This is a genomic window from Streptomyces chisholmiae (assembly GCF_031845445.1).
GTDB classification, from domain to species: domain Bacteria; phylum Actinomycetota; class Actinomycetes; order Streptomycetales; family Streptomycetaceae; genus Streptomyces; species Streptomyces chisholmiae.
Window position 1 is genome coordinate 170,725 of sequence record NZ_JAVREO010000013.1, and the last position, 56,527, is coordinate 227,251.

The window sequence follows — 56,527 nt, forward strand, 5'->3', positions numbered from 1 at the left end:
TCCCGCATCTCCATCGCTTGACGCTGGCGGTTCTTGGCGGAACGCGACATGAGGAACATGACGCCGATGAGCAGAATGAACGGGAAGAGAAACGCGATATCCACGGCGGAGGAAATTCCTTTGTTTGGCCGCTGTCGCGGCCCGGCATTCGGGGGTCAGTTGCCGTCCCATGGGGCGGATGGCATCGGCGGAGTCTAAGCGAGGCTGCGCCAGGGGAACAACGTCCTGGATGTTATCGAAGTTCCACAGGGCGTCAGCCGGCGGGCACGTGATGGCGTCACGTCCCGAACAGTCCGGGTTGTCCGGCGGGGGGCGCGACGGGGGGCGTACGCCCCAGGTGGTGCCAGGCCGCCGGGGTGGCCACCCGGCCCCTGGGGGTGCGGGCCAGCAGGCCCTCACGGACCAGGAACGGCTCGGCGACCTCCTCCACCGTCTCGCGCTCCTCCCCCACCGCGACCGCCAGCGTGGAGAGCCCGACCGGGCCACCGCCGAACAGCTCCAGCAGGGCGCGGAGCACCGCGCGGTCCAGCCGGTCCAGGCCCCTGGCGTCCACCTCGTAGACCTCAAGGGCCTGCGCCGCGATCTCCCTGGTGACCACGCCGTCCGCTCTGACCTGCGCGTAGTCCCTGACCCTGCGCAGCAGCCGGTTGGCGATCCGCGGGGTGCCACGGGAACGGCCGGCGATCTCGGCGGCGCCCTCGGCGCTGATCTCGACGTCCAGCAGCCCGGCCGAGCGGCCCACCACCCGCTCCAGCTCGGCCGGCTCGTAGAACTCCATGTGCCCGGTGAAGCCGAACCGGTCCCGCAGCGGGGGCGGCAGCAGCCCGGCCCTGGTGGTGGCACCCACCAGGGTGAACGGGGGCAGCTCCAGCGGAATGGCGGTGGCACCCGGCCCCTTGCCGACCACCACGTCCACCCGGAAGTCCTCCATGGCCATGTAGAGCATCTCCTCGGCCGGCCGGGACATCCGGTGGATCTCATCCAGAAAGAGGACCTCGCCGTCCGTCAACGAGGAGAGGATCGACGCCAGGTCGCCGGCGTGCTGGATGGCCGGGCCCGAGGTGATCCGGATCGGCGCCCCCATCTCGGCGGCGATGATCATGGAGAGGGTGGTCTTGCCGAGCCCCGGCGCGCCGGAGAGCAGCACGTGGTCGGCCGTGCCGCCCCTGGCCCTCGCCGCCCGGAGCACCAGGTCGAGCTGCTCGCGCACCCGGGTCTGGCCGATGAACTCGCCCAGGTCCTTCGGCCGGAGCGCGGCCTCGACCGCCGTGTCCTCCCCGTCGGCCACCGCGCCGACCAGGCGCTCGGCGCCGCCGGCCGGGGTGTTCTCGTCCGGGCTCACTTGGCTCTCCTCCTGGGCTGGGCGCCGGGCTCGGCGGCCCGCGGGTCGGGGCGTGGTCGGCGGTCGGGGGCGGTCCTTCGACGGCCCCGCGGCCGGGGCGGCGGGGCGCCGGCGGCTACCTGGCGCGGTTGAGCGACTGGAGCGCGGCCCGCAGCAGCGGCGGCACGGCCGGCTGGGCGCCCTCGGCGAGGGTGGCCTCGGCCTGCGGGCGGACCGTCTCGACGGCCTGCTCCGCCTCCCGGGGCTGGTAGCCGAGGCCGACCAGCGCGGCGACCAGCTGCTCGCTCCAGCCGGGCGGGGGCGCGGCCGCCGAGCGCTGGGCCGGCGGCAGCGCGGCGCCGACCGGCGGGCCGAGCCGGTCCTTCAGCTCCAGCAGCAGCTTCTGCGCGCCCTTCTTGCCGATGCCGGGGACGGCGGTGAGGGCCTTCTCGTCGCCCGTGGCCACGGCCGCCCGCAGCGCGTCCGGGGCGTGCACGGCGAGCATCGCCTGGGCGAGCCGGGGCCCGACGCCGCTGGCGGTCTGCAGCAGCTCGAAAACCTGGCGCTCGTCGTCGTCGGCGAAGCCGTAGAGGGTGAGGGACTCCTCCCGGACGACCAGGGAGGTGGCGAGCCGGGCCGGCTCGCCGACCCGGAGCGCGGCCAGCGTGCCGGGGGCGCAGCGGACGGCCATGCCCACGCCCCCGACCTCGACCACGGCGTGGTCCGGGGTGAGCGCGGCGACGGGCCCGGAGACAAAGGAGATCATGCGGCTGAGCTGCCCTTCGGCGGGGGAACGGCGGGGTGGCGGCGGCCGGGGGCGGCGAACCGGGCGGCCGCGAGCCGCTGTTGACCCGGCGAGCGCCAGATGTGGCAGATCGCCAGGGCCAGCGCGTCGGCGGCGTCGGCCGGCTTCGGCGGCTCGGCCAGCCGGAGCAGGCGCGTCACCATGGCGCCGACCTGCGCCTTGTCCGCCTGGCCGCTGCCGGTCACGGCGGCCTTGACCTCGCTCGGCGTGTGCAGCGCGACGGGCAGCCCGCGCCGCGCGGCGCAGAGCATGGCGACCGCGCTGGCCTGCGCGGTGCCCATCACGGTGCGGACGTTGTGCTGGCTGAAGACCCGCTCGACGGCGACGGACTCCGGCCGGTGCGCGTCGAGCCACTCCTCTATCCCGCGCTCGATCAGCACCAGCCGCTCCGCCGTGTCCTGCTCGGCGGGGGTGCGGATCACCCCGACGCCGAGCATCCGGGGTGGGCGGCCGACCGTGCCCTCCACCACACCCACGCCACAGCGGGTCAGCCCCGGGTCAACTCCCAGCACCCGCACCGGCACTCCTCAGCTCTCGCCCCCACGGCCCGCCTTTTGACCAGCCGTTGGGCAGGCTACCGGCGACCACTGACAACGGGGCGGCGGGCCGCCCCGACCGGCGTGGCGGAGCGCCCCGCGCGGCAACGGGCGCGCGACGCCGGGGCGTTGCCGGCCGGGGCCGGGCCGGGGGCCGGCCCGCCCCGGAGGTCAGGCGTCGACCCGGGCCATCACGTCGTCGGCTACGTCGAAGTTGGCGAAGACGTTCTGCACGTCGTCGCTGTCCTCCAGCGCGTCGATCAGCCGGAAGATCTTGCGGGCGCCCTCCTCGTCCAGCTCCACCTGCATGGTGGGGACGAAGCTGTTCTCGGCCGAGTCGTAGTCGATCCCGGCCTCCTGCAGCGCGCTGCGGACCGGGACCAGGTCGCTGGCCTCGCTGACCACCTCGTAGGACTCGCCCAGGTCGTTGACCTCCTCGGCGCCGGCCTCCAGCACCGCGGTCAGCACGTCGTCCTCGGACAGCCCCGCCTTGGGGACGATCACCACGCCCTTGCGGTGGAAGAGGTAGGAGACCGAGCCCGGGTCCGCCATCGAGCCGCCGTTGCGGGTCATCGCCACCCGCACGTCGGAGGCGGCGCGGTTGCGGTTGTCGGTGAGGCACTCGATGAGCACCGCGACGCCGTTGGGGCCGTAGCCCTCGTACATGATCGTCTGGTAGTCCGCGCCGCCGGCCTCAAGCCCCGCGCCCCGCTTGACCGCCCGGTCGATGTTGTTGTTGGGCACGGAGCTCTTCTTCGCCTTCTGGATGGCGTCGAAGAGGGTGGGGTTGCCGTCCGGGTCGCCGCCGCCGGTGCGGGCCGCGACCTCGATGTTCTTGATCAGCTTGGCGAACAGCTTGCCGCGCTTGGCATCGATCACGGCCTTCTTGTGCTTGGTGGTTGCCCACTTGGAGTGGCCGGACACAGCGCTGCTCCTTCGATGTCGCCAACTATTCCTGTTACGTCAATCGCCCAGCGATCCTACCGGCAGCTCAGTGACCGGCCGCGCGCACCATGGCGACGAAGAGCCCGTGCACCCGGTGGTCCCCGGTCAGCTCGGGGTGGAACGCGGTGGCCAGCAGGTTGCCCTGCCGGACGGCGACGCTGTGCCCGCGGAACTCGGCCAGCGAGTCGGCGGCGGCGCCGACGGACTCCACCCACGGCGCGCGGATGAACACGCCGCGCACCGGGCCGCCCGGCACGCCGGCCACCTCGACGGGCGCCTCGAAGGACTCGTTCTGCCGGCCGAACGCGTTGCGCCGGACGATCATGTCGATGCCGCCCACCGTCTCCTGGCCCGACCTGGGGTCCAGGATCTTGTCGGCGAGCATGATCATCCCGGCGCAGGAGCCGTAGACCGGCAGCCCGTCGGCGACCCGGGCGCGCAGCGGCTCCAGCAGCCCGAAGGCGGTGGCCAGCTTGGAGATGGTGGTGGACTCGCCGCCCGGGATCACCAGGCCGGCGACCGCGGCCAGTTCCTCGGGCCGGCGCACCGGCCGGGGCGAGGCCCCGGCCGCGCGCAGCGCGTCGAGATGTTCGCGGACGTCGCCCTGGAGGGCGAGCACCCCGATCTCGGGCGTCCCGATCCCGGGCGGCCCGGCGGTGGTGTCACCAGCCACGGGAGGCGTACCGCTCGCCGTCGGGCAGGGTGTCCAGGTTGATGCCGACCATGGCCTCGCCCAGGCCGCGGGAGACGTCCGCGATCACCTTGGGGTCGTCGTAGAAGGTGGTCGCCTTCACCACGGCGGCGGCCCGCTTGGCCGGGTCGCCCGACTTGAAGATGCCGGAGCCGACGAAGACGCCCTCGGCGCCCAGCTGCCGCATCAGCGCGGCGTCGGCCGGGGTGGCCACGCCGCCGGCGGAGAACAGCACCACCGGGAGCCTGCCCAGCTCGGCGACCTCGCGGACCAGCTCGTAGGGGGCGCGCAGCTCCTTGGCCGCCGCGTACAGCTCGTGGTTGTCCAGCGCGCGCAGCCGGCCGATCTCGCCCCTGATCTGCCGCATGTGGCGGACGGCCTCGACCACGTTGCCGGTGCCGGCCTCGCCCTTGGAGCGGATCATGGCGGCGCCCTCGGCGATCCGGCGCAGCGCCTCGCCCAGGTTGGTGGCACCGCAGACGAAGGGGGTGGTGAAGGACCACTTGTCGGTGTGGTTGACCTCGTCGGCCGGGGTGAGCACCTCGGACTCGTCGATGTAGTCGACGCCCAGCGCCTGCAGGACCTGGGCCTCGACCAGGTGCCCGATCCTGGACTTGGCCATCACCGGGATGGAGACGGCCTCGATGATGCCGTCGATCATGTCCGGGTCGGACATGCGGGCCACGCCGCCGTCCTTGCGGATGTCGGCCGGCACCCGCTCCAGCGCCATCACGGCCACCGCGCCGGCGTCCTCGGCGATCCTGGCCTGCTCGGGGGTGACCACGTCCATGATCACCCCGCCCTTGAGCTGCTCGGCCATGCCGCGCTTGACGCGGGCGGTGCCGGTCTCCGGGGCCGTCGTGGCGGGGGTGCTGCTTTCGGGCGTCTGGGACACGGATTGACCTCACTCGACAGGGCGAAGGAATCGGGAAAATGCGACAACCCCATGGTAGGCCGACACCGGAGCGTTCCCGTCGCCCCGGTCCCCCTCACCACGGTCCCTGGGCGGGGACGCCGGGCGCGCGCTCGGGGGCGCGGTCACCGAGGAGCCGTCGGGCTCCATTGGACCGCCGCCGCCCCCCGTTCCGGAAGGGCCAATCGTCCCCCGGTGGCCCCCGGAGCAAGGCCGCCGGCGCTCACTCTCCCTCGGCCGACTCCCGCCGGGTCAGCGGCAGCAGCAGCGCGGCCGGGGGCTCGTCGTCCATCTCGAAGGCCAACGGGAACGGCGCGTGGCCGGCCAGCCGCAGCCAGCGGACCATCCGGTGCCGGCGGACGGCGCGGGCGGCACGCACCGCGTCGTTGTGGAAGCGGCGGGCCATCGGCACCCGGCGGACGGCGGCGACCAGCTCGGCCGCGCTGTCCTCGCCGCCCGGCGCGTCCAGCACGGCGTCCACCTGCGCGCGCTCGGCGAAGACCGCGCGCAGCGCCTGGGTCAACTCACTCTCGGCCACCTCGCGTTGCTCGTCCTCGGCGAGCCGGGCGGCGTGCGCCGCCTGGTAGAGGACCATGGCGGCGGCCGGGTCGAAGACCCCGGCGGTGGCCAGTTCCTGGGTGATGGAGGCGCGGCGGAGCAGCTGGGCGTCGAGGGCGGCCCTGGCCGCGTCGATCCTGGCGTGCAACCGGTCCAGCCGGCCCGCGGTCCAGCTCAGGTAGACACCGATCAGCAGCAGGGCGGCGAGGACAACGATGACTGTGGTCACGCCCGGTCACCCTACCGGCGTCGGCGGCGCGCCGGCCGGGCGGCCCGCGCCGGCCACCGTCGAACGACCGGGCGGACGGCTCGCCGCCCGCCGGGCCGCCCGGTTGCCGTCCGTCCGCCCGGTCGGATAGGAAGCCCGCATGCTGAGGGGTAACAAGGTCGGGCTCCGGGCCCGGCACCAGGAGGACATCCCGATCCTGCGGGCCGAGTTGTACGACGACGTGGTCAACGCCGCGCGGGCCGACGGCCAGCCGTGGCGGCCGATCACGCCCGGCGCGCCGGACCCGCGGCTGGTGGTGGACGACACCGCGCCGGGCCTGGTGCCGTTCTCCGTGGTGGAGCTGGCCGGCGGCACCCTGATCGGCACCGCGACACTGTGGGGCATCGACCCGCACAACCGGTCGGCGCACGTCGGCCTCGGACTGCGGCCGGCCGCCCGCGGCCAGGGCTACGGCACCGACGTGGTCGCGGCGCTGTGCCACTACGGCTTCACCGTGCGCGGTCTGCGGCGGCTGCAGATCGAGACGCTGGCCGACAACGCCGCGATGCTGGGCGCCGCCGAACGTAACGGCTTCGTCCGCGAGGGCGTACTGCGCTCGGCGGCCTGGGTGCTGGGCGAGTTCCTGGACATGGTGCTGCTCGGCCTGCTCGCCGAGGAGTGGCCGCCGGCCACGCCGGACGGCTCCGGCTGACCGGCCGGGCCTCTCCCCCGGACCGGCGGCCGGCCGGCGGGGCCGGGCACGGCGACCCGCCCCGGACCGGCGGCCGGCCCGGGGCCCGGGCCCGGCGACCCGGGTGGGTCGGCCTAGCCGGCCGGCGGGCCCGGCTCCCGGGCGAAGCCGAGGCGGCCCAACAGCCCGACCCGGTCGTCCGGGGCGACCGCCCCGGCGCCGGCGGTGACCGTCTCGTAGACGGCCAGCACGTCGGCACCGACCGTGGACCAGTCGAAGCGCCGGACGTGGGCGCTGCCCCGCTTGGTCAGCTCGGCGCGGCGGTCGGCGTCGCCCAGCAGCCGGACGGCGGCGGCGGCCAGCGCGTCGGCGTCCTCGTTGGCGAACAGCTCCCCGGCGGCGCCGCCGTCCAACACCTGGGCGAACGCGTCGAGGTCGCTGGCCAGCACCGGGGCGCCGGCGGAGAGCGCCTCCACCAGGATGATCCCGAAGCTCTCGCCACCGGTGTTCGGCGCGACATAGACGTCCACGCTGCGCAGCAGCCGGGCCTTGTCCTCGTCGCTGACCATGCCCAGGAACTCGACCTGGCCGTGCAGTTCGGTGGGCAGCAGGGCCAGTGCCTCCTGCTCGTCGCCGCGCCCGGCGACCAGCAGCCGGGTCCCCGGGCGGGCCCGCAGGATCGCCGGCAGCGCCTTCATCAGCACCGGCAGGCCCTTGCGCGGCTCGTCGATCCGGCCGATGAAGCCGAGCGTCCCACCCGACCACTCCTGCCTGGGCTCGGCGGCGGCGAAGAAGTCCACGTCCACGCCGTTGGGGATGACCACCGCGTCCCCGCCGAGGTGCTCCACCAGGGTCCGCCTGGCGTACTCGCTGACCGCGATCCGGGCGCTGATCTTCTCCAGCGCCGGTTGCAGGATCGGGTAGGCGGCGACCATCGCGCGGGACCGCTGGTTGGAGGTGTGGAAGGTGGCGACGATCGGGCCGCGCGCCGCCCAGCAGGTCAGCAGCCCCAGCGAGGGCACCACCGGCTCGTGGATGTGCAGGACCTCGAAGTCGCCCTCCTTGACCCAGCGCCGCACCCGACTCGCCGACATCAGGCCCAGGTTCACCCGGGCCACCGAGCCGTTGTAGGGCACGGAGACGGCCCGGCCGGCGCCGACCACGTAGGGCGGCAGCGCGGTCTCCTCGTCGGCCGGGGCCAGCACGGAGACCTCGTGGCCGCGGGCGATGAGGTGCTCGGCCAGGTCCCGGACGTGGAACTGCACCCCGCCGGGGACGTCCCAGGAGTAGGGGCAGACGATGCCGATCCTCATCAGCGCGGCTCCTCGGCCCGGCGGGCCTGGTCGGCCGGCTCGGCCGGCGGGTCCTTCAGGTCGGCGGCCCACAGCCGTTGCAGCATGTGCCAGTCCTGCGGGTGGGCGGCGATGGCCTCGGCGAACCGGTCCGCCAGGGCCTGGGTCAGGGCGGCGGTGCGCTCGGCCCTGGTGCCCGCCTCGGGCACCGGCAGCGGGGCCATCACCCGGCCGCGCATCACCGGGGTGTCGTCGTACCAGAGCGAGACCGGCAGCAGGGCGGCGCCGGTCTGCTGCGCGAGCAGCGCCGGGCCAGCCGGCATGCTGGCCCGCTCGCCGAAGAAGTCGACGGGCACCCCGGAGGCGGACAGGTCGCGGTCGGCGACCAGCGCGACCACCCCGCCGGCGCGCAGCCGGCGGGCCAGCCGGCCGAAGGCGGCGCCGCCGTCGTGCGCCACCACCTCCATGCCCAGCCCCTCGCGGTAGGCGATGAACCGGTCGAAGAGCCGCTCCGGCCTCAGCCGCTCGGCGACCGTGGTGAACGGGGTGCGCAGCTCGGTGACCAGCCAGCTGCCGGCCAGGTCCCAGTTGGCCAGGTGCGGCAGCGCCAGCACCACGCCCCGGCCGGCGGCGATGCCGTCGGTCAGGTGGTGGACGTCGTCCAGCCGCAGCGAGGCGCCGATCCGCTCCCGGCTCCACACCGGGAGCCGGAAGGACTCCACCCAGTAGCGCAGGTAGCTGCGCATGCCGGCCCGGGACAGCTCCCGGAGCGCGGCCTCGTCGGCCTCCGGCACCACCCGGGCGAGGTTGGCCTCCAGCTGCTGGACGCGGGGGCCGCGCCGGCGCCAGGCGGAGTCCGCCGCCCGCCGCCCGAGGGCCAGCGCGGCCGGCTCGGGCAGGCGTTTGACGGTGCTCCAGCCGAGCTGGTACCCGAGGTCGGCGAGACGTTCTCTCATGTCTCCCTCATGTCTGCTCGGTCGTCCCCTCCCGGGAACCGGCGCCGGGCGCGCGCCCGGCGGCCTCGGCGGCGTCAGCCTCAGCCGCGGCGTCGGCGGCGTCGGCCTCGGCCGACTCGCGCCGGACCGTGACCATCCGCTGGACGAGGGTGACCAGGCTGCCGACGGCCACCACCCAGAGCGCCACGGGCAGCAGCAGGTCGATGTGTGGCACGCCGAAGGTGCGCTCCCAGCCGGCGAAGCCGGCGCAGACCAGGGTGATCACCAGCCGCTCGGCCCGCTCCACCAGGCCGTTGACCGCCACCGGCAGGCCGATGCTCTCGCCGCGGGCCTTGGTGTAGGAGACCACCTGGCCGCTGGCCAGGCAGAACAACGTGACGGAGCACAGGAGTTGGTCGTCGCCGCCGCCGGCGTACCAGAGGGCGATGCCGGCGAAGATCGCCGCGTCGGCGACCCGGTCCAGGGTGGAGTCGAGGAAGGCGCCCCAGCGGCTGGAGACGCCCAGCTGCCGTGCCATGTTCCCGTCCACCAGGTCGGAGAAGACGAACAGGGTGATGACGACGGTGCCCCAGAAGAACTCTCCCCTGGGGAAGAAGGCCAGCGCTCCCGCCATCACTCCGGCGGTTCCGACGAGCGTCACCGCGTCCGGGCTCACCCGCAGGCGGAGCAGCAGGGCGGCGAACGGAGTGAGGACACGCGTGAAGAATGCACGCGCGTACTTGTTGAGCATGTCCTTCCCAGGGGGTGTGCGTCGGGCCGCGCGGGTCGGGCGGCCGCCGGAGAGCCCATCGTAGTCACGCCGCGTCCGGCCGCCGGCCCACCCCGCCCCGGCGGCGGGAACTGGCCTGTCTGGCAGCGCCGTTGTGCGGTCCGCCGCTAGGCTGGTGCCGGCAGGTGTGCCGGGCCCGCGGGGCGGGAACGGGCCTGTCGGCGGATGCCGGCGGCGCCCGGGGCGCTGTGCGGTGCCGCGTTCGGGTGCGGGCGGGTCTCTCGGTGGGAAGCGATGTTCTCTGATGGGCTTCGGTGGTCTCGGTGGTCTCGGTGGTCTTCGGTGACGCTAGGACGGTTCCTCGGCGGGGACTCCCCGCCGAACGAGTCAGGGAGTGGGGTCGGTCATGACGGCGCTTGACGACCTGCGGAAGGCGGCGGGAGTCGAGTTCGACTTCGCTCCGGGAGCGCAGGTGCCGCTGTCCACCTCGGGCAGCGGCGGTACGGGGCTCAGCCAGCGGATCGCCTCGGTCGCCTACCGTGAGGGGGCGCCCGACAAGATCAAGCAGCCCAACGACGCGGCCGGGGTGAGCAAGGGCCGGTTCACCCTGCTGGAGCCCAACCTGGGCGAGGCGTTCACCCGGGCGATAGAGACCCGGATGCTGGCCGAGGGCCGCAAGCCGCTGATCCAGTCCTTCGGCGCGGAGCCACAGGCCGTGGTGGAGCACGCGCTGGCCGCCAAGCGCATCCGGCGGCAGCGGGACCGCCGGCTGACGGTGATCATGGCGGTTTTCGGCCTGCTGTTCCTGCCGGGCGTCGCCATCTGGCTCGGCATGTTCCAGCTGCGCCGGTCCTTCGCCGGCTCGCAGGACAAGCGGGCGGGCGCGCTCGGGACGCTGCTGCTGGCGGCGATCGCCGGCCTGATCGTGCTGCTGGTGCTGCGGGCGCCGGTGACCGGGGTGCTCCAGATCTACCTGTGGGCGATGCTGCCGGCGCCGGTGATCGGCTGGTTCCTGGCCAAGCAGGTGGCCGAGCGCACCGCGCAGAACCTGCGGGCGCACTGGGGCGAGCTGGCCGGCGGCGGCGGCTCCGGCGTGATGGTGCCCGAGGCCGTCCCGCAGAACCCGAACGACGCGGACGCCGAGCGGCTGCGGATCGGGCTGGCCAAGCTGGCCGCCGAGCAGGAGAGCAACCTCACCTACTACGCCGGCACCAAGGGCATACTCGGCATGGGCGTCCGCTGGGGGCACTGGCAGCTCGCCGAGGACCTCAGGCCGCGGGACCCGGGCCGGGAGATCGACCCGTTCCGCAGCTGGGACGTGGCCCGGGCGATCGGCGACCAGATGCGGCTGCTGGAGCGCGGCCCGCTGCACACCGGCGGCTTCAAGCCGCCGGTGATAACGCACTGGGTGGTGCGGCACGTCGGCGGCGCCGGCGAGGTGTCCAGGCCGGAGGGCCCGGACGCCGACGGGTACAGCTTCAGCAACATCGAGGTCCAGCGGATCTGCAACGAGCAGCAGTACAGCTCGGGTGACCGGCACTACCTGGGCGTCCGGTTCGTGCTCTGGGAGGGCGAGTTGGTGATCACCATGATGATCACCGTGACCGTCCTGCACCAGACGCTGCGGATCGAGGTCTCGGGGTACGTGCTGGGGCCGCTGGACGGCTTCTTCGGCGAGAAGCCGAGCCCGGACACCAAGACGGTGCGGGAGTTCCCCAAGTTCTGGAAGCAGAAGAAGGTCGAACTGCCGGCGGTGGACGCCAAGGAGGCGGTGCGGCTGGCCGCCCGGGCGCCGCTGACCTGGTTCCCGAAGCAGCTGGACAAGCTCGGCGGCACCATCAGCCTGCCGGAGCCGTTCGGCCTGCGGCACACCTGGGCCACCAAGCCGTGGGGCCACCGCTTCATGGTGGACGACGTGCTGCGCACCGCCACGCCGGTGCTGCGGGTGGCGTTCTCCGCGGCCTTCAAGGTGCTCCGCGAGAACGGCGTGGACATGGCGCCGTTCGACGCCCGCGCCGCCGCGCTCAGCGGTCAGATCCAGGACCCGGGGCCGAAGCACTCGGACGAGTACGGGATGTGAGCCCGACGGGTGACGCCGGCCGGCGCGGCCGGCGTCACCCCGGTCGGCTCCGCCGCCTCAGCCGCGCGCCGGCCAGGCCTCGGCGAGCATCCGCCGGGTGTCGGCGAGGAGTTGGGGCAGCACCCTGGTGTGCCCGACCACCGGCATGAAGTTGGCGTCCCCGCCCCAGCGGGGCACCACGTGCTGGTGCAGGTGCGGCGCGATGCCGGCGCCGGCGGCCACCCCCTGGTTCATCCCGATGTTGAAGCCGTGCGCCCCGGAGGCGGTGCGGATCGCCGTCATCGCCTCCTTGGTGAGGGTGGCCAGCTCGGCCGTCTCCGCCTCGGTCAGCTCCGTGTAGTCGGCGACGTGGCGGTAGGGCACGACCAGCAGGTGACCGCCGTTGTACGGGTAGAGGTTGAGCACCGCGTAGACCGACTCGCCCCGGGTGATCACCAGGCCGTCCTCGTCGCTCTTGGCCGGGATCACGCAGAACGGACAGCCGTCCCCGGCGCCGGTCCCGGTCGGTTTGCCCTCGCCCTGGATATAGGCCATCCGGTGGGGCGTCCACAGGCGTTGGAACGCGTCCGGCGTCCCCACCCCGATCTGCTGCTCCGGCTCGCTGCTCATGCCGGCCAGCATATGGCGTCCGGCGCGCGAGAGGGCCCCCGGGGCGCACCCCGGGGGCCTCGTCATCAGCGGTCGGTCGGCGGGCGGCCCGGGCTCAGACCTGGACCCGGCGGGCGACCACGTCGGCGATCTCCGCCAGCGCCTCCGCGCGGGGCACGCCGTTGCGCTGGCTGCCGTCCCGGTAGCGGAAGCTGACCGCGCCGGCCGCCTGGTCCTCGTCGCCCACGATCACCATGAACGGCACCTTGGCGCGCTGGGCGTTGCGGATCTTCTTCTGCATCCGGTCCGCCGAGGCGTCCACCTCCATCCGCAGCCCGGCCGCCTTGGCCTCGGCGGCGAACTCCCTGAGGTAGGGGACGTGGGTGTCGCCGATCGGGATGCCGACCGCCTGGACCGGGGCCAGCCAGGGGGGGAAGGCGCCCGCGTAGTGCTCCAGGAGCACCGCGAAGAAGCGCTCGATGGAGCCGAAGAGCGCCCGGTGGATCATCACCGGCCGCTGCCGGCTGCCGTCGGCGGCGGTGTACTCCAGCTCGAAGCGCTTGGGCTGCTGGAAGTCGACCTGGATGGTGGACATCTGCCAGGTGCGGCCGATCGCGTCCCTGGCCTGCACCGAGATCTTCGGCCCGTAGTAGGCCGCGCCACCCGGGTCCATCACCAGGTCGAGGCCCTGCTTCTCGGCGGCCTGCCGGAGCACGTCGGTGGCCTCCGCCCACTCCTCGGGCTCGCCGATGAACTTGTCCGAGTCACCGCGGGTGGAGAGTTCGAGGTAGAAGTCGTCCAGGCCGTAGTCGCGCAGCAGCCCCAGCACGAAGGTGAGCAGCCCGTCCAGCTCCTCGGGCATCTGCTCCTTGGTGCAGTAGATGTGCGAGTCGTCCTGGGTGAAGCCCCGGGCCCGGGTGAGGCCGTGCACCACGCCGGACTTCTCGTACCGGTAGACCGTGCCGAACTCGAAAAGCCGCAGCGGCAATTCCCGGTAGGAGCGCCCCCGCGCCCGGAAAATCAGGTTGTGCATGGGGCAGTTCATCGCTTTGAGGTAATAGTCCTGCCCCTCGAATTCCATGGCCGGGAACATGGACTCGGCGTAGTTCGGCAGGTGGCCCGAGGTCTCGAAGAGTTTGCGCTTGGTGATGTGCGGGGTGTTGACGAATTCGTAGTCGGCGGCCTCATGCCGCTGCCGCGAATAGTCCTCCATCACCCGGCGGACGGTGCCGCCCTTCGGGTGGAACACGGCCAGGCCCGACCCCAGCTCCTCCGGGATGGAGAACAGGTCGAGCTCGGCGCCGAGTTTGCGGTGGTCGCGCTTCTCCGCCTCGGCGAGAAACGCCAGGTACGCCTTCAGCTCGTCCTGGCTCGGCCAGGCGGTGCCGTAGATCCGCTGAAGCTGCGGGTTCCGCTCGCTGCCGCGCCAGTAGGCGGCGGCCGAGCGCATCAGCCGGAACGCCGGGATCAGCCGGGTGTTCGGCAGGTGCGGGCCGCGGCACAGGTCGTGCCAGGACCGCTCGCCGGTCTTGGCGTCCACGTTGTCGTAGATGGTCAGCTCGCCGGCGCCGACCTCGGCGCCCGCGCCCTCGGCCGAGTCGGCCGCCGCGCCCTTGAGTCCGATCAGCTCCAACTTGTACGGCTCGTCGGCCAGCTCCGCGCGGGCCTCGTCGTCGGTGACCACCCGGCGGACGAACCGCTGGCCCTGCTTCTGGATGCGCCGCATCTGCTTCTCGATGCGGCCGAGGTCCTCCGGGGTGAACGGCTCGGCGACGTCGAAGTCGTAGTAGAAACCGTCCTTGATGGGCGGGCCGATGCCCAGCTTGGCCCGCGGGTACAGCTCCTGGACCGCCTGGGCGAGGACGTGCGCGGTGGAGTGGCGCAGGATGTCGAGGCCGTCGGGCGAGGTCACGTCGACCGGCGCCACCTCGTCGCCGTCGGCCAGCTCGCGGCTCAGGTCCCGCAACTCGCCGCCGATCCGCGCCGCCACCACCGAGCGCTCGCCCTCGAAGAGGGCGCCGGCGGTCGTGCCCGTGGCCACCACGCGTTCTTCCCGCTCGGAGTCGCGTAGGACGGTCACCCGGACATCTGCCACCGGTCTTCTCCTGTTCTCGGCACCGGCCGGACGCGCGGGCGCCCGAACCGTTTTCGACTGGATCCCTCTGGTCTTCGCGGCCTCTCTCGGCCCGTAGCGCATGCTACCGAGCCCACCGGCCCCCGCCGCACCGAGCCACGGGCGCCGGACGACGACGAAGGCCGGTCCGCAGCTGCGGACCGGCCTTCCCGGGTGTGGGCGATACTGGGTTCGAACCAGTGACCTCTTCGGTGTGAACGAAGCGCTCTCCCACTGAGCTAATCGCCCGGTGTTCTCCCGTGCCCCTCGGCACGAGAAGAACCATACAGGCCAGGGCACCTGACGTCCAAACCGGCTTTGGCCAGCCGTTCGTGGCCGCCCGGCGGGCCGCCCGTCAGCCGCCGCGCCGGCCCCGCGTCCAGGCCCGCAGACCGCGTTCGCCGGCCCGCATCATGGCGGCGTGGTTGGCCCGGAAGAAGGGCCGGGCGAGCGGGCCGAGCCGCGTCGGCAGGCCGCCGGTGACCACGCAGTCCTGGGCGTGGCAGGCCAACGTGCCGCCGCCGACCGGGACGAGCGACCAGCGCAGCCAGCCGTCCAGGTCGCCGGTGAGCCGGATCGCCAGCCGCCCGGCGTCGGGATCGCGCTCCGTCGCGCGCACCCCCACCCGCAGCTCGTGCGGCAACACGGAACGGAACCTGGCCCGGCCACTGTCCGGCCCGGTCCTGACCACCTCGCGGATCTGCGGCCACCAGCGCGGGTAGTCGGCCGGCTCGTCGAGCGCCGCGAACACCACCGGCGCCGGCGCGGCGACGCGCCAGACCCCGCCGAATTGGTAACGGCTCCACCAGGTGTGCGTCATGCCGTCACTCTAGGCAGCGGCCCCTATCACGGCTCGCCCATTGGAATGACGTTAATGGGAGCAATGCGGGCAGACCGGTTTACAACCGACGGGTATGTGGCATCTCGATTTGGCCGACGTGCGAATCCCCGAGCGCACACTGAGCGAAAGGCCCTGGCGCTTATGAACACCACGGTCAGCTGCGAGCTGCACCTGCGCCTCGTTGTGTCGAGCGAGTCCTCACTACCTGTACCCGCGGGGCTGCGGTATGACACGGCGGATCCCTACGCCGTACACGCCACATTTCACACCGGAGCCGAAGAAACCGTCGAGTGGGTTTTCGCCCGCGACCTGTTGGCCGAAGGGCTGCACCGCCCGACGGGCACGGGAGACGTTCGGGTCTGGCCCTCCCGCAGCCATGGTCAGGGAGTCGTCTGCATCGCCCTCAGTTCCCCCGAGGGGGAGGCGTTGCTTGAGGCCCCGGCCCGAGCCCTGGAATCCTTCCTCAAGCGGACCGACGCCGCCGTGCCACCGGGCACGGAACACCGGCACTTCGACCTCGACACGGAGCTCTCCCACATCCTGGCCGAGAGCTGACGACCCGCCGGTCCCTCGCACCGTCTGAACTCGGGGCGACGGTGCGGGACCGGCGATACCCCCACAGCACGGCGCCGTCGCGGAGCAACCGCCCGCGGCGGCGTCGGCGCGTGCGCGGGGCGGCGGGACGGCGGCCGGCCGGCCTCACAGCCAGAACTGGTCATGCACCCCCGCGATCAGCAGCAGCGCGCCGATGACGCTCAGGAAGAGCATCAGCGGTGGCTGGGAGACGGCGAACAGGCAGCCCCTGGGCTCGGCGCCCGGCTCGGGCACGGGGTCGACGGGCTGCCGAGGCGGCAGGTGAACGGGATCGGGAGCGTGCTCCCCGGCGATGGGAGCGTGCCGCTCCCCGGTGATGTGGGCCATGACGCGGCGATCATGGCCCAGCGCGGCGCGGCGCCGCGATCAACGTGTCTCGTTCGCGCGGTAATCAGCGGTTTTCCCACCGGCCGCGCCATTCGTTGTGCTAGTCGTCCCAGCCGGGGCCGGGACGGCGGCGGTCAGATGCCGTGCTTCTTGAGGATGGCCTCGATGTCCGAGAAGTCGTCCGCCCCACCGGCGGCGGCCTTGCCGCCCTTGCCACCGCTGGCCGGCAGCGCCGGGGTGCTGGCACCGCGCGCGCTGACCGCCGGGGTGCCGGGCGCCGGCTGGGCGTCCCCGCCCCCGCCGCCGCGGCCGCGGTCGGCCAGCCGGGCCGAGACGAAGAGCACCAGCGCGAACCCGAGCACGCCGACGCCGGCCCAGGCCACCGGGTTGAACGTCATGTTGATGATCAGGCGCAGGATGCCCGTCATCGCGAGGCCGACCGGCACCAGCGACAGCGCCGCCAACCGCATCGCGGTGGCGTACCGGCGGCGCTTGGCCACCAGCAGCGAGACGCCCAGGCCGGCGGCGGACAGCAGGGTGCATGCAAGGCCAGTCAACATCTCTCCATCGTGCCGAACGGAATCCGCTCAGGCCAGCGTCCGGCCGTCGGATCAGGGAGATCTCCGGGTCCGTGGCGGATGGGAGACTGGTCGCCATGAACGAGACGACCGGTCACGCCGTGCTCGACGTGTGGTGTGACCTCCAGTGCCCCGACTGTCACCGGGCCGAGGAGGACCTGCGCGCGCTGGGCGAGCGGTTCGGGCCGGCGCTGGAGATCCGGCGCCGGCACTTCCCACTGCCCGGCCATCCGCACGCGATGGCGGCGGCGCAGGCCGCCGAGGAGGCGTACGCGCAGGGCCGGGGCGACGCGTACTGGACGGCGCTGCTGGGCCGGACCGCCGAGCTGGGGCGGCGCGGCGAGCCGGTGCTGCTGGACGTCGCCCGGGAGCTGGGCCTGGACGTGGCCGAGGTGGAGGGCGCGCTGATCGACGGCCGGCACCTGCTCCAGGTGGACGCCGACCACGCCGAGGGCAAGGCCCTGGGCGTGACGGGCACCCCGACCTACCTGATCGACGGCCAGCGGCTGGACGGCGGGAAGTCGCAGGAGGGGCTGCGGGAACGGATCGAGGGGATCGCCGAGCGGCTGCTGGCCGACGCCTGACCCACGGCTGACCGGGGCGGGCGGCTCGGGCCGGGCCTGGGCGGCGGCCTACCGCAGCGGCTTGCTGAGGTGGTGGCGGAGCGGCTGGTAGCCGAGGGAGACGGCGAGCCGGGTCGCCGGGAGGTTGCCGGCGAAGGCGTAGGCGGCCAGCCGCCCGGCGCCGCGCTCGGCCGCCAGCCGCTCGGCGTGCGCCAGCAGCGTGTGGCCGTGGCCGAGGCCCCGGTGCTCGGGGGCCACCCGCACGCCCATCACCACCGGGTCGCCGGTCGCCGCCTGGTCGGTGCGCGCCAGCCAACAGCTGCCGACCCGCACCCCGCGGTGCTCCAGGACCCGGGCCAGCACCCCGGGGGTGGCGAGCCCGGCGGGCAGCGCCGCCGCGGTGGCCGCGTGTGCCCGGAAGGCGGCCCACTCGCGCGGTACGCCGCGCTCGGTCCAGGCGGCGGCGTAGTGGGCGCGTTCGGCGGCCAGCCACTCCTGGTACTCGGCCTCGGTCAGCGCGCGCGGCCGGCTCTCCTCTGGCGGCGGGGGCGGCGGCTGGCCCAGGGCCTTGCCCAGGGTGCGGCCCCTGGTCGTGTAGCCCAGCGCGCCGGCCAGCCGCAGCGCGCCGGGCGCGCCGTCCGGGACGGTGATGTCGACCTGGCCGCAGCCCCAGTCCCGCAGCACCTCCTCGGCGGCCAGCGCGGCCACCGTGGCCCGGCCGCGCCGGCGTTCGGCGGGCTGCACGGTCAACTCCAGCAGGCGGCCGGCGTGGTGGGCGAAGCGGGCGTCGGTGGCCAGCCGGAGACCGCCGACCCGGCGGCCGTTGACGGTGATCGCGAAGGCCCGGCTCCGGCCCTGGTCCGCGGTGCGTTCCTCGGGTCCGGTGGGGCGCAGGGTGGTGGTCATCGCCGCATCCCTACCCAGCGGCGGCGGGTTTCGCTCCGGCCGCTCCTGGGCGGGTCGGCGCGGGGTCAGGGGTCGATGTCCTCGGCCGAGCGGGCGCGGAAGACGCGCAGCGCCTCCGTGGCGACCGGCCCGGGCGCGCCCGGCAGCTCCCGGTCGTCGACCCGGCGCACCGCCTGCACGTCCCGGGTGCTCGAGGTGAGGAAGATCTCATCGGCGAAGCGCAGGCAGTCCATCGGCAGCTCGGTCTCCTGGACGTCCAGCCACTCGACGACCAGCGCCCTGGTGACCCCGGCGAGGCAGCCGGCGGAGAGCGGCGGGGTGTGCGTCACGCCCTCCAGGACGACGAAGACGTTGGTGCCGGTGCCCTCGCAGAGCTGGCCGGCGTTGTTGCCGAACAGCGCCTCGGTGGCGGCCTGTTGGCGGGCGCGGGCGAGGGCCAGCACGTTCTCCGCGTAGGAGGTGGTCTTCAGGCCGGTGAGGGCGCCGCGCTCGTTGCGGGTCCAGGGGACGGTGATCACGGCCGTGCTCTCCGGCGGGGCCTTGGCCTCGGCGTGCGCCACCACCAGAGTGGGCTGGGCGTCGCCCCGGTCGGAGCCGAGCGGGGCGCGGCCCCCGGTGTAGGTGATCCGCAGCCGCCCGCGGTCCAGCGGGACCGCCTCCAGCACGGCGTGCGCCGCGCGGCTCACCTCGTCCCGGTCCGGCTCGGGCAGGCCGAGGCCGGCGGCCGAGACGGCCAGCCGGTCCAGGTGGCGGCGGAGCGCGAACGGCCGGCCGTGCTCGGTCTTGAGGGTCTCGAAGACCCCGTCGCCCACGGTGAGTCCGTGGTCGAAGACGGAGACCCGGGCGCTGTCCGCGTCCCGCAGCTCACCGTCCAGCCAGATCAGCGCCATCCCGGCTCCTTCGCCTCGCGTTCGTGCTGGTCTCTTCCGACTCCCCGGGCTCAGACGCTACCCGAAGGAGCCGCTCGGCCTTGAGCACCGTCTCGGCCCACTCGCCGGCCGGGTCGGAGTCCCAGGTGATGCCGGCGCCGGCGCCGAACCGCAGGTGCGGCCGGCCGGCGGCGCGGTCGATCCAGAAGGTGCGGATGCCGACCGCCAGTTCGCCGACGCCGCGGTCGGCGTCGACCCAGCCGACGCCGCCGCAGTAGGGCCCGCGGGGCGCCGTCTCCAGCCGCTCGATGACGCGCAGCGCGCTGGACTTGGGGGCGCCGGTGACCGAGCCGGGCGGGAAGGTGTGGGCCAGCAGCTCGGGCCAGCCGGCGTCCGGGCGGAGCCGGCCGGCGACCCGGGAGACCAGGTGGACCAGGCCCGGGTAGTCCTCGACGCCGAGCAGCTGGGGGACGGTGACGGAGCCGGGGACGCAGACCGCGCCGAGGTCGTTGCGGACCAGGTCGACGATCATCACGTTCTCCGCGCGGTCCTTGGGGAGCAGCAGCTCGGGGGTGCGGGCGGTGCCCTTGATCGGGCCGGACTCGACCAGGTCGCCGGTCCGCCGCAGGTACAACTCCGGGGAGGCGGTGGCGATCTCGGCGCCGTGCGCGGGCAGCCGGACGCAGCCGGCGTGCCGGGCGGGGTGCCGGCCGGCGAGCCGGGCGTGCAGCGCGTCGATGTCGGCGTCCGGGTCGGGCAGCGGGGCGGACAGCACCCGGCAGAGGTTGGCCTGGTAGACCTCGCCGCTGGCGATCCGGGCGCGGATCTCGGCGACGGCGGCCAGGTAGCCGGCGCGGTCCAGGGAGCTGCGCCAGGCGTCGGGGGCCGGACCGTGCCAGGGGCGGGCCGGCGGCTCGGCCGGGGCCCGCCGGACGGTGGCGAACCGGGCGCACAGCAGCCGGCCCTCGAAGTCGGCCACCACCGCCCACCAGCCGCTGGAGTCCAGCGCCGCGGGGTCGTCGGTGACGTCCACCAGCTCCGTGGCGAGGAAGCTGCCGAATCGGGCAAGCGGAGGGGCTTCGCGCATATGTGCGAGTTTAGGTGGGGCCCCGACGGGAGGTGAGTTTGAGCTGGCCGTTGGATCCGCTAGAGTTCATGACGTCGCCGGGTCACACCGGATCCGGACGGCGACTGCGGACGTAGCTCAGTTGGTAGAGCATCACCTTGCCAAGGTGAGGGTCGCGAGTTCGAATCTCGTCGTCCGCTCGAAGAGGGCACCCAACCCTCATTCGGTGGAGTGGCCGAGAGGCGAGGCAACGGCCTGCAAAGCCGTCTACACGGGTTCAAATCCCGTCTCCACCTCGGACGATTAGCTCAGCGGGAGAGCGCTTCCCTGACACGGAAGAGGTCACTGGTTCAATCCCAGTATCGTCCACTGGGTCCGCGAGGACCCGCCCGCGCGATTAGCTCAGCGGGAGAGCGCTTCCCTGACACGGAAGAGGTCACTGGTTCAATCCCAGTATCGCGCACCAGCCGGAAGGCCGGGGTCCAGCGGACCCCGGCCTTCCGTCGTTCCCGGTCCGACGCGCGAGCACGAGAAGAATGCCCGGGCGGCTCCCCAGCCGCCCGGGCACATAGCCGTCCGCCTCCCCGTCCCCACGGGGTTGTGTGCCGGTTGTCCCCGACCCGGGCCGCTCTCCCAGGTCCGGGGCGCCGCTCAGCGCCCCAGTGTGCCGGCCACGGACGACGCCTGGGTGACGACGGCCTCGATGCCGCCGGTCAGAAACGCCAGAGTGAACGCCAGCGGCAGCACCATCGCGGCCGCCACCAGCGGATGCCGACGATCGGCCGGACGGGCCGCCCGCTGTGCCGTCATCTGTGTCATCTCCGGTCTCCAGTTCGTCTGTTGGGCAGCGACGGACGGGTGACCTCGGGGGACGGCTCGTGCGCCCGTCGCTGCACGACAATCGTAGGCAGCGCGGCCACCCCGGCACGTCAACCTGGTGTACCGGACTCGGGGCCTCCCCCAGGATGACGGCGGGCCGGCCCACCTACTCCTCAGGGTGGACAAGCGCCGCACGGAGCCAAGGGTTTGCCCCCAGGGGGGTGCGGAACGTCACCGCGTGAGCGGCGGACCGTCACGACCCGGGGGAACGTCCGCACGGCACGCGCGGGCCTCGCCCCGCTGGCGGGTCCGAGTCCGTAAGCTGAGGCCATTCACAAGCACCCGGCAGCGAGGTGGACATGGCGATGATGCGGCTCCGGCGCGAGGACCCGCGAGTCGTTGGGGCCTTCCGGCTGCACCGCCGGTTGGGTGCCGGCGGCATGGGTGTCGTGTACCTGGGGTCGGACCGCCGGGGCCAGCGGGTCGCCCTCAAGGTGATCAGACCCGACCTGTCGGAGGACCAGGAGTTCCGCTCCCGGTTCGCCCGCGAGGTGTCGGCGGCCCGGCGGATCAGGGGCGGCTGCACCGCCCGGCTGGTCGCGGCCGACCTGGAGGCCAGCCGGCCCTGGTTCGCCACCCAGTACGTGCCCGGGCCCTCGCTGCACGACCGGGTGCTGGAGCACGGCCAGCTGTCGGCCGCCGAGACGGCGGCGGTCGGCGCCGCGCTGGCCGAGGGGCTGGTCGCGGTGCACGAGGCCGGGGTGGTGCACCGGGACCTCAAGCCGTCCAACATCCTGCTCTCCCCCAAGGGCCCACGGATCATCGACTTCGGCATCGCCTGGTCCACCGGCGCCAGCACCCTGACCCACGTCGGCACGGCGGTCGGCTCCCCCGGCTTCCTCGCCCCCGAGCAGGTCCGCGGGCAGGGCGTGACGCCGGCCAGCGACGTGTTCTCGCTGGGCGCCACGCTGGCCTACGCGGCCCTCGGCGACTCACCCTTCGGACAAGGCAGTTCGGAGGTCATGCTCTACCGCGTGGTGCACGAGGAGCCGCAACTGGACGGCGTGCCGTCGGCGTTGGCGCCGCTGCTCCGCACCTGCCTGGCCAAGTCGCCGGAGGAGCGGCCCAGCACCATGCAGCTGTCGCTGCGGCTCAAGGAGATCGCCGCCCGGGAGGCGCGCGGTGTGCCGCAGCCGACCCGGCGGCAGCGGGTCGCGGTCAGCGCGGCCGAGCGCCCGCCGGCGCCGGCCGTGGCGGACGCGCCGGCCGGCGCCGGCGAGCGCGGCGCTGCGGCCGGCGAGCGGGCCGGGCGTCGGCGGCCCCGGCCGCCGGCCCAGGCCAGGCGCCGGCCCACCGGGTCGGCCGCCCGCCGGGCGGCGGACCAACGGCTGCTGCGGCAGCGGGTGTTCGTCTTTGTCACGGTGACGCTGCTGGTCACGCTGGGGATCAGCCTGGCGCAGGGCTGCCAGGGCCCGCTCTGAGTCCGAGGCGGCCCGGCGGCGCCGGGGCGCCGGTCACCGGGTGACCGAGCGGGCCAGCCGGAAGCCGACGTCGTCCACCCGGAAGGTCGGGTGGCTGCGGCGGCGGGCGGCGGCCCGGATGCTCCAGTGCTCGTCGAACCAGCCGCCGCCGCGCAGCACCCGGTACGCGCCGTAGACCTCGGGGTCGTAGCGGTCCCAGCACCAGTCCCAGACGTTGCCGAGCAGGTCGTGGAAGCCCCAGGCGTTGGGGCGTCGGCCGCCGACCGGGTGCGGGCGCTCGCCGGAGTTCTCCCGGTACCAGGCGATCTCGGCCAGCGGCCCGTAGTGCGGGCCCTCGGTGCCGGCGCGGCAGGCGTACTCCCACTCGGCCTCGGTCGGCAGCCGGTAGCCGTCGGCCGAGTGGTCCCAGCGCACCTCGCCTTCGGCGTCGCCGGCGTCGGCCGGGTCGCCCGCCGGGTCGTCGGGGAGGTGGTAGGCGGGAGTGCGGCCGGCGCGGGCGGAGAGCGCGTTGCAGAACCGGACGGCGTCCCACCAGGAGACGCTCTCCACCGGCAGCTGGTCGCCGTGGGCGGCGCTCGGCCGGGTGCCGGTGATCGCCGCGTACTGGGCCTGGGTGACCGGGGTGGCGGCCAGTTCGTAGGGCGCCAGCGCCACCTCCCAGCGGCTCCGGGTGCGCCGGTCCGTGAGGGTGACCCGGCCGGCGGGGACGGTGATCATGCGGACGGGTTCGATCGGTTCGGCGGGGACGGTCCGTTCGGTGGGGACGGTCCGTTCGGCGGGGACGGTCCGTTCGGCGGGCCGCTCGGGCGTGGCGGTCATCGGGCGCCGACCCAGCCGAGCAGGTCGTCGGTGAGCCACTCGCCCTCGGTGCCCGGGTCGGCGCCGAGCGCGCCGAGGTCGACCCGGTGGACCGCGGTCCGGTCCCGGCCGTGGCGCCGCATGAGGTAGCCGCCGCCCCCACTGTCGTCGCCGACCAGCACCCAGTGCGGGGCGTACCGGGGCACCTCGAAGGTGGCGTTGCGCTCCTGGATGGTGTGCGGGCCGTAGAGGTGGCGGCCGTCGGGCCTGAGCACGCCGGGGGTGGCCCGCCACAGCCGCGCCACGGTGGGGTTGGGGCCCTCCCGCAGGCCGAGGGCGAGGGCGGTGCGCACCGCGAGGAAGCCGGCAAAGGAGTCGGCGACCCGCTCCTCCTCGCCGGTGAGGTGGTCCCGGCGGATTACCGGGCACTCCCGGCCCGTCCACTGGTCGAGGGCGAAGGAGTAGCTGTCGCCGCAGTCGCTCGCCGGCAGGAAGGCGAGCCGGTCCCCGGTGCGGGCCCGGGTGAGGTCATCCGGCGCGGCGGCCGGGTCGGGTTCGTCGGCCGGCTCGGGCGGCGGTGGTGGGACGGTGGTCAGCACCGAGGCGCCGTCGATCCGGCCCTGGCCGTGGGTGGCCAGCCACCAGCGGAAGGAGGCCGGCAGCGGGCCGATGACCGCCTCGGCGTCGCTGATCGCCACCGAACTCCGGCCACGGCCGGGCCAGGTGTGGACCGCCGGTGAGGTCGCGACGAGTTCGGCCAGGAGCTCCAGATCGGGAACCATGGTCGGGACTCTGTCACAGCCGGGTGCGCGGCCGGCCGGAGGGCACCCGGGGGCCGCCGCGTGGGTCGGCCGGGGGCGGGCAGCGGACGGGCGCCCAAGCGGTCGGGACGGGCGCGGGACCGGGCGGGACGGGCCCGCCGGAAGCGCTTTCCCGGCATCGAGTTTCGGCCGATTAAAAGTTTCATGCACATGCCAGATGCATGACCCGTGTGTTGACGGGGTGTGACGCGCGGTGAAAGCCCCTCGTACAGGCCGGGCTTCGGCTGGCGGCCACCGCCATCAGTAGACAGAGCGTCACGTCGAAAGATCGCTGGGTGGTTGACCGCGGCCGGTCTACGCGCGTGTAATTCCGGGGTCCCCCCATGAGCTGAACCCCCCTGTCCCCCCATCGCGACATCGGGAGTGTCATGCGATCCCCGAAGTTCGGCGTTTCCCCCACCCCTCCCCGTCCCCCGCTGGTGGTCGCCGTCAGCCCGGCGCACCGCCCCTCGCCCCGGCTGACCGCCGCCGCCGTCCGGGCCGGCGCGCTCGGCGTGCTGGAACTGCCGGACCACGATCCGGCCGGCGCCGCCGAGGCGCTGGCGGTGACCTGCCGCTGGGCCGGCCGACCGTTCGGGGTGCGGGTGCGCCCCGGCTGCCCGGTCGCCCCCGACGAGCTGCCGGACCTCGTGGGGACCGTGCTGCTCGCCGACCCGGCACGCTCGCCGGCGGACTTCCCCGGCCGCCGGGTGCTGGTCGAGGTCACCGAACTCGACGCCGCCCGTGCGGCGTTGGCGCGCGGCGCGGACGGGCTGCTGGCCCGGGGCGCCGAGGCCGGCGGCGCCGTCTCCGAGTTGAGCAGCTTCGTGCTGCTCCAGCGGTTGGTCTCCCAGCTGCCGGAAAACGTTCCCATCTGGGCCTGGGGCGGCATCGGCCCGCACGCCGCGGCCGCCGCGCTGATCGGCGGCGCGACCGGCGTGGTGCTGGACACCCAACTCGCCCTGCTGGACGAGGCGGAGCTGCCGGCTGACCTCGCCGAGACGCTGGCGGCCTGCGACGGCTCGGAGTCCACGCGGCAGTTCGGGCACCGGGTGCTGCCGGTCCGGCGCGGCCGGCCGAGCAGCCCGCCGGGCGACGCCGCCGAGCTGGCGGCGCGGCTCGCCGACCCGGCGGGCGACCTGCTGCCGGTCGGTCAGGACGCTTTCCTGGCAGCGGAGTTCGCGGCCCGCTGGGCCACCGTGCGGGACGTGGTCCGGGGCGTGCGGGCGGCCGTGGCCGCCGCGGTGCGCGCGGACGGCGCGGCGGCCGGACTGGCCGCTGACGGGCCGGCCGCCCGCCGGCTGGGCACCACGCTGCCGGTGGTCCAGGGGCCGATGACCCGGGTGAGCGACCAGGCCGGGTTCGCGGCCGAGGTGGCCGGGGCCGGCGGGCTGCCGTTCCTGGCGCTGGCGCTCTCCGACGCGGAGCGGACCCGGGAGCTGCTGACCGCGACCAGGGACGCCGTGGGCGCGGCGCCGTGGGGCGTCGGCATCCTGGGCTTCGCCGAAGAGGATGTGCGCGAAGGCCAGTTGGCGGTGGTGCGGGAGCTGGCGCCGAGCCACGCGATCATCGCCGGCGGCCGGCCGGCGCAGGCCGCCGCCCTGGAGGAGGCCGGCATCGCCGCCTTCCTGCACGTGCCGTCGCCGGGGCTGCTGCGGCAGTTCCTGGCGGCCGGGGCACGGCGGTTCGTCTTCGAGGGCGCCGAGTGCGGCGGGCACATCGGGCCCCGGCACAGCTTCCCGCTCTGGGAGGCGCAGGTCGGGGTGCTGCTCGAACACCTGAAGCGGGCGCCGGGCGAGGAGTTGACGGTGCTGCTGGCCGGCGGCGTGCACGACGAGCGGTCGGCGGCGATGGCCGCCGCGCTGGCCGCCCCGCTGACCGAGGCGGGGGTGGCGGTGGGCCTGCTGATGGGCACCGCCTACCTGTTCACCGAGGAGGCGGTGGCCACCGGGGCGATCCGACCCGGCTTCCAGCGTCAGGTGGTGGCGGCCACCGGCACCGACGTGCTGCACACCGCGCCCGGCCACGCGACCCGGTGCGCGAGCAGCCCGTTCGCCACCGAGTTCGGCCGGTTGCGGGAGCGGCTGCGGGCCGACGGGGTGGCGGACCGGGAGATCTGGGAGCGGCTGGAGCGGTTCAACGTGGGCCGGCTGCGGCTGGCCAGCAAGGGCGTCGAGCGGGTGGGCGAGGCGCTGCGCCCGGTGGACGAGGAACGGCAGGCCGCCGAGGGCATGTTCATGGCCGGCGACGTGCTGGCGCTGCGCGACGAGGTGACCACGCTGGCCCGGCTGCACCGGTCGGTGACCGCGGACGCGGCCGGCTTCGCCCGCGAGCGGGCCGCCCGACTCCGGACGGACGAGCGGCTGTTCCCGGCCGAGGCGCGACCCGAGCCGCCGGCGCCGCTGCGGGTCGCCGTGGTCGGCATGGCGGGCATGTTCCCCGGCGCCGAGGACCTGTCCGCCTTCTGGTCGAACATCCTGGCCAACCGGGACAGCGTCACCGAGGTGCCGCCCGAGCGGTGGGACCCGGAGCGGTACTACGCGCCGGACGGGGACGGCGAGCGGTCCGCCTCCAAGTGGGGCGGCTTCCTACCGGACATCCCGTTCGACGCGTTGCGGTACGGCATCCCGCCGGCGTCGCTGGCCAGCATCGAGCCGGTGCAGCTGCTGGCGCTGGAGGCGGCCAGGCGGGCGCTGGCGGACGCCGGCTACGCCGGGGCGGGCCACGACCACCGGCACACCTCGGTGGTCTTCGGCGCCGAGGCGGGCAGCGACCTGTCCAACGCCGGGGTGCTGCGGGCGGTGCTGCCCGCCTACACCGGCACGCTGCCGGCCGGCCTGGACGAGCAGTTGCCGCGGCTGACCGAGGACTCCTTCCCCGGGGTGCTGGCCAACGTGATCGCCGGCCGGATCGCCAACCGGCTGGACCTGGGCGGCGCCAACTACACGGTGGACGCGGCCTGCGCCTCCTCGCTGGCGGCGGTGGACGTGGCCTGCAAGGAGCTGTCGGCCGGCACCAGCGACCTGGTGGTGTGCGGCGGGGCCGACCTGCACAACGGGATCAACGACTACCTGCTCTTCTCCTCGGTGCACGCGCTGTCGCCGGCCGGCCGGTCGGCGACCTTCGACCGGAGCGCGGACGGGATCGCGCTGGGCGAGGGCGTGGCCTGCGTGGTGCTGAAGCGGCTGGCCGACGCGGAGCGGGACGGGGACCGGATCTACGCGGTGATCGACGGGGTGGGCAGCGCCAGCGACGGGCGGGCGCTGGGGCTGACCGCGCCCCGCCCCGAGGGCCAGCGCGAGGCGCTGTCCCGGGCCTACGCCAACGCCCGGGTGACGCCGGCCGAGGTGGGCCTGGTGGAGGCGCACGGCACCGGCACCGAGGTCGGCGACCGCACGGAACTGGCCACGCTGACCCGGGTGTTCGAGGAGTCCGGGGCGGTGCCCGGAAGTTGTGTGGTGGGCTCGGTCAAGTCCCAGATCGGGCACACCAAGTGCGCGGCCGGGCTGGCCGGGCTGATCAAGGCGGCGCTGTCGCTGCACCACGGGGTGCGCCCGCCGACGTTGCACGTCTCGGAGCCCAACGCGGCCTGGGACGCGGAGACCAGCCCGTTCGCCTTTCACGACCGGGCGCTGCCGTGGGCGGCCGAGCCGGCGCGCCGGGTCGCCGGGGTCAGCGCCTTCGGTTTCGGCGGCACCAACTTCCACGTGGTGCTGCGTGGTTGGCAGCAGGCGCCGCCGGCGCACGGCCATCACCACTGGCCGGCCGAGCTGTTCGTCTTCCGGGGCGCGACCCCGGAGGCCGCGCGGCGGGCGGTCGGCGCGCTCGCCGAGCTGGTGTCGGAGGACGCCGGGTGGCGGCTGCGGGACTACGCCCGGCACGCCGGCCGTCGGGCGGACGCGGCGGGCAGCCGTGGCGAGCCGGTGCGACTGGCCCTGGTGGCCCGGGACCTGCCGGAGCTGACCGCACTGCTGGCGCGGGGCGCGGCCGGGGAGCACGCGCCGGGCGACGGCCTCTACCAGGCGGAGCCGGGCGAGACGACCGCCGGCGAGCTGGCCTACCTGTTCCCCGGGCAGGGTTCGCAGCGGCCCGGGATGCTCGCCGAACTGCTGGTGGCCTTCCCCGAGTTCCAGCGCACGCTGCAACTCGGCGCGCGCTGGTCGGCGGCGCTCTACCCGCCGGCCGCCTTCGACGCGGCCGGCGCACAGCGGCAGAAGGCCGCCATCACCGACACCGCCGTCGCCCAACCAGCCCTGGGCATTGTCGAGTTGGCGGCCGTGGAACTGCTGGACGCGCTGGCCGTGACGCCCCGGGCCGCGGCCGGTCACAGCTACGGCGAGCTGGTGGCGCTGGGCGCCGCCGGGGTGCTCGGCCCGGCGGACGTGCTGACCGCCAGCGCGGCCCGGGCCGCCGCCATCCTGGACCAGGTGCGGGACGGGGACCCGGGCACCATGGCCGCGGTGAACGCCACCGCCGACGACGTCGAGGCGGTGCTGCGCGCCGACCCCGAGCTGGCCGAGGTCACCGTCGCCAACCACAACGCGCCCCGGCAGACCGTGGTCTCCGGGCCGAGCCCGGCGGTGACCCGGGCCGGGGAGGCGCTGCGCGCGGCCGGCCACACCGTCCGGGGCCTGCCGGTGGCCTGCGCGTTCCACCACCCGCTGGTGGCCGGCGCCGGCGACGCCTTCGCCGGGCACCTGGCCCGGGTACCGGTCGGCGAGGCACGGTTCCCGGTCTGGTCGAACGCCTCGGCCGCGCCCTACCCGGCGGAGCCGGCGGCGGTGCGGGCCACCCTGGCCGGGCAGTTGGGCGCGCCGGTGCGGTTCGTGGCGCAGATCGAGGCGATGTACGCGGCCGGGGTCCGGGTCTTCCTGGAGGTCGGGCCGGGCCGGGTGCTGAGCCGGCTGGTCGGCGACATCCTCGGCGACCGGCCGCACCGCACCGTGGCGCTGGACGGCGGCCGGCCCGCCGGGCTGCCGGCACTGCTGCACGCGCTGGCCCAACTCGCCGTGGCCGGCGTCGAGTTGCGCACCGCCCGGCTGTTCAGGGGCCGGGACGCGGTCGATCCGGCGACCGCGCCGCCCCGCGAGACCCCCCGCTGGACCGTGAACGGCTGGCAGGTCCGGCAGGCCGACGGCACCCCGGTGCCCGGCGCCCTCCAACCCCCACGCGACCTCCTGGAGCCCCTCGTGTCCCAGTCCCCGCCGCCCCAGTCGTCCGGCTCCGACGCGCTGATCGCCGACTTCCTGCGCAGCAGCCGGGAGTTGGTGAGCGCGCAGCGCGACGTGCTGCTGAGCTACCTGCAGGCGGCGCCCGGCGCCGGGGCGCTGCCGCCGGTGGCGGCGCCGGTGCTCCCGGTGCCGCTGGCGCTGCCCGCGCCGGCGCCCGCGGCGGCGGTGGTGGCCGAGCCGGCGCCGGGCGCGGCGGCCGAGCGGCCGGTCCCGGTGCTGGAGACCGTCCTCGCCGTGGTCGCCGAACGCACCGGCTACCCCACCGAAATGATCGAACCCACCCTCGACCTCGAAGCCGACCTCAGCATCGACTCCATCAAACGCACCGAGATCATCGGCGAACTCGCCACCCGCCTCAACCTCCCCACCCACCACACCACCGACCTCGAACACCTCACCACCGCCCGCACCGCCGCCACCCTCGCCGAACTGCTCAGCCAGGGGACCGCCACCCCCGAGCCGGCGACCTCGGCGACCCCGCCGGCGACCCCGCCGGCGGGTGCCCAACCGGAGGTGGTGGCGCCCCGGCGGCTGGAGTTCGGCGAGCGGGAGCTGCCGGCCGGGGGCGGGCCGGTGACCGGCCGGGTCACCCTGGTCGGGGACGAGGGCCCGCTGGCCGCCGCGTTGACCGCCCGGCTGGCGGCCGTCGGGGTCGCCACCGAGCGGGTCGCGGCCGGCGAGCCGGTCGACCGGCCGGAGACGGTGGTGCTGCTGGCGCCGTGGGCGGACCGGGAGTTCGCCCTGCCGGAGGTCTTCGCCGAGGTGCGGGACCTGCTGGCGGCCGGCCCCAAGCGGCTGCTCGCCGTCGAGCGGCGGGACGCGCCCAGCGGACTGCGCGGGTTCTTCCGCTCCGTGGACCGGGAGTACCCGGAGCTGGCCGCCACCCTGCTCCAGGTGCCCGGCGACACCGCCGCCGAGGGGGTGGCCGAGTGGGTGGCCGCCGAACTCGGCGCGCGGGAGTCGGCGCCCGTGGTGTGGGCGGGCCCGGACGGCCGGCGGGCGCCCGAGCTGGTGCTGACCGGCCTCGGGCCGGTCGCCGCCCGGGGTGCCGGGCCGGCCGGCGACGGGGTCGCCGAGGCCCAGGCGCTGGGCCTGGACCGGTCGTCCGTGGTGCTGCTGATCGGCGGGGCGCGGGGCATCACCGCCCGGTTCACCCGGTCGTTGGCCGCCGCGGCCGGCTGCCGGATCGAGCTGGTCGGCCGGACCCCGGCGCCGGAGGGGCCGGAGGACCCGGCGACGGCCGGTGCCGCCACCCGGGCCGAGCTGCGTGCGGTGTTCCTGGCCCGGAAGGCGGGCTCGCCGGCCGAGATCGAGCGCGCGGTGTCCGCCGTGCTGGCCGAGCGCGAGGTGCGGGCCACCCTGGCCGAGGTGTCCCGGCTGGGCGGCAGCGCGCACTACCGCTGCCTGGACGTGCGGGACGAGGAGGCGGTGCGGGGCGCCGTCAAGCAGGTGTACGCCGAGCACGGCCGGCTGGACGGGGTGGTCTACGCGGCCGGCGTGATCGAGGACCGGCTGGTGGCGGAGAAGGCGCCGGAGTCGTTCCGCCGGGTCTTCGCCACCAAGGTCGACGGGGCCCGGGTGCTGCTGGACGCGCTGGGTGAACTGTCCACGCCGCCGGCGTTCGTGGTGCTCTTCGGCAGCATCGCGGCGGCGCTCGGCAACCGGGGGCAGAGCGACTACGCGGCGGCCAACGACGCGCTGCAGGCCCTGGGCCACGGCTGGTCGGGGGCCGGGCGGCGAGCGCTGACCGTGCACTGGGGCCCGTGGGCGCCGGACGAGGTCGGCGGCGGCATGGTGACGCCTGAGCTGGCCAGGTCCTACGCGGAGCGTGGCATCAAGCTGATCGACCCGGAGGAGGGCCCGCTCGCCCTGCTGCGGGAGCTGGCCTGGGGTTCCGCCGCCGGACACGCGGTGGTCTACACCGCGTCCGGGTGGTGACCGCCGTGCCGAGCCGGTCGCCGGTCGCGATCGTGGGCATGTCGGTGCTACTGCCCGGGGCGCCGGACCTGGCGACCTACTGGGCGAACATCCAGGGCGGCGTGGACGCGGTGACCGAGGTGCCGCCGGGGCGTTGGGACCCCCGGTACTACGCGCCCGGCGGGGCGGCCGGCCGGGCCGACCAGGTGTACTGCCGGCGCGGCGGCTTCGTGGACGGGCACGCGCTGGTCGACCCGGCGGGGCTCGGTGTGATGCCGAACTCGGTGCCGGGGACCGAGCCGGACCAGCTGATCGCCCTCCAGGTGGCGCACCGCGCGCTGCGGGACGCGGGCGGTGCGGCCGGACTGCCGGCCGACCGGTCCCGGGTCGGGGTGATCCTGGGCCGGGGCGGCTATCTCACGCCGGCGCTGGCCAGGTTGGACCAGCGGGTCAGGACCGCCGGCCAACTGGTTCACACCCTGGGCGAGTTGCTGCCGGAGCTGGCGCCGGAGCGGCTGGCGGAGATCCGGTCGGCGTTCGTCGAGCGGCTGGGCCCCGAGCGGCCGGAGGCGGCGATCGGGCTGGTGCCGAACCTGGCGGCGTCCCGGGTGGCCAACCGGCTCGACCTGCGCGGCCCCGCCTACACGGTGGACGCGGCCTGCGCCTCCTCGCTGATCGCCGTCGACCACGCGGTCCGCGAACTCGACGCCGGGGCCTGCGACCTGATGCTGGCCGGCGGCGTGCACCACTGCCACGACATCACCCTGTGGAGCGTGTTCAGCCAGCTGGGCGCGCTCTCCCGCAGCGAGCGCAGCCGCCCGTTCCACCGGGAGGCGGACGGGGTGCTGATCGGCGAGGGCACCGGCGTGGTGGTGCTCAAGCGGCTGGCGGACGCGGAGCGGGACGGCGACCGGGTCTACGCCGTGCTGCGCGGCACCGGGGTGGCCAGCGACGGCCGGTCGGCGAGCCTGCTCAACCCGGACCCGGGCGGGCAGGCGCGCGCGGTGCGGCAGGCGTGGCGGGCGGCCGGCCTCGACCCGACCGCGCCGGACGCGGTGGGCTTCCTGGAGGCGCACGGCACCGGCACGCCGGCCGGCGACGCGGCCGAACTGGCCACCCTGGCGGAGGTGTTCGGGCCGGCCGACGGGCCACGGGCGGCGGTCGGCTCGGTCAAGTCGATGATCGGGCACACCATGCCGGCGGCCGGCGTCGCCGGTCTGGTGAAGGCCGCGCTGGCGCTGCACCACCGGACGCTGCCGCCCACCCTGCACTGCGAGGACCCGCATCCGGCGCTGGCCGCCACCCGGTTCGCGCCGCTGGCCGAGGCGGCGCCCTGGCCGGAGCCGGCCTCGGGGGCGCCGCGCCGGGCCGGGGTGAACGCCTTCGGCTTCGGCGGCATCAACGCGCACGTCGTGCTGGAGGAGGCGCCGGCCCGGGTCGGCGCGGCCGCCACCCGGCCGGTGGTCCGGGTGACCGGCGAGCCGGAGCCGGTGCTCCGGCTGGCGGCCGAAGGGCCCGAGGCGCTGGCCGACCTGCTGACGGCGGACGACGCCACGGTGCTGGCCGCCGGGCTGGACGAGCGGCGCGCGGCCGAGGCCGGCCCGGCCCGGCTGGGCGTGGTGGCGCCGGACGCGCGGCGGCTGCGGCTGGCCCGCAAGGCGGTGGCCCGGGGCACGCCGTGGCGGGGCCGGAACGACGTGTGGTTCGCGCCCCGGCCGCTGCTGGGGCCCGGCGGCGGGCGGACCGCGTTCGTCTTCCCCGGCCTTGAGGCCGAGTTCGCCGCCAACTCCCGTGAGCTGACGGACTGGTTCGGGCTGCCGGCCACCCCGGACGACGTGACGGTGGGGGACGTCGGACGGCACGGCGCCGCCGTCTTCCAGCTGGGCCGCACCCTGCACGAGGCGCTGCGCCGGCTGGGCGTGGTGCCGGACGCGCTGGCCGGGCACAGCCTCGGCGAGTGGACGGCGATGGCCTGCGGCGGGATGCACGCGCCCGGCGAGGTGGACGCCTTCCTGCGCTCCTTCGACCCGGACGCGCTGCGGGTGCCGGGGCTGGTCTTCGCGGCGGTCGGCATGCCGGCCGACGAGCTGCTGGCCGAGCTGGCCGACCGGGACGACGTGGTGCTCTCGCACGACAACGCGCCCCGGCAGGCCATGGTGTGCGGCCCGGAGCCGGCGGTCGATGAGCTGTTGACCCGGCTGCGCGGGCGCGGGGTGATCTGCCGGGCGCTGCCGTTCCGGTCCGGCTTCCACACCCCGATGCTGGCGCCGTACCTGGAGCCGATCCGGCGGGCGGCCGAGGCCTACGCGCTGGGGCCGCAGGCGGTGCCGGTGTGGTCGGCGACCACCGTCGCCCGCTACCCGGACCAACCGGCTGCGGTGCGGGAGCTGTTCGTCCGGCACCTGGTGGAGCCGGTCAGGTTCCGGCCGCTGGTCGCGGCGCTGCACCGGTCGGGGGTGCGGGCCTTCGTCCAGCTGGGGCCCGGGCAGTTGGGCTCGTTGATCGAGGACACGCTGGCCGACGAGGAGCGGCTGGTGGTCTCCGCGCACAGCGCGGGCCGGGACGCCCTGGCGCAGGCGCGCCGGGTGGTCACCGCGCTGTGGGCGAACGGCGCCAGCCCCGATCCGGCGCCGTTGGCCGATCGGGAGCTGGCCCGGCGGCCGGCCGGTGCCGCCAGGTCATGGGTGCGGCTCGACCTGGACGGTGGGCTGGTGTCGCTGGGAGCGGCGGCCCGTTCGGCGGTGGCGGGCGGCGGCGCGCCGGCCGCCGCCGACGGGCCGTTGGCCCGGCTCGGCGCGCTGCGCGAACGGCACCCGGTGGCGGCGGAGTTGAGCGCGCTGCTGAGCCAGACGGCGGAGGCCGCGGCCGAGTTGCTGCGGGTCGGCGCGGGGGCCAGGCCGGCCGGCGGGGCGCCGCCGGCCGCGTCCCCGGCTCCCCCGACTCCCCCGGTGCCCCCGCCGCCGGCCGGGCGGCCGGTGGCGCCGCCCTCGCTGCGGGTGGGGGTGCGGGAGATGCCCTACCTGGTGGACCACTGCTTCTTCCGGCAGCGCCCCGGCTGGCCCGAGGTCGGCGACCGCTGGCCGGTGGTCCCGGCCACCACGGTGCTGCACCACATCGGCCGGATCGCCGAGGGGCTGGCGCCCGGGCGCCGGGTGACGGCGCTCCGCCAGGCCCGGCTGACCCGCTGGATCGAGGCCGAGCCGGCCCGCGAACTCCCCCTGGCGATCCGGGAGTCAGGACCCGGCCGGTGGGAAGTCAGGCTGACCGGCTACGCGCAGGCCGAGGCGGTGACCGCCGCCGACTACCGGCCGGCACCGGCCCGTTGGCACTTCGACCCGGCCACCGAACGCCGCCCCGAGTTGACGGCACGTCAACTCTACGACGAGCGGTGGATGTTCCACGGCCCGGCGTTCCAGGGCGTCACCGAGCTGACCGCGCTCGGCGAGCGACACGTGCGCGGGGTGATCACCACCCCGGCGGCCCCCGGCGCGCTGCTGGACAACGCCGGCCAGGTGCTCGGCTACTGGATCATGGCCACCCAGCCGGAACGCACCACGGTGCTGCCGACCGGGATGGCCGAGATCACCTTCCACGGCCCGCACCCGGCGGCCGGCGAGCCGGTCGAGTGCCTGGTCCGGATCACCGGGCTGGACGCCGGCAGCCTGGTCGCCGACGTCCAACTCGTCCGCGCCGGCCGGGTCTGGGCCCAGGTGACCGGCTGGACGGACCGCAGGTTCGACACCGACCCCGGCATCCGGGCGATGGACCGCTACCCCGGCTCGCACACCCTGGCCACCGTGATGGACGGCGGCTGGACCCTGGTGCACGAGCGCTGGCGCGACCCGGCCACCCGGGAGCTGCTGATGCGGAACGTGCTCGGCGGCCCGGAGCGCGCCCGCTACCAGGCGCTCTCACCGGCCAGGCAACGGCAGTGGCTGCTGGGCCGGATCGCCGCCAAGGACGCGGTGCGCGGCCTGCTGTGGGCCGAGGGCGTCGGCGAGGTCTACCCGGCCGAGGTCGAGCTGCGCAACGACCCGGCCGGCCGGCCGGTGGCGCACGGCCGGCACGGGCGCGCCCTGGGCGCGTTGACGGTCTCCGTGGCGCACCGGGCCGAGGCCGGGGTGGCGCTCGCCCGGCGCGGCCCGGCCGGCATCGACATCGAGGAGATCGTGGACCGCCCGGCCGGCACCGTCGAGACCGCCTGCGGGCCGGCGGAACGCGCCCTGCTGGCCCGGCTGACGGCGGCCGAACCGGCCCTGGCCGCCGAGTGGTTCACCCGGTTCTGGGCCGCCAAGGAGGCGGTCGCCAAGGCCCGAGGCACCGGTCTTGGCGGCCGGCCGGCCGCCTTCGCCGTGGTCGCCGCCGAGCCGGACGGGCTGCGGCTGTCCGTCGCGGGCGACACCCACCTGGTGCGCGTGCGCCGGGTCGAGAACCCCCCAGGGCTGCCCGCCCGCGCCTACGTCGTGGCCTGGACGGCCGAGGCGGACGGCACCTCCCCCACCGAGATCAGGAGCACCCCCCATGACTGACACCACCGGCACCGCGCCGGCCCCGACCCCCGAGGCGGTGTTCGATGACATCACCCGCGTGCTGCGGGAGTTGCTCGCCGAGTACGCGCTGGACGACGTCGAGATCACCCGGGCCAGCACCTTCCACGACGACCTGGAGCTGGAGAGCGTGGACCTGGTGACCCTGGCCGGGGCGCTGCGCGAACAGTACGGCGAGCGGGTCAACTTCGCCGAGTTCATCGCGGACCTGGAGCTCGACGAGATCATCGCGCTGACGGTCGGTCAGCTGGTGGACCACGTGGTCGCCGCGCTGGCCGCGCCCGCCGCGCCGGCGGCGGGGAGCTGAGCCGAGGTGACCAGGATCGCGACCGGGGAGATCACCACCCACGTCCAGCGGTTGGCGGCGCACCGGGCGCCGGACGCGGCCGGCGAACCACCGCTCGTCGTCTTCGTGCACGGCCTGCTGACCGACTCGCTGGCCAGCTACTACTTCACCCTCGGCCCGGCGTTCGCCCGGGCCGGGGTGGACGTCCTGATGTACGACCTGCGCGGCCACGGCCGCAGTGAACGCCCGCGCTCCGGCTACCGGTTGGAGCACTTCGTGGGCGACCTGGCGGGCCTGCTGGACGCCCTCGGCGAGCACCGCCCGGCCCACGTGGTGGGCAACTCCTTCGGCGGCACGGTGGCCACCGCGCTGGCCGCCTGGCACCCGGAGCGGGTGGCCACCGCCACCATGATCGAGTCCGAGCCGCCGGTCGCCGAGTGGGCCAACCACATGGCGGACGGCCTCGCCGACGCCCGGGCCCGGCTGGTGCACGACGAGGCCATCGCCTGGATCGCCGCCCACCACGGGGCACACACCGCGCGACTCTCCCGGTCCGCCGCCCGCATCCTGGCGAGCACCACGCTGGCCGACGACGTGCCGGCGAGCCGGGTCATCGACGACGGGCTGGCCGAGATCCGCTGCCCGGTCCTGGCCGTCTTCGGCGACCAGTCGGGGCTGGCCGCCCAGGTCCCCACGCTCCGCGCGGCACTGCCCGACTGCCGGACCGTGGTGCTGCCGGACCAGGGGCACTCGGTGCTGGTGGAGCGGCCCGAGGAGACCCGGGCCCTGGTGCTGGACTGGGTGCTGTCGCACCGCCCGGCGGAGGTGCGCAGGTGAGCCGCTTCCTGCTGGTGGTCCCGCCGCTGGTGGGGCACATCAACCCGCTGGTCGGGGTGGCCGCCGAGCTGCGCCGCCGGGGCCACCAGGTGGCCTGGGCCGGCCACACCGGGCAGATCCGGGCGCTGGCCGGCGAGGGCAGCGCGGTCTACGACTGCCAGGTGCCGGAGGTCTCCCGACCGCCGGACCTGACCGGGCCGGCCGCGTTCCGGCTGCTGTGGCGGGACGTGTTCCTGCCGCTGGCCCGCCGGATGGCGCCCGGGGTGCGGGCCGCGCTGCACGCCTTCGAGCCGGACCTGGTGGTCGCAGACCAGCACGCGCTGGCCGGCGCGCTGGTCGCCGAGGCGTCCGGGGTGCCGTGGGTGACCACGGTCAGCACCTCGGCCGAACTGGCCGACCCGCTGGCCGGGATGCCGAAGGTCGCGGCCTGGCTGGCGGAGCTGCTGGCCGGGCTGCGGGCGGAGATCGGCGACCCGGCGGCCACCGGCGACCCACGCTTCTCGCCCTACGGCTCGGTGGCCTTCACCGGCCGGGAGCTGCTGGGCGGGCAGCCGCTGCCGGCCCCCGGGATCGAGCTGGTCGGCCCGGTCGTCGCCGACCGGCCGGAGCGGTCCGACTTCCCCTGGCACCGGCTGCCGGCCGACCGGCCGCTGGTGCTGGTCAGCCTGGGCACGGCCAACGTGGACGCCGGCGACCGCTTCCTGCGGGAGGCGCTGGCGGCCCTCGGCGCGGCCGGCGACCGGCTGGCCGGGGTGCTGGTCGACCCGGCCGGCACGCTGGCCGACACCACGCCGCCGCGCCACGTGCTGGTCCTCCCGCGGGTGCCGCAACTCGCCCTGCTGCCCCGGATGTCGGCGGTGGTCTGCCACGGCGGGCACAACACCGTCTGCGAGTCGCTGTGGCACGGCGTCCCGCTGGTGGTGGCGCCGATCCGGGACGACCAGCCGATCGTCGCCGGCCAGGTGGTGGCCGCCGGGGCCGGCGTCCGGGTCCGGTTCGGCCGGGTGACGGCCGCCGGCCTCGACGCCGCCCTGGCCACCGTGCTCGACCCGGCCAACGGCCACCGGGCGGCGGCGCGGGCGGCGGCCCGTTCGCTGCGCGCGGCCGGCGGCGCCGGGGCGGCGGCCGACCTGCTGACCCGGGTGGCCGCCGGCCGGCTACCCACGCCGACCCCGCACTGAACCACCCACCGCCGCACCCGGAACGCACCCGGAAGGCACCCGCGCCACCCACCGACACCACCACTCCCACCCACCGACACCACCACTCCCACCCACCGACACCACCACTCCCACCCACCGCCCACGTTTCGCGCCCCCCGTCCCCCCACCCCACGGGAACCCCACATGCGCCCGGCACCCTCCCCCGGCTCCCCCTCGCTGACCCTGCTGCGCTACGCGCGTCCACACCGCCGGGTGCTGCTCGCCAGCCTCGTGCTGGTGCTGCTGGCCAGCGCCGCGGGGCTGGCCCAACCCCTGCTCGCCCGCACGGTCTTGACCTCGCTGTCCGAGGACGGCGGGGTGCTCTGGCCAGTGCTGGCCCTGGCCGGCCTGGTGGTGGCCGGCGCGCTGCTGACCGGGCTCCAGTCCTGGTGGCAGCAGCGCACCGCGGAGCGGGTGGTGCGGCAGGTGCGCCGGGACCTGGTACACCGGCTGCTGCGGCTACGGGTCGGCGAGCTGGACCGGCACGCCCCCGGCGACCTGGTGGCCCGGGTCACCTCGGACTCCACCCTGCTGCGGAACGCGGCGACCGAGGGCCTGGTCAACGTGGCCAGCGGAGTGCTGAGCGTGGCCGGCGCCCTGGTGCTGATGGGGGTGGTGCACGCCGGGCTGCTCGCCGTGACGCTGGGCGTACTGGTCCTCGTGGCCGCCCTGTTGGGGGTGGTGCTGCCACGCATCCGGCGGGCGGTGGCGCGCGCCCAGGGCGCGGTCGGGGCGGTCGGCGCGGCGCTGGACCGGGCGCTGGGCGCGGCCCGCACGGTGAAGGCGAACGGCGCCGAGGCGCGGGAGACGGCCACCGCCGAGGCGGCCGTGGACGAGGCGTACCTGGCGGGGCTGGCCGGCGCCAGGTACGGCGCCTGGACGGCGGTGCTGACCGGGGTGGCCGTGCAGGCCGCGTTCCTGGCGGTGTTGGGGGTGGGCGGCGCGCTGGTGGCCGCCGGCTCGCTGGACACCCCGTCGCTGATCGCGTTCCTGCTCTACGTCTTCTATCTGGCCAGCCCGCTGGGCGCGTTGGTGGGTGGGCTCGGGATGCTGCAGGCCGGGCTCGGCGCGGTGGGCCGGATCGAGCAGGTCGCCGGGCTGCCGGTGGAGGAGGACGTGGACGTGCCGACCGAGCAGTCGCCGGCCGAGGCGCCGTCGGTGGAGCTGCGGGAGGTGTCGTTCGGCTACCCGGGGCGCGGCCCGAGCCTGGCCGGGGTCAGCTGGCGGGCGCCGGCCGGCGGGCAGACGGCGCTGGTCGGACTCTCCGGGGCGGGCAAGACCACCACCTTCGCGCTGTTGCAGCGGTTCTACGAGCCGGACGCGGGCGCGGTGTTGATCGGCGGCCGGGACATCGCGACGCTGGGGCGCGCCGAGTTGCGCCGCCGGATCGCCTATGTGGAGCAGGACTCCCCGGTGCTGGCCGGCACCCTGGAGGCCAACCTGCGGTACGCGGCACCGGCGGCGAGCGACGCCGAGGTGGCCGAGGTGCTGCGGGCGACCCGGCTGGACGGCCTGGTGGAGCGGCTGCCGGACGGGCTGGCCACCGAGGTCGGCACCCGCGGGGTGGCGCTCTCCGGCGGCGAGCGGCAGCGGCTGGCCATCGCCAGGGCGCTGCTGCGCCGCCCGCAGGTGCTGCTGCTGGACGAGGCGACGGCCCAGCTGGACGCGCGGAACGAGCAGGCGCTGCGGGAGGTGGTGGAGACGGTGGCCCGCGGCTGCACGGTGATCGTGATCGCGCACCGGCTCTCCACGGTCACCGGCGCGGACCGGATCGTGGTGCTGGAGCGGGGCCGGGTCCGGGCGGTGGGCACCCACGACGAGCTGGTGGCGGCGGACTCCCTCTACCGGGAGCTGGCCGCCTCGCAGTTGCTGACCGGGGACGTCGCCGACGAGCTGTCCGGTGCGGCCCCGGCCCGCGACTGACCGGCGCGCGGCGAGGCGCCCACCCCGTGGGGGTGGGCGCCGGTGCCGTCGGCCGGTCGGTGGATCAGCCGGTGATGGCGGTCAGCGCGGCGAGGTAACCCTCCCGGTGGCCGGCCGCGTTGGGGTGGTACGACTCGCGCAGGTTGCTCCACTCCAGGCTGGTCAGCCACACGGGGCCGTCGGAGCAGATGGTGTGCGGGTCGAAGACCGGCCGCGCGTCGAGGAAGGTGAAGCCCGCCTCGGCCGCGCGGGCCGCCATGATCTCGGCCAGCGTGTCGGCCGCCCCGTTGAGCGCGGTGCGCTCCCGGTCGCTCAGGCCGAGGATGCCGCAGCTCCCCTCGATGGTGTAGAGGCGCGGGTAACCGACCACGATCACCTGGGCGTTGGGGGCGGCGGCGCGCACCGCGGCGTAGGTCTGGGCGAGCGCGGGCGAGAGCACCTCACGGGCGGCCTGCTGGGCGAGGGCGGCCCCGTTCAGGCAGTCCTGGTCGTCGATGGTGAGGATGCAGTTGGTGAGGACGTCGACGAACCCGACGTCGTTGCCGCCGATCTGCAGGGTGACCAGGGTGGTGTCCGGGGTGACGGCGCCGAGCTGGTGCTCGACCAGTTCGGCGGTGGTGTGCCCGGAGCAGGCCGCTTCCACGAAGTCCACCGAGGGGTGGGCGTCGGCCCACAGCCGGGGGTAGGTGAGCGGGCCGCGCCGGCAGGCGTCGTCCGGGTCGTCGTAGGTCTCCGTGCCGACCGCGACGGTGTAGGAGTCGCCCAGGGCGACGTACTTGCCGTCGGCGGCCTGCGCGGTGGGGGTGAGGACCAGGACCGTGAGCGCGGCGGTCAGGACCGAGATGAGTAGGGCTCTTAAGGAGCGCACCGGAACCTCGCTGTTGTTTCGGACATGGACATGACAATAACGGCCTACCTCTGCCGGCGGCTCCGTAATCCTTTTCCGACCGGTCACTCCGATCGGCCACCAAACCGCCACCCGGCTGCTGGACGCGCGTCAACCGGGCGCCCAACACGCGGACGGGGGTGGGTGGTTGGGCTCGGGGTCGGCGGGCCGCGCCGGTCGCTGCCCCCGGCACCCCGGCCCCGGCCGGGCCCGGCGGCGGCGCCCCGGCGCTGGGACTGGCCGGCGCTGCCGGCGGCTCGGGCCCGGCGCCCGGCGCCGCTCTCCCCGGCTCGGCACCCGCGAGGCCGCCGGCCCGCTGCTTCCCCAGCACCGCCCGCTCGCCCGGCCGTCCGACGCCGCCGCCCGGCCCGCTACTCCCCCGGCCCCGCCGGCTCGCCCCGTTCGGTCAGGCCGTCCGGCCCGTCCGACGCCGCCGGCTCGCCCGGCTCGCCGGGCTTCGCCAGTTCGGCCAGTTCGGCCAGGGGGACCGGGGCGGCGAGCGGGCGGGTGGCGGTGGCCCGGAGGTCGTCCGGGCGCGGCCGGCGGCCGGCGGCCTCGGCCGCCAGGCAGGCGGTGGCGAAGCCGCACATCCGGCCCTGGCACCAGCCCATGCCGGCCCTGGTCAGCATCTTCACGGTGCGCGCGTCGTCCGCCGCCAGCTCGTCGGTGGCGGCCCGCACCGTCGCCAGGTCCACCTCCTCGCACCGGCAGACCACGGTGTCCTGGCGCAGCCAGCCGCTCCAGCCGGCGGGCACCGGGTGCGCCAGGTGCATCGCCCGGGCGAAGGCGCGGTGCGCCGCGACCCGGGCCCGCAGCCGGCGGGTGACCCGGCCGGCGACCGGCCGCCCGGCGGCGGCCAGCCCGGCCAGGGTGCCCTCGGCCACGCTCAGCGCGGCGCCCCCGACGCCGGTCGCCTCGCCGGCCACGAACAGCCCCGGCACGTCGGTGCGTTGTTCCTCGTCCACCACCACGACCAGCGAGCCGTCCACGTCCAAGCGGGTCGCCGCGCCGAGTTGCAGCGGCAGTTCGAGGGCCGGCGTGAAGCCCCAGCCGAGCGCGACCAGATCGACCTCCACCACGGGGCCGTCCGGGGTCGGCACCCCGGCCGCGTCCACGGTGCCGCGCCGCACCGCCCGCACCCGGTCCTCGCCCAGCACCTCGGCGACCACCGTGCGGGTCAGGTACGGAATCCGGTGCCTGGCCAGCGCGGCCACGTACCCGGCGCCCTCCGCCGCCTTGCCGGGCACCCGGGCCACCGCCGGCAGGTGCCGGGTCCAGGACAGCGGGGAGCCGGCCTCCCACACGCCGACCACCCGGGCGCCGGCCGCCGCCAGGCCGGTCGCCACCGGCAGCAGGAACGGCCCGGTGCCGGCGACGACCGCCCGCCGGCCGGCCAACGCCCGCTGCCCCTTCCACAGCGCCTGGGCGCCGCCGGCCGCCAGCACTCCGGGCAACGTCCAGCCGGGCACCGGGAGTTGCCGGTCGGCGCCGCCGGGGCAGAGCACCAGCGTCCGGGCCAGCGCCGCGCCGGGGGTGGACGCCACCCCGTCGTGGGTGGCGGTGGTCTCGATCCGGAAGCCGGGCTCCTCGCGGGTGACCAGCCACACCTGTCGGCCGGGCCGGTAGTCCAGCCGGCCGGCGGCGACCTGGGCCCGCAGGCCCCGGCGGAGCGCCAGGAACCGGCCCCAGTCGTGCTGGCCGGCCGCCTCGTCCGGGGCGTCGGAGCCGTCCGGCGCCGGGCCCGGGTGCCGCCAGAACTGGCCACCGGGCCGCTCGCCGGCGTCCAGCAGCAGCACCGAAGCGCCACCGGCCGCGGCGGTCACGGCGGCGGCCAGCCCCGCCGGGCCCGCGCCCACCACGGCGAGGTCGAAGGGCCGGTCAGGCGGGGTGGTCATGGTGCTCCTCGCGCGGGTCGGTCTCCTGCGGTCCGGCCGTCTCCACCGAACCGATCTCGGTCGGGGCGCCGGCGGTCAGCCGCATCCCGTCGGCCACCGGCTCCAGGCAGGCCCGCCTGGCGGGCCGCCCGTCCACCGTGATCAGGCAGTCGAAGCACATGCCGATGCCGCAGAACAGGCCGCGCGGCCGGCCCCGGCCGCGGGTCTCGCGCCAGGCGGTGACGCCGGCCGCGTGCAGCGCGCCGCCCACCGTCTGGCCCGGCCGCGCCGGCACCGGGCGGCCCTCGAAGTACAGGGTCAGCCGCTCCGGTCCTACGGTCTGCCGGTCGTCGCCGCTCATGCCGCGAGCCCCTCTCGTTCCGGTGCGAACGGCGCCAGGCCGAGCGCGGTCGGGGTGCCGGTCAGCGCCTGGGCGAGCAGCTGGCCGGTGCCGACGGACAGGCCGATGCCGGCGCCCTCGTGCCCGCAGGCGTGCCACAGCCCGGGGGCGCGCGGGTCCGGCCCGATCACCGGCAGGTGGTCCGGGCAGTACGGCCGGAACCCGTGGTACGCGCGGATCGCCCGGACCCCGGCCAGCGCCGGGAACAGGCCCAACGCGCCCCGCGCCAGGGCGCCGAGGGCCGCCGGGGACGGCCGCCGGTCGAAGCCGACCCGCTCCCGGGTGGAGCCGATCAGCACCGTCCCCGCGGGGGTGCCCTCGATCACCGGGGAGGACTGGAGCGCCGCGTCCGAGCTGCCGACGTCGCCCACGTACTCGGCGGCGTACACCTTGTGCCGGATGGTCGGCGGCAGCGGCTCGGTGACCAGCACGAAGCCGCGCCTGGGCAGCACCGGCAGCCGGACGCCGGCCAGCGCGGCGACCTCGCCGGCCCAGGTGCCGGCCGCGTTGACCACCGCGGCGGCCGACACCCGGCGGCGCGGGGTGCGTACCCCGGTCACCCGGTCGCCGGTCCGCAGCAGCCCGGTGACCGGCTCGTGCGGCAGCACCATCGCGCCCGACTCGCGGGCCAGCCGCAGTAGTTGGGCGACCAGCAGGACCGGTTGCACCTGGGCGTCCTCGGGATAGTGGGCGCCACCGGCCAGCCCGGGCCGCAGGTGCGGCTCCAGCTCGGCCAGTTCGTCCGGGTCCACGTCCAACGCCTCGATCCCGGCGTCTCGTTGACGTGCCGTCAGCTCGCGCAGCGCGGCACGGGAGGCCTCGGTGGCGGCCACCACCACGCCACCCTTGGCCTCGAACTCCCAGCGGGGGCCGTACTCGGCCAGCTCGGTGCGCCACACCCGCTGGGAGTGCCGGGCCAGGTCCAGCTCGGGGCCGACGTCCTTGTCGGAGACCAGCACGTTGCCCTCGCCGGCGCTGGAGGTGCCGCCGCCCGGCGCGCCCCGGTCCAGCACCACCACCCGCAGCCCGGCCCTGGCCGCGAAGCAGGCGGTGGCCGCGCCCACCGCGCCGGCCCCCACCACCACCACGTCACAGCGCAGCGCGCCGCCCTCGGCCGCCGCCGGGTCGGCGGTCACGAGGCACCGCTCTCCGGGGCGCCGTCCACCGGGGTGCCGCGGGCCCACTTGCCGCGCACATGGCCGATGTGCCGCACCATCAACTCCCGGGCGCCGTCCGCGTCCCGCCGCTCCACCAGGTCCAGCAGCTCGTGGTGCTCGCGCGCTGAGGACTCCAGCCGGCCCGACTCCAGCAGCGGGGTCAGCCCCAGCAGCCGGGTGCGGGAGCGCAACTCCGAGACGATGGTGACCAGTTGGCTGTTGCCGGCGTAGCCGAGCAGCGCCAGGTGGAAGACCCGGTCGGCGTGGATGTAGCCGACCAGGTCGCGTTCGCGCACCGCGGAGACGATGGCCTCGGCCAGCTCCCGCAGCCGGGGGAAGTCCGCCGCCGGCACCAGCGGCACCACGTCCCGCACGGTCGGCGGCTCCAACAGCAGCCGGACGTGGGTCACCTCGTCCAGCTCCGTCTCGGGCACCACCCGCACCCGGTAGCCCTTGTTCGGCAGCGCCTCCACCATGCCCTCGCGGACCAGGTCCAGCATCGCCTCGCGCACCGGCGTGGCGGAGATGCCGAACATCGCGCTGAGCGTCGGTGCCGAGTACACGGCGCCGGGCCGCATCTCCCCCGAGATCACCGCGGCCCGCAGCGCGTCGGCGACCATCTCGCGCAACCGCTCGCGCTTGGACAGCGGCCCCAGTCCCGCGATCGGCGCTGTTTCCATCTTCCCCTCCGAAACCATCACGTGTTCCTACTCCCCGGCGACCGTCCCGGAGACCTCCCGGCGGCCTTCCCGGCGGCGCCGGGACCCGCACCGCGCTGTGCGGGCCCCGGCCGACCAGGGTCCCTCAGACCACGAACCCCCGAGGGAACGGGTCGTCCGGGTCGAGGAGGTACTGCGCCGTCGCCGTGATCCAGGCGCGGCCCCTGATCGTGGGCACCACGGCCGGCACCCCGGCGACCTCCGTCCGTTCCACCAACCGGCCCGTGAAGTGGGTACCGATGAACGACTCGTTGACGAAGTCGGTGTCCAACGGCAGTTCCCCGCGGGCGTGGAGCTGGGCCATCCGGGCGCTGGTGCCGGTGCCGCACGGAGAGCGGTCGAACCAGCCGGGGTGGATGGCCATGGCGTGCCGGGAGTGCCGGGCGGTGGAGCCCGGTGCCTCCAGGTACACATGGTGACAGCCCACGATGTCGGGCCGCTCCGGGTGCGTCGGCGCGTCCGACTCGTTGATCGCGCCCATGATCGCGAGCGCCGCGTCCAACATCCGTCCGCCGGACGCCCGTTCGAACGGGATGTCCAGGTCGGCCAGCCGGACCACGGCGTAGAAGTTGCCGCCGAAGGCCAGGTCGTAGCGGACCTCGCCGAGGCCCGGCACCGGCACCGTCCGGTCCAGACCGACCGCGAACGACGGCACGTTGCGGATGGTGACCGAGCGGGCGGCGCCGTCCTCGACGGCGACCTCGGCCACCACCAGGCCGGCCGGCGTGTCCAGGCGGACCGTGGTCACCGGCTCGACGACCGGCACCATGCCGGTCTCCACCAGCACCGTGGCGACCCCGATGGTGCCGTGGCCGCACATCGGCAGCACGCCGCTGACCTCGATGAACAGCACGCCCATGTCGGCGTCCGGCCGGGTCGGCGGCTGGAGGATCGCGCCGCTCATCGCGCTGTGCCCGCGCGGCTCGTTCATCAGGAACTGCCGCAGCTCGTCGCCGTGTGCCACGAACCAGGTGCGGCGCTCGGCCATGGTGGCGCCGGGCATGACCCCGACGCCACCGGTCACCACGCGGGTCGGCATCCCCTCGGTGTGGGAGTCGACCGCGTGCAGCACCCGGGCGCTTCTCACCGGTGCCCCAGGGCGAGCACCGCCTCGGTGTCCGCGACCACCCGCGCCGCGACCTCCGGCGCCAGCGGGGTGCGCGGCGGGCGGCAGCCGCCACCCTTGAGGCCGACGACGTCCATCGACAGCTTGATGGACTGCACGAACTCGACCTTGGAGTCCCAGCGCAGCAGCGGGTGCAGCTCCCGGTAGAGCGGCAGCGCGCGGGCCACGTCGGCCGGGTCGCCCGAGGTGGCCAGCCGGTACAGCTCGACGGTGGCCAGCGGCAGGGCGTTCGGGTAGCCGGCGATCCAGCCGACCGCGCCGGCCAGCCCCAGCTCCAGGAGCACGTCGTCGGCGCCGATCAGCAGGTCCAGGTCGGGCGCCTGCTCGCGGATCTGGTAGGCGCGGCGCACGTCGCCGGAGAACTCCTTGACCCCGACGATCAGGCCCTCCCCGGAGAGCCGGGCCAGCAGCTCGGGGGTGAGGTCCACCTTGGTGTCGATCGGGTTGTTGTAGGCGACGATCGGCAGCCCGACGGCGGCGGCCTCCCGGTAGTGCTCGACCACGGCCGCCGGCTCGGCCCGGTAGGCGTTGGGCGGCAGCAGCAGCACGGAGCTGGCGCCGGCCTCGGCGGCCTGCGCGGTCCAGCGGGCGGCCTCCAGCGCGCCGTAGGCGGCGACCCCGGGCATCACGCCGAAGCCCTCGGGGGCGGCGGCGACCGCGGTCTCCACCACGGCGGCCCGCTCGGCGTCGGTCAGCGTCTGGTACTCGCCCAGCGACCCGTTGGGGCAGACCCCGTCGCAGCCGTTCGCGGCCAGGAAGCGGACGTGCTCGGCGTAGCCGGCCAGGTCGACCTCGCGGTCGTCGGTGAACGGCAGGGCGGTGGCGACATGGACGCCGTGCCATGCCTGCCGCGGGGTGGTGGTGCTCATTGCTCTCCGATCGGGTTCACGGAGCACGGAGGTGCTCGCGGGTGACTCGGTCGCGTGCCGGACCGGCACGCGGGGAAACTAGAACGTGGGTGACGTGGGTGACGTGGGTGGGGGCGACGGGGGCGGGGCGCGGGGTCAGAGCAGCGGCCGCGCCCAGTCCTCGATGCCGGTGGCGGAGATCGGCAGCGCGTCCGACAGCACCTCGGCACCGCCGCCGGTCACCAGCAGGTCGTCCTCCAGCCGCACCCCGACGCCGCGCAGCTCGGGCGGCACGGTCAGGTCGTGGGCGTGGAAGTACAGCCCCGGCTCGACGGTCAGCACCATGCCGGGCGTCATGGTGCCGCCCTGGTAGCTGGCGTACTCCGAGGCCGCGCAGTCGTGCACGTCGAGCCCGAGGTGGTGGCCGATGCCGCAGACCAGGTAGCGCCGGTGCTGCTGGCCGGCGGGCGAGAGCGCCTCGTCCACCGAGACCGGCAGCAGGCCCCAGTCGTGCAGGCCCCGGGCGATCACCTCCATCGCGGCGAAGTGGAAGTCGGTGAACGCCCGGCCGGGGCGCACCTGTGCCAGGCCGGCCAGGTGCGCCGCCTCCACCAGGTCGTGCACCCGCCGCTGCGCGTCGTCGAAGCGGCCGCCGGGCGGCACCGTCCGGGTGACGTCGGCGGTGTACAGCGAGCGGGTCTCCACGCCCATGTCCAGCAGCAGCGGCGCGTCCGGCAGCACCGGGCCGTCGCAGCGCACCCAGTGCAGGGTCGGCGCGTGCGGCCCCGAGCCGACGATGGTGGCGTAGCCGGGGCCGTTGCCGACGGTGCGGGCGTGCCGGTCGAAGGTGCCCTGGAGCCAGCGTTCGCCGCCGCCCGCCACGGCGGCCGGGATCTCCCTGACCACCGCCTCGAAGCCGGCGACGGTCTGGTCGACGGCCTCCCGCAGCTGGGCGATCTCCCAGTCGTCCTTCACCATCCGCAGGTCGGCGAGCGCGGCGGCCAGCCCGGGGTCGGGGCGCAGCCCGTGCGCGGCGACCAGCCCGGCCGCGGTGCCGGGGGTGGCCAGCGCGCCGCCGACGCCGGCCAGCGCCTCGGCCAGCTCGGCCAGCGGCCGGACCGGCACGCCCAGCGCCTCGGCCCACTCGGCGACGCCGGGCGAGGCGCCCACCCACAGCTCGCCGTGCACCGGGTCGGCGAAGAACCCGGGCTGGCCTGGCCGGGCCGGCGGCGGCAGGAACAGCGTGGCCCGGTGGTCGGCCGGGTCGGTGCCGACGGTCAGCACCAGCACCGCGTCCTCGACCGCGCAGCCGGTCAGCCACACGAAGTCGCTGTCCGCCCGGAAGTCGTAGAAGGTGTCGTTGCTGCGGACCGGCGCGCGGCCGGCGCCGGCCACCACGGTGGCCGGGCCAGTGCGCTCGGCCAGCCGGGCGCGGTGCGCCGCGGCCGAGCCGGCCGCGCCGGGGATCAGGGCGACCGGGGTCGGCGGCCGGTCCCAGCCGGCGGCGATGGCCGCCGTGAAGGCGGGCACCTCGGCCAGCCGGGGCGGCCGGGTGCCGGCGTGCGGCGGGCGCGGCGGGCGGCCCGGTGCCGGGTTGGTCATCGCAGTTCTCCTCCACGGTCCCTGACCAGCTCCCGCAGCCGGGTCAGCACCCGGCCGCTGCCGATCCCGTCGTGCTCGAACTCGTTGGTCACCCACACCTGCGTGTTGCCCACCGACTCGGCGGTGGCCAGCTGGAGTTGGGCGTCGACATACATGTCGTCGTGGTAGACGGCGGCGGCCAGCGGCACCTCGTTGGCGGCCAGCCGGGCCGGGTCGTAGAGCCGCGGCCAGTCCGTCCGGGCGGCCAGCGCCTCCACGGCGGCGCGGAACGGGCGCAGCGCCCGCACCTCGGCCACCATCCACGGGTAGGCCATCTCGCCGGTGAAGTAGAGCGGCCTGGCGTCCGGCGCGAAGCGCGGCTGTCTGGCCAGCTCGCGCTGGGCGGCCCAGCCGGTGGGGCCGCTGGCGGCCTCGCCGTAGATGGTCTCCTGCATGGTCCAGAAGAGCGGGTTGGCCACCCCCGAGGTGCGCGCCCGCACCTGGTCGAGGAAGGTGTCGGAGAGCCGGTCGGGGGCGGCGAACGCGTCCTCCAGCAGCCAGTGCAGCCGCTCGGCGCCCGGCTTCATGCCGAGGTCCAGGCCGAGCGACTGGAACCGGTGCACGGTCAGCTCGTCGCCGTCCGGCAGCCGGACGCCGCCGGCCGCCAGCAGGTCGGCGACGGCCCCGACGGTCGCCTCGTCCTGCGGGTAACTCCGGTAGAAGGCGCGGTTCTTGGCGGCCGTCCTGGGATAGGTGCGGCGGTAGACCTCGGCCGCGTCCGGCGGCAGCCCCGGCAGCCCGCCGGTGACGTAGCAGGCGGTGAGCGCCTCGGGCGCGCGGGAGAGGTAGGCCAGGGTCAGGAAGCCGCCGTAGCTCTGCCCGAGGGTGGCCCAGCGCCGGCCGCCGTAGACGGTGCGGCGCAGGTGCTCGGCGTCGGCCACGATGGCGTCGGCCCGGAAGTGCCCCAGGTACTCGGCGCCGGCCGCGCCGGAGCCGAGTCGGGTCATCAGGTGGCCGTCGACCGGGCTGCTGCGGCCGGTGCCGCGCTGGTCCAGCAGCACCACCCGGTAGTGCGCCACCGCCTCGGCCAGCCAGCCGGAGCGGTCCAGCGGGCGCGGCCCGCGCCCGCCGGGGCCGCCCTGGAGGAAGAGCAGCAGCGGCAGGTCCTCGGTCCGGCGCTCCGGCGCGCAGACCTCGCGGGCGAAGACCGTCAGCTCCCGCCCGTCGGGCGCGTCCCAGACCAGCGGGACGGTGACCCGGTGCTCACGCAGCCAGAGGCCGCCGAGCGGGTATCCGTCGTCCGGCATCACGAATCTCCTTGCTCCGGGGTGGCGTTCTGCTCCAGCGTGGCGGCGGCCGCGGCCCGTTCCCGGGCGCGGGCCCGGCGGGCCGCCTCCCACTCGGGGCGGATGCGGGGCACGGCGGCCAGCAGGGCGCGGGTGTACTCGTGCCGGGGCGCGGCGAACAGCGCGTCCCGCTCCCCGGTCTCCACCACCCGACCACGGTGCATCACCGCGACCCGGTCGGCGATCTGCCGCACCACGGCCAGGTCGTGCGCGATGAAGAGATAGCCGAGGCCCTCCTCGCGCTGGAGCCGGCGCAGCAGGTTGATCACCTGTGCCTGGACGGAGACGTCCAGCGCGGAGACCGCCTCGTCGCAGACCACCACCTTCGGCCCGACGGCCAACGCCCGGGCGATGCCGATGCGCTGGGCCTGCCCGCCGGAGAACTGCGCGGGGTAGCGGGTGGCGTGGTCGGGGTTGAGCCCGACGCGCTCCAGCAGGCCGCGGGTGAAGTCGCGGGCGCCGCCGGGGATGGGGCGGCGCTGGTAGGTGAGCGGCGCGGTGACGATCCGCTCGACGGTGTGCCGGGGGTTGAGCGAGGAGTACGGGTCCTGGAAGACGACCTGCACCTCGGAGCGGAACCGGTGCAGGTCGGCGCCGGTCAGCCGGGTGACGTCGGTGCCCTGGAACCGGACGGTGCCGGCGGTCGGGTCCAGCAGCCGGGCCGCCAGCCGGGCGGTCGTCGACTTGCCCGAACCGGACTCGCCGACCAGCGCCAGGGTCTCCCCGGCCCGCAGCTCCAGGTCGACCTCGTCGACCGCGCGCGTCACCCGCCGGCGGCCGAGCGGTCCGCCGCGCAGCGTGAACTCCTTGACCAGGCCACGGGCCTCCAGCAGCGGCTCCGAAGGGCTCATCGGTCACCTCCCTGACGCGGGGTGGAATCGGCTCCAGGGCCGGCCGCGGACTCGACCCCGTCGGCCACCGAGCGCAGCTCGCCGACCTCGTCGTCCAGCCGGGGTACCGCGTCCAGCAGCGCCTGGGTGTAGGGGTGGCGGGGGTCGGAGAACAGCCGCTCGGTGGCGGCCCGTTCCACGCAGGCTCCGGCCCGCATCACCACCACCTCGTCGGCGATCTCGCTGACCACCGCCAGGTCGTGGGTGATCAGGATCAGCCCGGCGCCGGTGTCCCGCCGGACCTCGGCGAGCAGCGTGAGGATCTGTGCCTGCACGGTGACGTCCAGCGCGGTGGTCGGCTCGTCGGCGATCAGCAGGTCCGGTTCGGTGCACAGCGCCATGGCGATCATGACCCGCTGCCGCATGCCGCCGGAGAACTGGTGCGGGTAGTGGTCGACGCGGCGGGCCGCGTCGTTGATGTGCACCCGTTCCATCGCCTCGATCGCGACCCGGCGGGCCTGCCTGCGCGAGGTGCCGCGGCGGTGCGCCAGGTACGCCTCGGCGATCTGGGTGCCCACCGGGTAGTACGGGTTGAGCGAGGAGAGCGGGTCCTGGAAGACCATCGCGATCCGGTCGCCCCGCACCCGGCGCAGCTGCCGGTCGTTGAGCGCGGAGATCTCCCGGTCCGCCAGCCACACCCGGCCGGCGCGGCGCGCGCCGGGCGGCAGCAGGCCCATCACGGCCAGGCTGGTCATGGACTTGCCGGAGCCGGACTCGCCGACGATGCCGAGCGAACCGCCCGGCGGCACCGCGAAGTTCAGCTCCCGCACCACGTCCACCGGGCCGCCCGGGGTGTCGAAGGTGACGGTCAGGTCCTCGACCCGCAGCAGGTCCTGCCGGGTCTCGGGGGCGTCGCTCATGCCGACTTCACCCGCACTCTCGGGTCCAGGGCCGTGTACACCAGGTCCACGACCACGTTGCCGACGACGACGAACGCGGCGGCCAGCAGGGTGACCCCCATGATGACCGGTTGGTCGTTGCGGGCGATCGAGTCGGCCGTCATCTTGCCCACGCCGTTCAGTCCGAAGACCGTCTCGGTGATCAGGGCGCCGCCGAGCAGGCCGGCGAAGTCCATGCCGAAGATGGTGGCGATCGGGGTGAGCGCCGGCCGCAGCGCGTGCCGGCGGATCACCTGGTGTTGGGGCAGGCCCTTGGCCCGCGCGGTGCGCACGTAGTTCTCGCCGAGGGTGTCGATCACGTTGGCCCGGGTGAGCCGGGCGTACACCGAGGCGTAGGCGAAGGCCAGCACCATCCAGGGCATCAGATAGCTCTGGAACCAGCGGGTCGGGTCGTCCGAGAAGGCCACCGCCTGCGGGAAGGGCAGCCACTCCAGCTCGACCACCAGCACGTACTGGAGGACCAGCGCGAACACGTAGTTGGGGATGGAGATGCCGGAGAGCGCCACCACCATCGCGCCGCGGTCCCACCAGGTGCCCCGCTTGAGGGCGCCCAGCAGCCCGCCGGCGACGCCGACCAGCAGCCACAGCACGGCGGCGCCGACGGCGACCGTCACCGAGACCGGCAGCCGGTCGGTGATCATGTCCCAGACCGGCTGGCTGGACTGGAAGGAGTAGCCGAGGCACGGGGCCGCGCACTCGGTCGCCGACGCGCCGACGCCGTAGGTGCGGCCGGCGAACAGCCCGCCGAGGAAGGTGAGGAACTGGGTGAGCAGCGGCTTGTCGAGCCCGAGGTTGGTGCGGATCTGCTCGATCAGCTCCGGCGTGCAGTTCTTGCCGCAGATCTGCACCGCCGGGTCGGGCGAGAGCACGAAGAACACGCCGAAGGTGAACAGGCAGACCAGCAGCAGGATGAGGACCACCCCGCCCAGTCGGGCCACCAGGAACCGGGCCATCAGCGCACCCCCTCCTGGTCCAGGACCGCGCGCAGCCGGTCGCCGAGCACGGTGAACGAGAGCACCAGCAGGAAGAGGAAGGCGCCCGGGATGGCGAAGTAGGTGGGGACCACGGAGTACCAGTTCACCGAGGAGGCGATCATCTGCCCCCAGGACGGGGTCGGGGGCACCACGCCCACGCCGAGGAAGGAGAGGCCGGCCTCGGTGCCGATGTAGCCGGGCACCGCCAGGGTGGTCATCACGATGATGGTGGACCGCAGGTTGGGCAGGATCTCCCGGAAGACGATGGCCGCCCGGCTCGCGCCGGAGGCCCGCGCCGCCTCCACGAACTCCCGCTGCGCCAGGGACATCGTCTGCCCGCGCACGATGCGGGCCAGGTAGGGCCAGCCGAAGACCGAGATCACGACGACCAGCAGCGTGGCGCGGTTGCCGGCGGGCAGCGCGGAGAGGATCGCGATCATGAAGATCAGCGCGGGGAAGGCCATCAGGAAGTCCATGACCCGCGAGATGACCCAGTCCACCCGGCCGCCGAAGAACCCGGCCAGCAGGCCGAAGACCACGCCCAGCAGGGTGGTCAGCGCGGTCGCTGAGAGCGCGATCAGCATGGAGACCCGGGCGCCGTAGACGATCCGGGCGAAGATGTCCCGCCCGCTGCCCGGTTCGACGCCGAACCAGTGCTCGCCGCCGGCACCGCCCCAGTCACCGATCGGCATGCCGGCCAGGTCGGGATCGACGGCCGTCTGGTCGAACTCGTAGGGGCCCCAGCCGCTCAGCTTCACGATGAGCGGCGCGAAGAGCGCCATCAGCACGATCAGCAGGATGTAGGCGCCGCTCAGCACGGCGCCCTTGTCGCGCAGCAGGGCGCGCCAGGCCCGGGGGCGCGGGGGCGGCGGCGCGCCGTCCTTCACGGACGACGCGCCCCCCTCCTCCCCGGCCAGCTGTGGTGTCGGGATCGCCATCTCAGCCCCGCTCGGGGTCCCGGAGGCCGACGAGCACCAGGTCAACACCGCCGGTGGCGGCCCCGGGCGAGGAGTGCAGACCCGTCAGGTTCTCCCCCGGCAGCGCGAGCGCCGACTCGACGACCAGCGGCACGATCGGCGCCAGCTCCATGATCTGCTCGTCCAGCAGGCCCCACTCCGCGTTGGCCGCCGCCAGGTCGGTGATCGCCCGGATCTCGTCGATCCGCTCGTTGACGGCCTCGTCGTTGATCTGGGCCAGGTTGGAGTTGCCGACCTCGGTGATGTTCCGGCCGTCGAAGAGCGGCGGCAGGAACGTCGAGGCGGAGGACGCCCAGTCCGGGCACCAGCCGGTGATCGCGGCGTCGCTCTGCAACGCGGGGGTGCCGATGGTCTCGTAGTAGGTGGAGACGTCGATGACGTTGAGCGAGACGTCGATGTCGACCTTGGCCAGCGCCTGCTGGATCGCCTCGGCCTGGGCCTGCATCTTCGGCTGCGCCCTGATGTCCAGCGTCATGGCGAACCCGTCCGCGAACCCGGCCTCGGCCAGCAGCGCCCTGGCCGCCTCGACGTCCCCGGCGTTCCCCTCGCTGGGGTAGAGGTCGAACTCGCGGTGGCCGGCGACGGCCGGCGGCAGGATGGTGGTGGCGGCCTGGGCGAGCAGCGTGCCGCCGCTGGCGGTCTGCACGGCGGCCCGGTCCACGGCCAGGTTGACCGCCTGCCGCACCCGCACGTCGTCGAACGGCTCCTTGGTGGTGTTCAGCCCCATGTAGGTGGTGCACACGCCGGGCAGTTCCAGCAGCCGCTCCTGGAGCTGCGGCGTCTGCACCCGGGCCAGCGTGGCGGGCTGGATGGCGCCGGCGAACGCGTTGACGTCCGCGCCCTGGCCGGCGAGCAGCCGCTCGTCGATGGTGGCCGGGTCGAGGCCGATCACGATGTTCCAGGCGTCCGGGTAGGCCGCCCGGACGTCGTCGGTCTCCGGGTCCCACGCCTCGTTGCGGACCAGCTCGATGGAGCTGCCGGGGGTGTAGGAGTCCAGCTTGTAGGGCCCGGAGGCTATGAGGTCGTTGATGAACTCGTCGCCGGCCCCGGTGCCCTCGGGGAACGGCACGAAGGTGGGCTGGGAGACCACGGAGCCGAACTCGGGAAAGGGCGCCTTGAGATGGAAGACGATGGTGCGGTCGTCCGGGGTCTCGATGGTCTCCAGCGGGCCCGACCGGTAGGGGCCCTCGTAGTCGTCCGGCGCGTCGATGACCTGCTTGGCGTAGGGCGAGCCGATGCCCAGCTCCGGGTCCCAGGCGCGGGAGACGCCGAACTTGACGTCCGCCGAGGTGATCGGCTGCCCGTCCTCGAAGGCGACGCCTTCCTTCAGGGTGAACGTCCAGCTCAGGCCGTCATCGGACGGGGTGCCCAGGTCGGTCGCCAGGTCCGGCACCACGGCGGACGGGTCGTCGGAGTCGCCGGGGGCCGAGGTGGTCAGGGTGCGGTAGACCAGCCGGTAGAAGTTGTTGACGCCGCCGTCGAACCCGCGGGCCGGGTCGAGGTAGGAGAAGTCGGCGTTCTGCAGCATGGTGACGGTACCGCCACGGGCCGGGGTGTCGGTGAACGAGGCGTCCCCGCCACCGTTGCCGCCTCCGCCGCCGTCGGCACCGCCGCCGCCGCACGCGCTGAGCGCGAGGGCGCCGGTGGCGGCGAGCGCGGCCACTTTCACAAGAGCGGATCTTCTCACCTTGCTCCTCTCGGGTCCCCGGGCTCGTGGCCGAGCCCGGGCGATCGACGGGTCACCCGTCAGAACTGCCGCAGCCACACGCGCATGGCTTCGGCCTGCCGGTTGCCCCACAGGAAGTAGGGCACCAGCCGCACCGGCACCCGGTCCCGGTCGGCGACCGCCGGCTCGGGGGTGACCTCCGGGTACAGGGCGGAACTCGCCGGGGGCGCGACGGCCAGCCGGGCGCGCAGCGTGACGGCCGGCTCCCCCCAGGTCTCCTCGTCCCGCGTCACCTCGACGCCGGGCAGGTCGGCGGGGGTCAGCACCAGGTCGTCGACCGGGGCGCCGGCGTCCTGCTGCTCGACGCAGTACACGAGCGGCCCACGGAGCACCGCCAACGAGCCGCGCGCCGCGTCCAGATGGGGGTGCGCGGTGACCGCGCGGACGGCCAGCGGCAGCTCCAGCACCACCTGGTCGCCGGGCGCCCAGGCGCGGGTCAGCCGCAGCCAGCCGGGGGCGGCCGGGACCGGCGCGCCGTTCACCGTGGCGGTGGCGTCCCGCGCCCAGCCGGGCACCCGCAGGGTCAGCGTCCGCTCGCCCGCGGCGGCCCGGTCCACGGTGACGGTCACCCGGCCGTCCCACGGATAGTCGGTGCGCACGGTCACGTCCAGCGGCTCGCTGCGGAACTCGGCGTCCGCGTACAGCGCCAGGGTCAGTTCGGTCGGCGCGGCCACCGCCAGGTGGTCCTGCAACTGGGCCAGCCAGCGCACGATGTTGGGCGGGCAGCACGGGCAGCCGAACCAGTCCCGGCGCAGCGGCGGGCCACCCGACTCGGCCCCGCTGCGCTGGTCGTGGTCGGGCCGGCGCTGGAGCGGGTTGTCGTAGAAGAAGGCGCGGCCGTCGGTCGAGGTGCCCACGGCGAACGCGTTGTAGAGCACCCGCTCCAGCACGTCCAGGATGTCGGCCCGGCCGGTGGCCAGGAACAGCCGCCAGCCCCACTGCATGGTGCCGATGGCGGCGCAGGTCTCGGCGTAGGCCCGCTCAGCCGGCAGCTCGTAGCGGTCGCCGACCGCCTCGTCGGAGTGCCGGCTGCCCAGCCCGCCGGTCAGGTACAGCTTGCTGGCGACCATGTCGTCCCAGAGCGCGGCCAGTCGGACCAGCAGCTCGGGGTCGTCGCCGTCCAGGCAGAGGTC

General features: G+C 75.3%; 48 protein-coding genes and 5 tRNA genes (2 of these 53 running past the window's edge). 15 read left to right on the plus strand and 38 right to left on the minus strand.

The features are described 5' to 3' along the window. From yajC to RM844_RS21790, 8 genes are all read right to left on the minus strand, one after another. Positions 1–104, minus strand: the start of a protein-coding gene (gene yajC / locus RM844_RS21755) for a preprotein translocase subunit YajC (protein WP_311669002.1). 400 nt of this gene lie to the left of the window's left edge; 104 of the gene's 504 nt are visible here — the first part of the coding sequence; its start codon is at positions 102–104; the stop codon falls past the left edge of the window. Between the two features lie 173 nt (positions 105–277). Further along, entirely contained in the window at positions 278–1,342 is a 1,065-nt protein-coding gene (gene ruvB, locus RM844_RS21760; protein WP_311669003.1) for a Holliday junction branch migration DNA helicase RuvB, read from the minus strand. A gap of 115 nt (positions 1,343–1,457) precedes the next feature. Beyond that, positions 1,458–2,087 (minus strand): Holliday junction branch migration protein RuvA, encoded by a 630-nt coding sequence (ruvA, locus tag RM844_RS21765; protein WP_311669004.1) that lies wholly within the window; start codon positions 2,085–2,087, stop codon positions 1,458–1,460. Beyond that, positions 2,084–2,644: a crossover junction endodeoxyribonuclease RuvC gene (gene ruvC / locus RM844_RS21770; protein ID WP_311669005.1), complete on the minus strand. Its 561-nt coding sequence runs from the start codon at positions 2,642–2,644 to the stop codon at positions 2,084–2,086. Before ruvC ends, ruvA begins: the two co-directional genes overlap by 4 nt. A gap of 189 nt (positions 2,645–2,833) precedes the next feature. After that, positions 2,834–3,586 (minus strand): YebC/PmpR family DNA-binding transcriptional regulator, encoded by a 753-nt coding sequence (locus tag RM844_RS21775; protein ID WP_311669006.1) that lies wholly within the window; start codon positions 3,584–3,586, stop codon positions 2,834–2,836. A gap of 67 nt (positions 3,587–3,653) precedes the next feature. Further along, positions 3,654–4,247 carry a pyridoxal 5'-phosphate synthase glutaminase subunit PdxT gene (pdxT, locus tag RM844_RS21780; protein ID WP_311669059.1) on the minus strand — a complete coding sequence of 198 codons (594 nt, stop codon included), beginning with the start codon at positions 4,245–4,247 and terminating at the stop codon, positions 3,654–3,656. A gap of 22 nt (positions 4,248–4,269) precedes the next feature. Then, positions 4,270–5,193: a pyridoxal 5'-phosphate synthase lyase subunit PdxS gene (gene pdxS, locus RM844_RS21785; RefSeq protein ID WP_311669007.1), complete on the minus strand. Its 924-nt coding sequence runs from the start codon at positions 5,191–5,193 to the stop codon at positions 4,270–4,272. A gap of 241 nt (positions 5,194–5,434) precedes the next feature. Next, entirely contained in the window at positions 5,435–5,998 is a 564-nt protein-coding gene (locus tag RM844_RS21790) for a hypothetical protein (protein ID WP_311669008.1), read from the minus strand. Positions 5,999–6,137: 139 nt separating this feature from the next. Here RM844_RS21790 and RM844_RS21795 point away from each other — a divergent pair, with 139 nt between their 5' ends. Further along, positions 6,138–6,689 (plus strand): GNAT family N-acetyltransferase, encoded by a 552-nt coding sequence (locus RM844_RS21795; protein ID WP_311669009.1) that lies wholly within the window; start codon positions 6,138–6,140, stop codon positions 6,687–6,689. A 113-nt stretch (positions 6,690–6,802) separates the two neighbouring features. On the opposite strand, the gene RM844_RS21800 is transcribed toward RM844_RS21795, so the two are convergent. Genes RM844_RS21800 through pgsA form a run of 3 tightly spaced genes read right to left on the minus strand, consistent with a single transcriptional unit; the run spans position 6,803 to position 9,646 of the window. Further along, complete coding sequence (locus RM844_RS21800; RefSeq protein ID WP_311669010.1) at positions 6,803–7,981, minus strand: glycosyltransferase family 4 protein; 1,179 nt, start codon at positions 7,979–7,981, stop codon at positions 6,803–6,805. Further along, positions 7,981–8,916, minus strand: a complete 936-nt coding sequence (locus tag RM844_RS21805) for a phosphatidylinositol mannoside acyltransferase (RefSeq protein ID WP_311669011.1) — start codon at positions 8,914–8,916, stop codon at positions 7,981–7,983. Before RM844_RS21805 ends, RM844_RS21800 begins: the two co-directional genes overlap by 1 nt. A 7-nt stretch (positions 8,917–8,923) precedes the next feature. Continuing rightward, positions 8,924–9,646, minus strand: a complete 723-nt coding sequence (pgsA, locus tag RM844_RS21810; RefSeq protein ID WP_311669012.1) for a phosphatidylinositol phosphate synthase — start codon at positions 9,644–9,646, stop codon at positions 8,924–8,926. Positions 9,647–10,031: 385 nt separating this feature from the next. On the opposite strand from pgsA, the gene RM844_RS21815 reads away from it, so the two are divergent. After that, complete coding sequence (locus RM844_RS21815; RefSeq protein ID WP_311669013.1) at positions 10,032–11,705, plus strand: hypothetical protein; 1,674 nt, start codon at positions 10,032–10,034, stop codon at positions 11,703–11,705. Between the two features lie 57 nt (positions 11,706–11,762). On the opposite strand, the gene RM844_RS21820 is transcribed toward RM844_RS21815, so the two are convergent. The 4 genes from RM844_RS21820 to RM844_RS21835 form a co-directional block, all read right to left on the minus strand. Further along, on the minus strand, positions 11,763–12,326 hold the full coding sequence (locus tag RM844_RS21820) for an HIT family protein (protein WP_311669014.1): 564 nt from the start codon (positions 12,324–12,326) through the stop codon (positions 11,763–11,765). An 82-nt stretch (positions 12,327–12,408) separates the two neighbouring features. Further along, complete coding sequence (thrS, locus tag RM844_RS21825) at positions 12,409–14,388, minus strand: threonine--tRNA ligase (protein ID WP_311669015.1); 1,980 nt, start codon at positions 14,386–14,388, stop codon at positions 12,409–12,411. Between the two features lie 195 nt (positions 14,389–14,583). Continuing rightward, positions 14,584–14,655: transfer RNA gene (locus RM844_RS21830), tRNA-Val, on the minus strand. A 106-nt stretch (positions 14,656–14,761) separates the two neighbouring features. Beyond that, the gene (locus tag RM844_RS21835; RefSeq protein ID WP_311669016.1) at positions 14,762–15,226 is read right to left on the minus strand and encodes an SRPBCC family protein; all 465 of its coding nucleotides are present in this window, start codon (positions 15,224–15,226) and stop codon (positions 14,762–14,764) included. 162 nt (positions 15,227–15,388) lie between these two features. Between RM844_RS21835 and RM844_RS21840 the strand changes: the two genes are divergently transcribed. Beyond that, positions 15,389–15,802, plus strand: a complete 414-nt coding sequence (locus RM844_RS21840; RefSeq protein WP_003959770.1) for an SsgA family sporulation/cell division regulator — start codon at positions 15,389–15,391, stop codon at positions 15,800–15,802. A gap of 144 nt (positions 15,803–15,946) precedes the next feature. On the opposite strand, the gene RM844_RS21845 is transcribed toward RM844_RS21840, so the two are convergent. Continuing rightward, positions 15,947–16,168, minus strand: coding sequence for a hypothetical protein (locus RM844_RS21845; protein ID WP_311669063.1), 222 nt, complete (start codon positions 16,166–16,168; stop codon positions 15,947–15,949). A gap of 134 nt (positions 16,169–16,302) precedes the next feature. Next, positions 16,303–16,728 (minus strand): hypothetical protein, encoded by a 426-nt coding sequence (locus RM844_RS21850; protein ID WP_311669017.1) that lies wholly within the window; start codon positions 16,726–16,728, stop codon positions 16,303–16,305. Positions 16,729–16,823: 95 nt separating this feature from the next. On the opposite strand from RM844_RS21850, the gene RM844_RS21855 reads away from it, so the two are divergent. Next, on the plus strand, positions 16,824–17,330 hold the full coding sequence (locus RM844_RS21855; protein ID WP_311669018.1) for a DsbA family protein: 507 nt from the start codon (positions 16,824–16,826) through the stop codon (positions 17,328–17,330). A 48-nt stretch (positions 17,331–17,378) separates the two neighbouring features. Here the strand turns inward: RM844_RS21855 and RM844_RS21860 are convergent, their stop codons facing one another. The 3 genes from RM844_RS21860 to RM844_RS21870 form a co-directional block, all read right to left on the minus strand. Further along, the gene (locus RM844_RS21860; protein WP_311669019.1) at positions 17,379–18,215 is read right to left on the minus strand and encodes a GNAT family N-acetyltransferase; all 837 of its coding nucleotides are present in this window, start codon (positions 18,213–18,215) and stop codon (positions 17,379–17,381) included. A gap of 65 nt (positions 18,216–18,280) precedes the next feature. Next, entirely contained in the window at positions 18,281–19,105 is an 825-nt protein-coding gene (locus RM844_RS21865; protein ID WP_311669020.1) for an aminotransferase class IV, read from the minus strand. After that, positions 19,080–20,171 (minus strand): chorismate-binding protein, encoded by a 1,092-nt coding sequence (locus RM844_RS21870; RefSeq protein WP_311669021.1) that lies wholly within the window; start codon positions 20,169–20,171, stop codon positions 19,080–19,082. Before RM844_RS21870 ends, RM844_RS21865 begins: the two co-directional genes overlap by 26 nt. Before the next feature lie 106 nt (positions 20,172–20,277). On the opposite strand from RM844_RS21870, the gene RM844_RS21875 reads away from it, so the two are divergent. The 4 genes from RM844_RS21875 (at position 20,278) to RM844_RS21890 (ending at position 20,616) form a co-directional block, all read left to right on the plus strand. Further along, positions 20,278–20,350, plus strand: a tRNA-Gly gene (locus RM844_RS21875). A 25-nt stretch (positions 20,351–20,375) separates the two neighbouring features. Then, positions 20,376–20,446 (plus strand) — tRNA-Cys (locus RM844_RS21880). Between the two features lies 1 nt (position 20,447). Next, positions 20,448–20,519 (plus strand) — tRNA-Val (locus RM844_RS21885). 22 nt (positions 20,520–20,541) lie between these two features. Further along, positions 20,542–20,616: transfer RNA gene (locus RM844_RS21890), tRNA-Val, on the plus strand. A gap of 185 nt (positions 20,617–20,801) precedes the next feature. Here RM844_RS21890 and RM844_RS21895 read toward each other — a convergent pair. Further along, positions 20,802–20,969 (minus strand): hypothetical protein, encoded by a 168-nt coding sequence (locus RM844_RS21895; RefSeq protein ID WP_311669022.1) that lies wholly within the window; start codon positions 20,967–20,969, stop codon positions 20,802–20,804. Between the two features lie 359 nt (positions 20,970–21,328). Here RM844_RS21895 and RM844_RS21900 point away from each other — a divergent pair, with 359 nt between their 5' ends. Beyond that, the gene (locus tag RM844_RS21900) at positions 21,329–22,450 is read left to right on the plus strand and encodes a serine/threonine-protein kinase (protein ID WP_311669023.1); all 1,122 of its coding nucleotides are present in this window, start codon (positions 21,329–21,331) and stop codon (positions 22,448–22,450) included. Positions 22,451–22,483: 33 nt separating this feature from the next. Here the strand turns inward: RM844_RS21900 and RM844_RS21905 are convergent, their stop codons facing one another. After that, the gene (locus tag RM844_RS21905; protein ID WP_311669060.1) at positions 22,484–23,167 is read right to left on the minus strand and encodes a formylglycine-generating enzyme family protein; all 684 of its coding nucleotides are present in this window, start codon (positions 23,165–23,167) and stop codon (positions 22,484–22,486) included. Positions 23,168–23,265: 98 nt separating this feature from the next. Beyond that, complete coding sequence (locus RM844_RS21910; protein WP_311669024.1) at positions 23,266–24,030, minus strand: SMI1/KNR4 family protein; 765 nt, start codon at positions 24,028–24,030, stop codon at positions 23,266–23,268. 407 nt (positions 24,031–24,437) lie between these two features. Between RM844_RS21910 and RM844_RS21915 the strand changes: the two genes are divergently transcribed. From RM844_RS21915 to RM844_RS21940, 6 genes are all read left to right on the plus strand, one after another. After that, on the plus strand, positions 24,438–31,217 hold the full coding sequence (locus RM844_RS21915; protein WP_311669025.1) for an SDR family NAD(P)-dependent oxidoreductase: 6,780 nt from the start codon (positions 24,438–24,440) through the stop codon (positions 31,215–31,217). Further along, positions 31,214–35,725, plus strand: coding sequence for a beta-ketoacyl synthase N-terminal-like domain-containing protein (locus RM844_RS21920; RefSeq protein ID WP_449657331.1), 4,512 nt, complete (start codon positions 31,214–31,216; stop codon positions 35,723–35,725). The genes RM844_RS21915 and RM844_RS21920 overlap by 4 nt, the downstream gene beginning before the upstream one ends. Next, positions 35,718–36,050, plus strand: coding sequence for an acyl carrier protein (locus RM844_RS21925; RefSeq protein WP_311669027.1), 333 nt, complete (start codon positions 35,718–35,720; stop codon positions 36,048–36,050). Before RM844_RS21920 ends, RM844_RS21925 begins: the two co-directional genes overlap by 8 nt. 6 nt (positions 36,051–36,056) lie before the next feature. Beyond that, positions 36,057–36,866, plus strand: a complete 810-nt coding sequence (locus tag RM844_RS21930; protein WP_311669028.1) for an alpha/beta fold hydrolase — start codon at positions 36,057–36,059, stop codon at positions 36,864–36,866. Further along, positions 36,863–38,047, plus strand: a complete 1,185-nt coding sequence (locus tag RM844_RS21935) for a glycosyltransferase (protein ID WP_311669029.1) — start codon at positions 36,863–36,865, stop codon at positions 38,045–38,047. The genes RM844_RS21930 and RM844_RS21935 overlap by 4 nt, the downstream gene beginning before the upstream one ends. Before the next feature lie 165 nt (positions 38,048–38,212). Beyond that, on the plus strand, positions 38,213–39,991 hold the full coding sequence (locus RM844_RS21940) for an ABC transporter ATP-binding protein (protein WP_311669030.1): 1,779 nt from the start codon (positions 38,213–38,215) through the stop codon (positions 39,989–39,991). Between the two features lie 64 nt (positions 39,992–40,055). On the opposite strand, the gene RM844_RS21945 is transcribed toward RM844_RS21940, so the two are convergent. The 15 genes from RM844_RS21945 to RM844_RS22015 all read right to left on the minus strand — a co-directional run. Then, the gene (locus RM844_RS21945; protein WP_311669031.1) at positions 40,056–40,859 is read right to left on the minus strand and encodes an SGNH/GDSL hydrolase family protein; all 804 of its coding nucleotides are present in this window, start codon (positions 40,857–40,859) and stop codon (positions 40,056–40,058) included. A gap of 389 nt (positions 40,860–41,248) precedes the next feature. Continuing rightward, positions 41,249–42,772 (minus strand): FAD/NAD(P)-dependent oxidoreductase, encoded by a 1,524-nt coding sequence (locus RM844_RS21950; RefSeq protein ID WP_311669032.1) that lies wholly within the window; start codon positions 42,770–42,772, stop codon positions 41,249–41,251. Then, positions 42,756–43,112, minus strand: a complete 357-nt coding sequence (locus RM844_RS21955; RefSeq protein WP_311669033.1) for a (2Fe-2S)-binding protein — start codon at positions 43,110–43,112, stop codon at positions 42,756–42,758. The genes RM844_RS21950 and RM844_RS21955 overlap by 17 nt, the downstream gene beginning before the upstream one ends. Continuing rightward, positions 43,109–44,287 carry an NAD(P)/FAD-dependent oxidoreductase gene (locus tag RM844_RS21960; protein WP_311669034.1) on the minus strand — a complete coding sequence of 393 codons (1,179 nt, stop codon included), beginning with the start codon at positions 44,285–44,287 and terminating at the stop codon, positions 43,109–43,111. The genes RM844_RS21955 and RM844_RS21960 overlap by 4 nt, the downstream gene beginning before the upstream one ends. Then, on the minus strand, positions 44,284–44,988 hold the full coding sequence (locus RM844_RS21965; protein WP_311669035.1) for a GntR family transcriptional regulator: 705 nt from the start codon (positions 44,986–44,988) through the stop codon (positions 44,284–44,286). The genes RM844_RS21960 and RM844_RS21965 overlap by 4 nt, the downstream gene beginning before the upstream one ends. A gap of 124 nt (positions 44,989–45,112) precedes the next feature. Continuing rightward, the gene (locus tag RM844_RS21970; protein ID WP_311669036.1) at positions 45,113–46,114 is read right to left on the minus strand and encodes a proline racemase family protein; all 1,002 of its coding nucleotides are present in this window, start codon (positions 46,112–46,114) and stop codon (positions 45,113–45,115) included. Beyond that, a complete protein-coding gene (locus RM844_RS21975; protein ID WP_311669037.1) occupies positions 46,111–47,022 on the minus strand; it encodes a dihydrodipicolinate synthase family protein in 912 nt (303 codons plus the stop codon). Before RM844_RS21975 ends, RM844_RS21970 begins: the two co-directional genes overlap by 4 nt. 135 nt (positions 47,023–47,157) lie before the next feature. Continuing rightward, positions 47,158–48,603: an aminopeptidase P family protein gene (locus tag RM844_RS21980; RefSeq protein WP_311669038.1), complete on the minus strand. Its 1,446-nt coding sequence runs from the start codon at positions 48,601–48,603 to the stop codon at positions 47,158–47,160. Beyond that, on the minus strand, positions 48,600–49,889 hold the full coding sequence (locus RM844_RS21985; RefSeq protein ID WP_311669039.1) for an alpha/beta fold hydrolase: 1,290 nt from the start codon (positions 49,887–49,889) through the stop codon (positions 48,600–48,602). The genes RM844_RS21980 and RM844_RS21985 overlap by 4 nt, the downstream gene beginning before the upstream one ends. After that, positions 49,889–50,779, minus strand: coding sequence for an ABC transporter ATP-binding protein (locus RM844_RS21990; protein WP_311669040.1), 891 nt, complete (start codon positions 50,777–50,779; stop codon positions 49,889–49,891). Before RM844_RS21990 ends, RM844_RS21985 begins: the two co-directional genes overlap by 1 nt. Beyond that, positions 50,776–51,678 carry an ABC transporter ATP-binding protein gene (locus RM844_RS21995; protein ID WP_311669041.1) on the minus strand — a complete coding sequence of 301 codons (903 nt, stop codon included), beginning with the start codon at positions 51,676–51,678 and terminating at the stop codon, positions 50,776–50,778. The genes RM844_RS21990 and RM844_RS21995 overlap by 4 nt, the downstream gene beginning before the upstream one ends. Then, positions 51,675–52,670 carry an ABC transporter permease gene (locus RM844_RS22000; RefSeq protein ID WP_311669042.1) on the minus strand — a complete coding sequence of 332 codons (996 nt, stop codon included), beginning with the start codon at positions 52,668–52,670 and terminating at the stop codon, positions 51,675–51,677. The genes RM844_RS21995 and RM844_RS22000 overlap by 4 nt, the downstream gene beginning before the upstream one ends. Then, entirely contained in the window at positions 52,670–53,629 is a 960-nt protein-coding gene (locus RM844_RS22005) for an ABC transporter permease (protein WP_311669043.1), read from the minus strand. Before RM844_RS22005 ends, RM844_RS22000 begins: the two co-directional genes overlap by 1 nt. 1 nt (position 53,630) lies before the next feature. After that, a complete protein-coding gene (locus tag RM844_RS22010; protein WP_311669044.1) occupies positions 53,631–55,355 on the minus strand; it encodes an ABC transporter substrate-binding protein in 1,725 nt (574 codons plus the stop codon). Positions 55,356–55,414: 59 nt separating this feature from the next. Continuing rightward, positions 55,415–56,527 carry the 3' portion of a glycoside hydrolase family 127 protein gene (locus RM844_RS22015; RefSeq protein WP_311669045.1) on the minus strand. The gene runs 858 nt beyond the window's last position, so only the last 1,113 of its 1,971 coding nucleotides appear in the window; its start codon lies off the right edge, out of view; it ends in the stop codon at positions 55,415–55,417.

What these genes read in the sequence shown, in the direction of transcription:
- ruvA (WP_311669004.1), bottom strand. Translation starts at nt 2,087, where the DNA reads ATGATCTCCTTTGTCTCCGGGCCCGTCGCCGCGCTCACCCCGGACCAC.
- RM844_RS21795 (WP_311669009.1), top strand. Translation starts at nt 6,138, where the DNA reads ATGCTGAGGGGTAACAAGGTCGGGCTCCGGGCCCGGCACCAGGAGGAC.
- RM844_RS21800 (WP_311669010.1), bottom strand. Translation starts at nt 7,981, where the DNA reads ATGAGGATCGGCATCGTCTGCCCCTACTCCTGGGACGTCCCCGGCGGG.
- RM844_RS21805 (WP_311669011.1), bottom strand. Translation starts at nt 8,916, where the DNA reads ATGAGAGAACGTCTCGCCGACCTCGGGTACCAGCTCGGCTGGAGCACC.
- pgsA (WP_311669012.1), bottom strand. Translation starts at nt 9,646, where the DNA reads ATGCTCAACAAGTACGCGCGTGCATTCTTCACGCGTGTCCTCACTCCG.
- RM844_RS21815 (WP_311669013.1), top strand. Translation starts at nt 10,032, where the DNA reads ATGACGGCGCTTGACGACCTGCGGAAGGCGGCGGGAGTCGAGTTCGAC.
- RM844_RS21820 (WP_311669014.1), bottom strand. Translation starts at nt 12,326, where the DNA reads ATGCTGGCCGGCATGAGCAGCGAGCCGGAGCAGCAGATCGGGGTGGGG.
- RM844_RS21835 (WP_311669016.1), bottom strand. Translation starts at nt 15,226, where the DNA reads ATGACGCACACCTGGTGGAGCCGTTACCAATTCGGCGGGGTCTGGCGC.
- RM844_RS21840 (WP_003959770.1), top strand. Translation starts at nt 15,389, where the DNA reads ATGAACACCACGGTCAGCTGCGAGCTGCACCTGCGCCTCGTTGTGTCG.
- RM844_RS21845 (WP_311669063.1), bottom strand. Translation starts at nt 16,168, where the DNA reads ATGGCCCACATCACCGGGGAGCGGCACGCTCCCATCGCCGGGGAGCAC.
- RM844_RS21850 (WP_311669017.1), bottom strand. Translation starts at nt 16,728, where the DNA reads ATGTTGACTGGCCTTGCATGCACCCTGCTGTCCGCCGCCGGCCTGGGC.
- RM844_RS21855 (WP_311669018.1), top strand. Translation starts at nt 16,824, where the DNA reads ATGAACGAGACGACCGGTCACGCCGTGCTCGACGTGTGGTGTGACCTC.
- RM844_RS21860 (WP_311669019.1), bottom strand. Translation starts at nt 18,215, where the DNA reads ATGACCACCACCCTGCGCCCCACCGGACCCGAGGAACGCACCGCGGAC.
- RM844_RS21865 (WP_311669020.1), bottom strand. Translation starts at nt 19,105, where the DNA reads ATGGCGCTGATCTGGCTGGACGGTGAGCTGCGGGACGCGGACAGCGCC.
- RM844_RS21870 (WP_311669021.1), bottom strand. Translation starts at nt 20,171, where the DNA reads ATGCGCGAAGCCCCTCCGCTTGCCCGATTCGGCAGCTTCCTCGCCACG.
- RM844_RS21895 (WP_311669022.1), bottom strand. Translation starts at nt 20,969, where the DNA reads ATGACACAGATGACGGCACAGCGGGCGGCCCGTCCGGCCGATCGTCGG.
- RM844_RS21900 (WP_311669023.1), top strand. Translation starts at nt 21,329, where the DNA reads ATGGCGATGATGCGGCTCCGGCGCGAGGACCCGCGAGTCGTTGGGGCC.
- RM844_RS21905 (WP_311669060.1), bottom strand. Translation starts at nt 23,167, where the DNA reads ATGATCACCGTCCCCGCCGGCCGGGTCACCCTCACGGACCGGCGCACC.
- RM844_RS21910 (WP_311669024.1), bottom strand. Translation starts at nt 24,030, where the DNA reads ATGGTTCCCGATCTGGAGCTCCTGGCCGAACTCGTCGCGACCTCACCG.
- RM844_RS21915 (WP_311669025.1), top strand. Translation starts at nt 24,438, where the DNA reads ATGCGATCCCCGAAGTTCGGCGTTTCCCCCACCCCTCCCCGTCCCCCG.
- RM844_RS21925 (WP_311669027.1), top strand. Translation starts at nt 35,718, where the DNA reads ATGACTGACACCACCGGCACCGCGCCGGCCCCGACCCCCGAGGCGGTG.
- RM844_RS21940 (WP_311669030.1), top strand. Translation starts at nt 38,213, where the DNA reads ATGCGCCCGGCACCCTCCCCCGGCTCCCCCTCGCTGACCCTGCTGCGC.
- RM844_RS21950 (WP_311669032.1), bottom strand. Translation starts at nt 42,772, where the DNA reads ATGACCACCCCGCCTGACCGGCCCTTCGACCTCGCCGTGGTGGGCGCG.
- RM844_RS21955 (WP_311669033.1), bottom strand. Translation starts at nt 43,112, where the DNA reads ATGAGCGGCGACGACCGGCAGACCGTAGGACCGGAGCGGCTGACCCTG.
- RM844_RS21965 (WP_311669035.1), bottom strand. Translation starts at nt 44,988, where the DNA reads ATGGAAACAGCGCCGATCGCGGGACTGGGGCCGCTGTCCAAGCGCGAG.
- RM844_RS21975 (WP_311669037.1), bottom strand. Translation starts at nt 47,022, where the DNA reads ATGAGCACCACCACCCCGCGGCAGGCATGGCACGGCGTCCATGTCGCC.
- RM844_RS21980 (WP_311669038.1), bottom strand. Translation starts at nt 48,603, where the DNA reads ATGACCAACCCGGCACCGGGCCGCCCGCCGCGCCCGCCGCACGCCGGC.
- RM844_RS21985 (WP_311669039.1), bottom strand. Translation starts at nt 49,889, where the DNA reads ATGCCGGACGACGGATACCCGCTCGGCGGCCTCTGGCTGCGTGAGCAC.
- RM844_RS21990 (WP_311669040.1), bottom strand. Translation starts at nt 50,779, where the DNA reads ATGAGCCCTTCGGAGCCGCTGCTGGAGGCCCGTGGCCTGGTCAAGGAG.
- RM844_RS21995 (WP_311669041.1), bottom strand. Translation starts at nt 51,678, where the DNA reads ATGAGCGACGCCCCCGAGACCCGGCAGGACCTGCTGCGGGTCGAGGAC.
- RM844_RS22000 (WP_311669042.1), bottom strand. Translation starts at nt 52,670, where the DNA reads ATGGCCCGGTTCCTGGTGGCCCGACTGGGCGGGGTGGTCCTCATCCTG.
- RM844_RS22005 (WP_311669043.1), bottom strand. Translation starts at nt 53,629, where the DNA reads ATGGCGATCCCGACACCACAGCTGGCCGGGGAGGAGGGGGGCGCGTCG.